At 44.9% G+C, this 57,671-nt stretch carries 52 protein-coding genes and 2 tRNA genes; 28 read left to right on the top strand and 26 right to left on the bottom strand.

What is annotated here, in order from left to right; all coding sequences use genetic code 11:
* Positions 1–78: 78 nt before the first annotated feature.
* The gene (locus BWI96_RS19835) at positions 79–1,158 is read right to left on the bottom strand and encodes a cellulase family glycosylhydrolase (RefSeq protein ID WP_157830459.1); all 1,080 of its coding nucleotides are present in this window, start codon (positions 1,156–1,158) and stop codon (positions 79–81) included.
* 361 nt (positions 1,159–1,519) lie between these two features.
* Between BWI96_RS19835 and BWI96_RS19840 the strand changes: the two genes are divergently transcribed.
* The 9 genes from BWI96_RS19840 (at position 1,520) to BWI96_RS19875 (ending at position 15,062) form a co-directional block, all read left to right on the top strand.
* Positions 1,520–2,098: a sigma-70 family RNA polymerase sigma factor gene (locus BWI96_RS19840; protein ID WP_106638260.1), complete on the top strand. Its 579-nt coding sequence runs from the start codon at positions 1,520–1,522 to the stop codon at positions 2,096–2,098.
* Positions 2,074–2,178 (top strand): hypothetical protein, encoded by a 105-nt coding sequence (locus BWI96_RS23490; RefSeq protein ID WP_369804238.1) that lies wholly within the window; start codon positions 2,074–2,076, stop codon positions 2,176–2,178. Before BWI96_RS19840 ends, BWI96_RS23490 begins: the two co-directional genes overlap by 25 nt.
* A 35-nt stretch (positions 2,179–2,213) precedes the next feature.
* A complete protein-coding gene (locus BWI96_RS19845; protein WP_157830460.1) occupies positions 2,214–3,188 on the top strand; it encodes a FecR family protein in 975 nt (324 codons plus the stop codon).
* Positions 3,189–3,212: 24 nt separating this feature from the next.
* Positions 3,213–6,692 (top strand): TonB-dependent receptor, encoded by a 3,480-nt coding sequence (locus BWI96_RS19850; protein ID WP_232793822.1) that lies wholly within the window; start codon positions 3,213–3,215, stop codon positions 6,690–6,692.
* 10 nt (positions 6,693–6,702) lie between these two features.
* The gene (locus tag BWI96_RS19855; protein WP_106638262.1) at positions 6,703–8,580 is read left to right on the top strand and encodes a RagB/SusD family nutrient uptake outer membrane protein; all 1,878 of its coding nucleotides are present in this window, start codon (positions 6,703–6,705) and stop codon (positions 8,578–8,580) included.
* Positions 8,581–8,594: 14 nt separating this feature from the next.
* Entirely contained in the window at positions 8,595–9,287 is a 693-nt protein-coding gene (locus BWI96_RS19860; RefSeq protein WP_106638263.1) for a DUF3823 domain-containing protein, read from the top strand.
* A gap of 281 nt (positions 9,288–9,568) precedes the next feature.
* Complete coding sequence (locus BWI96_RS19865) at positions 9,569–10,564, top strand: glycoside hydrolase family 43 protein (RefSeq protein WP_106638264.1); 996 nt, start codon at positions 9,569–9,571, stop codon at positions 10,562–10,564.
* Between the two features lie 185 nt (positions 10,565–10,749).
* The gene (locus BWI96_RS19870) at positions 10,750–13,170 is read left to right on the top strand and encodes a glutaminase family protein (protein ID WP_106638265.1); all 2,421 of its coding nucleotides are present in this window, start codon (positions 10,750–10,752) and stop codon (positions 13,168–13,170) included.
* Between the two features lie 863 nt (positions 13,171–14,033).
* A complete protein-coding gene (locus BWI96_RS19875; RefSeq protein ID WP_106638266.1) occupies positions 14,034–15,062 on the top strand; it encodes a family 43 glycosylhydrolase in 1,029 nt (342 codons plus the stop codon).
* A gap of 149 nt (positions 15,063–15,211) precedes the next feature.
* Here BWI96_RS19875 and BWI96_RS19880 read toward each other — a convergent pair whose 3' ends face one another.
* The 5 genes from BWI96_RS19880 to BWI96_RS19895 form a co-directional block, all read right to left on the bottom strand.
* Complete coding sequence (locus BWI96_RS19880; RefSeq protein ID WP_232793823.1) at positions 15,212–15,919, bottom strand: BamA/TamA family outer membrane protein; 708 nt, start codon at positions 15,917–15,919, stop codon at positions 15,212–15,214.
* A 255-nt stretch (positions 15,920–16,174) separates the two neighbouring features.
* The gene (locus BWI96_RS22630; RefSeq protein ID WP_232793824.1) at positions 16,175–16,312 is read right to left on the bottom strand and encodes a hypothetical protein; all 138 of its coding nucleotides are present in this window, start codon (positions 16,310–16,312) and stop codon (positions 16,175–16,177) included.
* Between the two features lie 160 nt (positions 16,313–16,472).
* A complete protein-coding gene (locus tag BWI96_RS19885; protein ID WP_232793825.1) occupies positions 16,473–17,744 on the bottom strand; it encodes a DEAD/DEAH box helicase in 1,272 nt (423 codons plus the stop codon).
* An 823-nt stretch (positions 17,745–18,567) separates the two neighbouring features.
* Entirely contained in the window at positions 18,568–21,180 is a 2,613-nt protein-coding gene (clpB, locus tag BWI96_RS19890; protein ID WP_106638267.1) for an ATP-dependent chaperone ClpB, read from the bottom strand.
* 259 nt (positions 21,181–21,439) lie between these two features.
* On the bottom strand, positions 21,440–22,357 hold the full coding sequence (locus BWI96_RS19895; RefSeq protein ID WP_106638268.1) for an SDR family oxidoreductase: 918 nt from the start codon (positions 22,355–22,357) through the stop codon (positions 21,440–21,442).
* A gap of 260 nt (positions 22,358–22,617) precedes the next feature.
* Between BWI96_RS19895 and BWI96_RS19900 the strand changes: the two genes are divergently transcribed.
* Entirely contained in the window at positions 22,618–23,154 is a 537-nt protein-coding gene (locus BWI96_RS19900; protein ID WP_106638269.1) for a DUF4136 domain-containing protein, read from the top strand.
* Positions 23,155–23,203: 49 nt separating this feature from the next.
* Here BWI96_RS19900 and BWI96_RS19905 read toward each other — a convergent pair whose 3' ends face one another.
* Together BWI96_RS19905 and BWI96_RS23015 are read right to left on the bottom strand one after the other, a co-directional pair.
* Positions 23,204–23,848, bottom strand: coding sequence for a glycoside hydrolase family 88 protein (locus BWI96_RS19905; RefSeq protein WP_255400711.1), 645 nt, complete (start codon positions 23,846–23,848; stop codon positions 23,204–23,206).
* On the bottom strand, positions 23,830–24,315 hold the full coding sequence (locus tag BWI96_RS23015) for a glycoside hydrolase family 88 protein (protein ID WP_255400712.1): 486 nt from the start codon (positions 24,313–24,315) through the stop codon (positions 23,830–23,832). Before BWI96_RS23015 ends, BWI96_RS19905 begins: the two co-directional genes overlap by 19 nt.
* 91 nt (positions 24,316–24,406) lie before the next feature.
* Here BWI96_RS23015 and BWI96_RS19910 point away from each other — a divergent pair, with 91 nt between their 5' ends.
* Positions 24,407–24,976 (top strand): AAA family ATPase, encoded by a 570-nt coding sequence (locus tag BWI96_RS19910; RefSeq protein ID WP_106638270.1) that lies wholly within the window; start codon positions 24,407–24,409, stop codon positions 24,974–24,976.
* Here BWI96_RS19910 and BWI96_RS19915 read toward each other — a convergent pair whose 3' ends face one another.
* Positions 24,977–25,858: a tyrosine-type recombinase/integrase gene (locus BWI96_RS19915; RefSeq protein WP_106638271.1), complete on the bottom strand. Its 882-nt coding sequence runs from the start codon at positions 25,856–25,858 to the stop codon at positions 24,977–24,979.
* Between the two features lie 735 nt (positions 25,859–26,593).
* Here BWI96_RS19915 and BWI96_RS19920 point away from each other — a divergent pair.
* From BWI96_RS19920 to BWI96_RS22640, 3 genes are read left to right on the top strand one after another with little or no spacing between them, the layout of a single operon-like run.
* On the top strand, positions 26,594–28,936 hold the full coding sequence (locus tag BWI96_RS19920) for a PAS domain-containing hybrid sensor histidine kinase/response regulator (protein WP_198555322.1): 2,343 nt from the start codon (positions 26,594–26,596) through the stop codon (positions 28,934–28,936).
* The gene (locus BWI96_RS22635) at positions 28,933–29,310 is read left to right on the top strand and encodes a LytTR family DNA-binding domain-containing protein (RefSeq protein ID WP_232793826.1); all 378 of its coding nucleotides are present in this window, start codon (positions 28,933–28,935) and stop codon (positions 29,308–29,310) included. The genes BWI96_RS19920 and BWI96_RS22635 overlap by 4 nt, the downstream gene beginning before the upstream one ends.
* Positions 29,253–29,633 (top strand): LytTR family DNA-binding domain-containing protein, encoded by a 381-nt coding sequence (locus tag BWI96_RS22640; protein WP_232793827.1) that lies wholly within the window; start codon positions 29,253–29,255, stop codon positions 29,631–29,633. Before BWI96_RS22635 ends, BWI96_RS22640 begins: the two co-directional genes overlap by 58 nt.
* 54 nt (positions 29,634–29,687) lie before the next feature.
* Here the strand turns inward: BWI96_RS22640 and BWI96_RS19930 are convergent, their stop codons facing one another.
* A complete protein-coding gene (locus BWI96_RS19930) occupies positions 29,688–30,170 on the bottom strand; it encodes an Lrp/AsnC family transcriptional regulator (RefSeq protein WP_232793828.1) in 483 nt (160 codons plus the stop codon).
* Positions 30,171–30,377: 207 nt separating this feature from the next.
* On the opposite strand from BWI96_RS19930, the gene BWI96_RS19935 reads away from it, so the two are divergent.
* Both BWI96_RS19935 and kbl read left to right on the top strand, forming a co-directional pair.
* Positions 30,378–31,334, top strand: coding sequence for an NAD-dependent epimerase/dehydratase family protein (locus tag BWI96_RS19935; RefSeq protein WP_106638273.1), 957 nt, complete (start codon positions 30,378–30,380; stop codon positions 31,332–31,334).
* 12 nt (positions 31,335–31,346) lie between these two features.
* Positions 31,347–32,537 (top strand): glycine C-acetyltransferase, encoded by a 1,191-nt coding sequence (kbl, locus tag BWI96_RS19940; RefSeq protein WP_106638274.1) that lies wholly within the window; start codon positions 31,347–31,349, stop codon positions 32,535–32,537.
* A 169-nt stretch (positions 32,538–32,706) separates the two neighbouring features.
* Here the strand turns inward: kbl and BWI96_RS19945 are convergent, their stop codons facing one another.
* Together BWI96_RS19945 and BWI96_RS19950 are read right to left on the bottom strand one after the other, a co-directional pair.
* On the bottom strand, positions 32,707–33,282 hold the full coding sequence (locus BWI96_RS19945; RefSeq protein ID WP_106638275.1) for a hypothetical protein: 576 nt from the start codon (positions 33,280–33,282) through the stop codon (positions 32,707–32,709).
* A gap of 63 nt (positions 33,283–33,345) precedes the next feature.
* Positions 33,346–33,987, bottom strand: a complete 642-nt coding sequence (locus BWI96_RS19950) for an NUDIX hydrolase (RefSeq protein ID WP_106638276.1) — start codon at positions 33,985–33,987, stop codon at positions 33,346–33,348.
* A 105-nt stretch (positions 33,988–34,092) separates the two neighbouring features.
* Between BWI96_RS19950 and BWI96_RS19955 the strand changes: the two genes are divergently transcribed.
* Positions 34,093–34,794 carry a head GIN domain-containing protein gene (locus BWI96_RS19955; protein WP_157830461.1) on the top strand — a complete coding sequence of 234 codons (702 nt, stop codon included), beginning with the start codon at positions 34,093–34,095 and terminating at the stop codon, positions 34,792–34,794.
* A 145-nt stretch (positions 34,795–34,939) separates the two neighbouring features.
* On the opposite strand, the gene BWI96_RS19960 is transcribed toward BWI96_RS19955, so the two are convergent.
* Both BWI96_RS19960 and pth read right to left on the bottom strand, forming a co-directional pair.
* On the bottom strand, positions 34,940–36,292 hold the full coding sequence (locus tag BWI96_RS19960) for a M28 family metallopeptidase (RefSeq protein ID WP_106638278.1): 1,353 nt from the start codon (positions 36,290–36,292) through the stop codon (positions 34,940–34,942).
* Positions 36,293–37,003: 711 nt separating this feature from the next.
* A complete protein-coding gene (pth, locus tag BWI96_RS19965) occupies positions 37,004–37,564 on the bottom strand; it encodes an aminoacyl-tRNA hydrolase (RefSeq protein ID WP_106638279.1) in 561 nt (186 codons plus the stop codon).
* 142 nt (positions 37,565–37,706) lie between these two features.
* Between pth and pyrR the strand changes: the two genes are divergently transcribed.
* Both pyrR and BWI96_RS19975 read left to right on the top strand, forming a co-directional pair.
* On the top strand, positions 37,707–38,243 hold the full coding sequence (gene pyrR / locus BWI96_RS19970) for a bifunctional pyr operon transcriptional regulator/uracil phosphoribosyltransferase PyrR (protein ID WP_106638280.1): 537 nt from the start codon (positions 37,707–37,709) through the stop codon (positions 38,241–38,243).
* Between the two features lie 96 nt (positions 38,244–38,339).
* Positions 38,340–39,260 (top strand): aspartate carbamoyltransferase catalytic subunit, encoded by a 921-nt coding sequence (locus BWI96_RS19975; RefSeq protein ID WP_106638305.1) that lies wholly within the window; start codon positions 38,340–38,342, stop codon positions 39,258–39,260.
* 192 nt (positions 39,261–39,452) lie between these two features.
* Here BWI96_RS19975 and BWI96_RS19980 read toward each other — a convergent pair whose 3' ends face one another.
* Entirely contained in the window at positions 39,453–40,418 is a 966-nt protein-coding gene (locus BWI96_RS19980) for a sulfite exporter TauE/SafE family protein (protein ID WP_106638281.1), read from the bottom strand.
* Between the two features lie 205 nt (positions 40,419–40,623).
* Positions 40,624–41,427 (bottom strand): mechanosensitive ion channel family protein, encoded by an 804-nt coding sequence (locus BWI96_RS19985; protein ID WP_106638282.1) that lies wholly within the window; start codon positions 41,425–41,427, stop codon positions 40,624–40,626.
* Between the two features lie 285 nt (positions 41,428–41,712).
* On the opposite strand from BWI96_RS19985, the gene BWI96_RS19990 reads away from it, so the two are divergent.
* The 4 genes from BWI96_RS19990 (at position 41,713) to BWI96_RS20005 (ending at position 44,800) form a co-directional block, all read left to right on the top strand.
* Complete coding sequence (locus tag BWI96_RS19990) at positions 41,713–41,952, top strand: hypothetical protein (protein ID WP_106638283.1); 240 nt, start codon at positions 41,713–41,715, stop codon at positions 41,950–41,952.
* A 37-nt stretch (positions 41,953–41,989) separates the two neighbouring features.
* Positions 41,990–43,204, top strand: coding sequence for a sterol desaturase family protein (locus BWI96_RS19995; protein ID WP_232793829.1), 1,215 nt, complete (start codon positions 41,990–41,992; stop codon positions 43,202–43,204).
* A 92-nt stretch (positions 43,205–43,296) separates the two neighbouring features.
* The gene (locus BWI96_RS20000) at positions 43,297–43,614 is read left to right on the top strand and encodes a phosphoribosylpyrophosphate synthetase (RefSeq protein WP_106638284.1); all 318 of its coding nucleotides are present in this window, start codon (positions 43,297–43,299) and stop codon (positions 43,612–43,614) included.
* 43 nt (positions 43,615–43,657) lie between these two features.
* Positions 43,658–44,800 carry a methionine aminotransferase gene (locus BWI96_RS20005; protein ID WP_106638285.1) on the top strand — a complete coding sequence of 381 codons (1,143 nt, stop codon included), beginning with the start codon at positions 43,658–43,660 and terminating at the stop codon, positions 44,798–44,800.
* Between the two features lie 150 nt (positions 44,801–44,950).
* On the opposite strand, the gene BWI96_RS20010 is transcribed toward BWI96_RS20005, so the two are convergent.
* Both BWI96_RS20010 and BWI96_RS20015 read right to left on the bottom strand, forming a co-directional pair.
* Positions 44,951–45,565, bottom strand: coding sequence for a redoxin domain-containing protein (locus tag BWI96_RS20010; protein WP_106638286.1), 615 nt, complete (start codon positions 45,563–45,565; stop codon positions 44,951–44,953).
* A 38-nt stretch (positions 45,566–45,603) separates the two neighbouring features.
* Positions 45,604–45,677: transfer RNA gene (locus tag BWI96_RS20015), tRNA-Cys, on the bottom strand.
* Positions 45,678–45,927: 250 nt separating this feature from the next.
* Between BWI96_RS20015 and BWI96_RS20020 the strand changes: the two genes are divergently transcribed.
* Positions 45,928–46,689 (top strand): YwqG family protein, encoded by a 762-nt coding sequence (locus BWI96_RS20020; protein WP_106638287.1) that lies wholly within the window; start codon positions 45,928–45,930, stop codon positions 46,687–46,689.
* A gap of 285 nt (positions 46,690–46,974) precedes the next feature.
* Here the strand turns inward: BWI96_RS20020 and BWI96_RS20025 are convergent, their stop codons facing one another.
* The gene (locus BWI96_RS20025; RefSeq protein WP_106638288.1) at positions 46,975–47,844 is read right to left on the bottom strand and encodes a nucleoside phosphorylase; all 870 of its coding nucleotides are present in this window, start codon (positions 47,842–47,844) and stop codon (positions 46,975–46,977) included.
* A gap of 137 nt (positions 47,845–47,981) precedes the next feature.
* Here BWI96_RS20025 and BWI96_RS20030 point away from each other — a divergent pair, with 137 nt between their 5' ends.
* On the top strand, positions 47,982–49,448 hold the full coding sequence (locus tag BWI96_RS20030) for a gluconokinase (RefSeq protein ID WP_106638289.1): 1,467 nt from the start codon (positions 47,982–47,984) through the stop codon (positions 49,446–49,448).
* Here BWI96_RS20030 and BWI96_RS20035 read toward each other — a convergent pair.
* The 6 genes from BWI96_RS20035 to BWI96_RS20060 all read right to left on the bottom strand — a co-directional run bounded on the left by BWI96_RS20035 (position 49,443) and on the right by BWI96_RS20060 (position 55,112).
* Positions 49,443–49,916, bottom strand: a complete 474-nt coding sequence (locus BWI96_RS20035; protein ID WP_106638290.1) for a GNAT family N-acetyltransferase — start codon at positions 49,914–49,916, stop codon at positions 49,443–49,445. The two genes, BWI96_RS20030 and BWI96_RS20035, sit on opposite strands and share 6 nt — an antisense overlap.
* Positions 49,917–50,041: 125 nt before the next feature.
* A complete protein-coding gene (locus tag BWI96_RS20040; RefSeq protein WP_106638291.1) occupies positions 50,042–52,294 on the bottom strand; it encodes a xanthine dehydrogenase family protein molybdopterin-binding subunit in 2,253 nt (750 codons plus the stop codon).
* On the bottom strand, positions 52,291–53,280 hold the full coding sequence (locus BWI96_RS20045; RefSeq protein WP_106638292.1) for a xanthine dehydrogenase family protein subunit M: 990 nt from the start codon (positions 53,278–53,280) through the stop codon (positions 52,291–52,293). Before BWI96_RS20045 ends, BWI96_RS20040 begins: the two co-directional genes overlap by 4 nt.
* A complete protein-coding gene (locus tag BWI96_RS20050; RefSeq protein WP_106638293.1) occupies positions 53,280–53,798 on the bottom strand; it encodes a (2Fe-2S)-binding protein in 519 nt (172 codons plus the stop codon). The genes BWI96_RS20045 and BWI96_RS20050 overlap by 1 nt, the downstream gene beginning before the upstream one ends.
* Before the next feature lie 388 nt (positions 53,799–54,186).
* Positions 54,187–54,597: a response regulator gene (locus tag BWI96_RS20055; RefSeq protein ID WP_106638294.1), complete on the bottom strand. Its 411-nt coding sequence runs from the start codon at positions 54,595–54,597 to the stop codon at positions 54,187–54,189.
* A 77-nt stretch (positions 54,598–54,674) separates the two neighbouring features.
* Entirely contained in the window at positions 54,675–55,112 is a 438-nt protein-coding gene (locus BWI96_RS20060) for a response regulator (protein ID WP_157830462.1), read from the bottom strand.
* A gap of 477 nt (positions 55,113–55,589) precedes the next feature.
* On the opposite strand from BWI96_RS20060, the gene BWI96_RS20065 reads away from it, so the two are divergent.
* The 3 genes from BWI96_RS20065 to BWI96_RS20070 all read left to right on the top strand — a co-directional run bounded on the left by BWI96_RS20065 (position 55,590) and on the right by BWI96_RS20070 (position 57,001).
* Positions 55,590–56,606 (top strand): MFS transporter, encoded by a 1,017-nt coding sequence (locus tag BWI96_RS20065; RefSeq protein WP_369804235.1) that lies wholly within the window; start codon positions 55,590–55,592, stop codon positions 56,604–56,606.
* Positions 56,558–56,896: an MFS transporter gene (locus tag BWI96_RS23495; protein WP_369804237.1), complete on the top strand. Its 339-nt coding sequence runs from the start codon at positions 56,558–56,560 to the stop codon at positions 56,894–56,896. Before BWI96_RS20065 ends, BWI96_RS23495 begins: the two co-directional genes overlap by 49 nt.
* A 30-nt stretch (positions 56,897–56,926) precedes the next feature.
* A tRNA-Val gene (locus tag BWI96_RS20070) sits at positions 56,927–57,001 on the top strand.
* A gap of 96 nt (positions 57,002–57,097) precedes the next feature.
* On the opposite strand, the gene BWI96_RS20075 is transcribed toward BWI96_RS20070, so the two are convergent.
* Positions 57,098–57,508 carry a response regulator gene (locus BWI96_RS20075; protein WP_198555323.1) on the bottom strand — a complete coding sequence of 137 codons (411 nt, stop codon included), beginning with the start codon at positions 57,506–57,508 and terminating at the stop codon, positions 57,098–57,100.
* Positions 57,509–57,671 lie beyond the last annotated feature (163 nt).

Below are 57,671 nucleotides of genomic sequence, written 5' to 3' on the forward strand. Positions count from 1 at the left end.
TCCGAAATCGATTTCTAGACAAAGTAAGCAGATGTTGGAGGATTTCGTTTATTCAGAATGTAGGCTGTTAAAACTAAATTATTTCTTAGTCAGCTCCCGGATCACGTTCACTTCTTCGGCTTTGTAGGGGCTGCCGTCTTTTCGGAAAACTTCGTGAAACCAGAGTTTGGGCTCTTCACCACTCGGAATGGGTTCATCCCAGGCATAATAGGTATTGGTTTTTCCCTGAACTAAACCCCAGTTGATAGCTCCGACCTTATACTTTTTGAAAATGGGTAAACAGGTTTTGAACAAGCTGTTATGCTTACGAGCCATGTATTCGGTGCAAATCATGGGGCGACCTAACTTCTGAAGTTCCAGAATCTGCTTCTCCAGATTATCCGCAGGTTTGTAATTGTGGAAGGAAATAATATCCGAATTGGCAAACATGAATTCGTTCGATAACGGATGCTCCGTCCACCAGCCCGAAGTGATAGGTTGCGTAGGTTTCGCCGCCCGTGCCCATTCAAATGACTTGATGAGCAGAGGCATGACCGCATCGTTATAACCATTGTTGGTGGGTTCGTTAAATAAGTCCCAGCCCCAGACGCGTTGATCTTTTCCGAAGGCAGTAATTACGCCTTTCGTATAGGCTTCCAGACTACCCCAGGTCCGGGAATCGAACATTCGTTTAGTGCCCGGTGCCCGCAGCCAGCCTGAGTTATGTACGCCGGGTTTCGGTTCGGGTTGTTTACCCAATTTCGGGTCGTCATTCCAGCAGGAATCAAAGAGCACAAACAGAATTTTGATCTGGTGTTTATCCGCGATGGTGAGGAATTCGTTCATGCGTTTTTTTAGCCCCTCGGGATCTTTCTCCCACAAGAGATTATGCAAAAACACCCGCATGATGTTCATCCCGATGTCATGAGCCCAGCCCAGTTCTTTATCAATCGTTTTCGGGTCCCAGGTGTCTTCCTGCCAGAATTCCAACTGGTTGATAGCCGTGCTGGGTGTGAAGTTGGCTCCCACAGGCCAGGGCTGTCGGGCATACCATTCATTGGCTTTTTGAGCCGACCAGCGTCCCGGGATAACCTTTACGGGTTCGCCCGTGGTGGTTTGGGCCTGAGCAGTGCCCAGTAACAGAGAGAAGGTAAGGAGGGTAAGAAAACTACGGATCATAAGAGGTTTGAGGATTATGAATAACTGGTGTTAAGAAATAAAGATGAAGGTAGATGAAATCGCGGGTACTAAGTACTAAACGTGGGTTGGGTTACCATCACAAGTAGCGAATGCCTTGCAAAGGTATTCGAATAAATGCAAGCAGGACCAAGGACAAGTACGCGAGCTTTCCCCCTGAGTGACTGAAGCGATTAATGGAATAATTCACAGGATTAATAGACTTTGATTTCTGCATTGAAAAACTTATTCTTATAAAGGTTGAAAAAAATATATAAAAAATTATAAAACAGACTCGGGGTATCGCTCGCTCCACTTGTCAATATGCTCAGTTATCCCATTTATCCTCTGGCCCGACTAATCTATGTCATTACCTGTATCTACTCCGGGAATCCGTACCATCCCTGCCGCCCGATTGGTGGACTTCAATCCACGTAATCAGATGGGAAAAGATACGGAAGAATCGTTGCAGTTATTATTTAAGGAAAATCCCAAAAAGGGTTGTGAGGCACTGTTTAAGCAATATTATGCGGCCTTGTGCAGCCATTCGGTTCGGCTGGTATACTCGAAGGAAGTTGCTGAGGATATTGTTTCAGAAGTATTCTGCAAATTCTGGAGCGACCGGGTCTATGAAACAGTAACGACTTCATGTGTAGCGTATTTGTATCAGGCTGTTCGAAACCGCTCCTACAATTACCTTCGCTGGGAACTCCAGAAAGCTCGTCAAAGCACCGACTCCCATGAATTAGCCGTAGTAGCGTACGAGCCATCGCCCGCTGAAATGGTACAGTTTGACGAGCTTCAACGCAAAGTTGAGCAAACGATTGAGCAACTTCCCTCGCAGTGTAAGCGGGTTTTTCTGTTAAGCCGCTTTGAAATCGCAAATATCAGGAAATCGCTGAAGAGCTTCAGATTAGCATTAAAACCGTCGAATCGCACATAAGCAAGGCCTTAGCTACCCTCCGTTTCGTTCTCAAAGACGAATGGATTGGGTGTGTTCTTCTTGCCCTGCTTACCCTTTAAGGTTTTTGTCCCATCTCTATCATTCGTTTCAACTTATGCAACCGATTACCCGCGTTCAATTGATGGACTACCATGCCGGGCGAGCTACGCCCCTGCAAGTTCGTCAGGTAGAAGAATGGCTTCAGCAGCCCGAGAATCGAAATCTATTTTACGAGACCCTTCATGAATGGGAAAGCGGAAATCTTCAGTATCAGGCTGATACCGAAGATGCTTTTAAGAAATATCAGGAGTTCATGGAGCAGGGCGTTCGTCCGGTTGTCGTTGAAAAGAATCCTAATCATTTCTGGTCCTGGAAACCCTGGCTGGCCGCCGCTGCTGTGCTGGTGGTTTGCTCCGGCTGGTTTTTTCGGGACGAGCTTCAATATAAAAGCTACCAGACGGCTTACAGTGAAATAAAACCGGTGGTATTACCCGATGGAAGCCAGGTAATACTCAATGCCAATTCTACCCTCAAGTACCCACGATTTGATTTTGGAAACGGCCCCCGAAACGTAATCCTGAGCGGAGAAGCTCGCTTTTCGGTAGTACACACCAAAGACAACCGCCAGTTTGTAGTAAAGACCAACCGGAATCTGGATGTGGAAGTGGTAGGAACCGAGTTCGTAGTTTTTAACCGCAACCGGGGCACCCGAGTGGTATTAATGAAGGGAAAAGTACAGCTCAACTTTCAGGAGCAGGGGAGAAAGTTAACGATGAAACCTGGCGATCAGGTAACCTTAACTGCCGTGGGGGCTTACGAACTAAAAAAGCAGAGTAAACCCGAAACGCTGGCGGCCTGGACTCACCATCGGTACGTGTTTACGGATACTTCGCTATCAGAAATCGCGGAGTTAATGAAGGAAAATTACGGCTTCGAAGTAAAAATTCCCGATCAAAATCTGGCAAAACGGCTGGTAACCGGAGACTTTGTTGCTAAAAACGGCAATGAATTACTGCACGTGCTGGAAGTAATGCTACGCCTCAAAATTGAGCGTACGGGTAAAACGATTACCCTAACCGAGAAAAACTAACACTACCTCTTGCATATATTATCTATGAAAAAATCACTACCCCTGTGTCTCTGGGCGGGTTTGGCGATGGCTCCGGGATTAGGGAGCTCCCAGACCTTTGCCCGAGCCGAAAGCCTGCGGCAGGAAACGAAAAGTAAATTACCGGCGTATCGGTCGTTAAGGAAAGCCTTACAGGACATCAAAACGAATTATAAAGTTGATATTCTGTTTGAAAACCGCACGGTGGATCACGTATCCATTCCCGTTGAACGCCTCAAGGGCCATGCGTCAGCTGAACAAGCATTAAAAGCCATTCTGACTCCGGTAGGGCTGAGCTTTCAGAAAATGAAGGAGAAGTCCTACATTATCATTCAGGAAGAAAAAAATGTACAGTCGGCTTCTCCTAATACGTCCTTTGTACTGCCGCCAATCAATGGGGTTTCGCCCCTGTTATTCCAGCGGCAAACCAGCCCAGCGGCGGATATTCCGGTGCGGGGAACCGTGAGGGATGAAGCTACGGGCGAAGGCTTACCCGGCGTAAACGTGATTGTAAAAGGAACTTCCAAAGGAGCCACTACCGATGCAACCGGAGCGTTTCGGCTGGACGTTCCTGATGGAAATGCAATCCTGATTTTTTCTTCGGTGGGGTATCAATCGCAGGAGCTAGCAGTAGGATCACAAACGATTCTGAACATTACCCTGAAAAACAGCGATCAGGCTCTGAATGAAGTGGTAGTGGTGGGATACGGTGAGCAGAAGAAAGAGTCCATTACCGGGGCCATTTCAACGATTACCAGCAAAGATCTCGAAAAAGTACACGGGGGTTCGACGGTCAGTAGCGGTCTGGCGGGGAAGATTCCGGGGGTAACCTTTCGGATGAATGACGGTCGGCCCGGCTCTAGTGCCAATATCCAGATTCGGAACATGGGTAACCCTTTGTACGTAATCGACGGAATCCAGAAAGATGCGGGGCAGTTCAATAACATTTCACCCAACGACATTGAGAGTATTACCGTATTGAAGGATGCGTCGGCGGCCATTTATGGAGTTCGGGCGGCAAATGGTGTGATTGTGGTCACGACGAAACGCGGAAAAATGGGCAGCTCTAATACGATAAATGTTGATGCCTACACGGGTTTTCAAAACTGGACGCGTTTTCCGAAAACGACGAATGCCTATCAGTGGATGCTGGGAAAGGCCGATGCAGAAATGAACCAGTATGGACGTACCGACATCACGCAGGAGGAACTAAACAAGTGGCAACAAGGCACGGAAACGGGGTATAAAAGCTTCGACTGGTTTAAGTACATTGTCAAAAGAAACGCTCCGCAGTATAACTTCAACATCAACGCAACGGGCGGTTCGGATAAAATCAATTACTACATCTCGGCGACGCACCTCTTCCAGAATTCAGTATTAGGCCGGGAATTTACTTTTAAACGAACCAATATTCAGAGTAACGTTGATGCCCAGATTACCAATTCGCTGAAAGTGGGCGTACAGATCAATGGTCGGATTGAAACGCGGGATAACCCCGGCGTTCCGGGGGCTGATGATTATTGGGCTCCTCGTTTTGCCTTGTTCCGTAATCGCCCTACCGAGCGTCCTTTTGCCAATGATAACCCGGAATATCTGAATGACATCGGGCATAACGATACCAACTGGGGCTTGTTAAATAAAAATAAATCAGGGTATTGGCGGGAAGACTGGCGGGTACTACAAACCAACTTCGTCGGCGAGTATCGGTCACCCATCAAAGGCTTGACGGCAAAAGCCACGTATTCGTATTACTTCGCGGATCGCCTGATGAACGGCCATGAGTACACGTACGATGCCTACACTTATTACAAAGACACCGACAAGTACGTTCGAACGGGTGGAAGTACAAACCCCTGGCGGGAGCGGGGCACCCGAAAAATCCTCGAAAACGTAACGCAGGGACAGATTAACTATCAGAACAGCTTCGGCAAACATAATTTCGCAGCCACCTTCGTAGCGGAACGGATTGCCCGTCGCGAACTCGACGTATGGGTACACTCGGTACCTCAAACCAATGAGTTACCCCTGCTGCAATTTGCCGACATGGATACCTATAACGATAGCGATATTCAAACGGCCCGGGCGGGTTACATTGGTCGGATTAACTACAATTACCAGAACAAGATTTTCCTCGAAGTGGCCGGACGGCGGGATGCGTCCTACAAATTTGCTCCTTCCAAACGCTGGGGTTTCTTCCCCTCTGTCTCGGGTGGGTGGCGAATCACGGAAGAGTCATTCTTCAAGGATTTAACGGGTGGCGACCGGGTATTAACGAACCTGAAGCTTCGGGGTTCGTACGGGGCTCTTGGGGATGACGATGTAGGGATCGGTGATTTTGATTATGTATCGGGCTATAACTATGGTTCTTCAACGGTAATTATCGATGGTCAGGTCATTAAAGGCTCACGTGATCGGGGTGTTCCCATTACTAATATCTCCTGGTTTACGTCAAAAATCCTGGATTTGGGTCTGGACTACACGCTTCTGAACGGAAAATTCAGCGGCTCGCTCGACTACTTTAACCGGAAACGTTCGGGGTTACGCGGTCGGAAATATGACGTACTTGTTCCTTCGGAATTGGGTTATGGCTTGCCGGACGAAAACGTAAACAGCGATGCTCAGATTGGCGGCGAAGGTTCGCTGTTTTATAGTACCAAATTCAATGAAGTAAACTTTACGATTGGCGGTAACCTGTCGTACTCTCGCCGCAAATTTCTGTCCTCTTATAAACCCCGCTGGAATAACTCCTGGGATTATTACCGCAACTCTAGTGAGAACCGCTTCAATGATCTTTACTGGGGCCATCACGTGATCGGTCGGTTTGAGTCGCTGAGCCAGATTGCCGAATACGGGGTAAATATTGATGGTCAGGGAAATAAGACCCTGTTACCCGGAGATTTGATTTATGAGGATACCAATGGGGACGGCGTGATTAACGATTCCGATATGCGTCCGATTGGGAATGGCGTAGGAGCTAACCCTACGATTAACTTCGGTCTGAACCTGCAACTGGCCTGGAAAGGATTCGATTTCACGGCTGACTTCTCGGGCGGATCGGGTTATTCCGTGGTTCGTAATTACGAGTTACGCACGGCTTTCCAGAATGGTGGAGCTTTACTGAAAGACTTCTATGAAGATCGCTGGCATCGCGAGAATCCCTTTGATCTGAACAGTGCCTGGGTGGCCGGAAAATACCCCGCTTTACGCTTCAACGACGGCGGTCATAGTAATAACCGGGCTTCTGATTTCTGGCTCACTAACGTAACCTATCTGCGAATGCGTACGATGGAACTCGGGTACTCGGTACCTCAGCGAATCCTCGAAAAAGTGAAGGTGAAACGGGCTCGGGTTTACCTGAACACCTATAACCTGTTCTCGATCGATAACCTGAGAAAAATCGGTATTGATCCTGAAATTACCGAAGAAAACGGTCTGGCTTATCCTCAAAATAAATTCGTCAACGTCGGAGTGAATCTCTCACTTTAATCTGCTGACTATGAAAAAGATACATTACGTAAGTTTCCTGGTGCTGATGTGGGTAGGCTGGTCCTGCAACGATCAGAAGTTTCTGGATAAAGACCCTACAAACATTCTGACCAACGATAAAGTCTGGCAAAGTCCAAATCTGGTATTAACCGTTCTGGTGGATTTGTACGACCGTTATCCAGAAGTGCAGAGTACCGAAAAATGGGTGGAATATGCCAACTTCGATGAGGCCTTTGCTTCGAGTGCGGGGGAGTATTACCGTCATAAAAACCAAGAGTATAACTACGACTGGTGGAATTACTGGGATTACGGCTACCTGCGAGAAATGAACCTCTTTATCCAGAAATGCACGGCAGCCACCCAACTGGACGAAGCCAGCAAAAAGCGTTTTCTGGCCGAGGCCCGTTACCTGCGGGCGTCATTTTACTTCGAGGAGGTAAAGCGAATGGGTGGCGTACCGTTAATTCTGGAGCCTTTGCAATACGATTTCAGCGGCGATCCAACCTACCTGCAATACGCCCGATCCAAAGAATCAGAGATTTACGATTTTGTGATTTCGGAAATGGAAGCCATTAAAAACGACTTGCCGAGCGATCCCAATATTAAATCCAGGGCTACGAAAGGACTGGCGTTGGCTACGGAAGCACGGGCGGCTTTGTATGCGGGTTCGATTGCCAAATACGGCGTGAACACGCCACAGGTTGCTTTACCCGGCGGAGAAGTAGGAATTGAAGCGAGTAAAGCCACGGCTTATTTTCAGCAGTCGTTGAAGGCTTCGGAAGAGTTGATCGCGTTAGGACAGTATGCGTTATACCTGAAAAAACCGACGGATTTATCGGATAATTTCGCCAGCTTATTCACCGATAAATCGAATAATGCCGAAGCGATTTTCGTGAAGGATTTTAAACTCAAAAGCGGAAAGACTACCGACTGGACGATCATCAATCAGCCTCGTTCGGTAGCGGAGGAGCAGCAGGGTGGACGCCTGAATCCTTCACTAAATCTGGTGCAATCCTTTGAAAAGCTGGATAATACGTTTGCTACCTATGGGTATACCGATGCCAGCGGAGCGAATCGTTACTTTTCCAATCCACTCGAATTATTCGCGGGCCGTGACGCTCGGCTGGCCGGAACGGTGATTCTGCCGGGAAGTCAGTTTAAAGGAAAAACCGTTGACATCTGGGCGGGTTATCTGTTAACAAATAATACGGTTATCTCAGGAGATAATTTTGGGGCTCGGAAAGTATTACCCGGCAAAACGATTGAAGAACAAGTCGTTGGTTTCGACGGCCCAATTGACGGGCTGGAGTTCAGTGCTCAGACGGGTTTTTACGTACGAAAATACCAGGACCCTACGGTGGGCTCGGGGCAGCTAGGTACCCGGAGTGAGGTGTGGTGGATTCGGTATCGGTATGCTGAAGTAATACTCAACGCTGCCGAAGCCGCTTTTGAACTCGGACAGAATGCCAAAGCGGCGGGTTACCTGAATCAGGTTCGCAAACGGGCTGGATTTACGAAAGACCTCGTATCGGCGGATATTACCTTCGATCGCATCGTTCACGAACGAAAGGTAGAGTTGGCTTTTGAAAACCACATTCTCTGGGACATGAAACGCTGGCGGCTGGCTCATGTGGTCTGGAACGGTAACGCAACCGAACTGACTACACAACCCGGCGTCGCAACCGAAACCAGCACCCGCATTTTTGGTCTCTGGCCTTACAAGGTATACGCTCCCGGAACCGAGCAAAACGGCAAGTGGATTTTCAGAAAGATTATTCCTTCCAATGTAACCAATCCGCACCGCTTCCGGCTAGGTAACTATTACTCGCTTATTAGCGAAGAAATCCGCAGTAATAATCCCAAAATTGTCAAGAATCCGAATCAGTAAACGCATTCGAACGGATGAAAAAATATCTCTTTTTGTTGTTGATAGGAAGTTTAGTAACCTCCTGCAAATTAGATAACTACGATCCGCCAGCGTCGGAATTGAAGGGTCGAATCGTATACAAAGGTGAACCCATTGGCGTAGAATACAACAACGTAACTTTCGAGTTGTGGGAGCCGGGTTGGGGTAAAAAAGGCTCCATTAACGTCAACGTCGATCAGGACGGATCCTATGCCACGCAATTATTTGATGGGAATTACAAACTCATCATTCCTTCGTATCAGGGACCGTTCAAGTCCATTCCGAACGCGGAGACGAAATCGGATACCATTCCGGTTCAGCTTCGGGGTAGTCGCACGATGGACATTGAAGTACTGCCTTATTACATGATTCGCAACGCAACATTTACGGGTGGGGAAAAGAAGGTTTCAACGCAGTTTTCCATCGAAAAAATCATTACCGATGCCTCGGCCAAAAACATCGAAGAAGTGGCTCTTTACATTAGCAAAACCTCCTTTGTTGATGTTCGCACCAACATTGCCTCCCAGGTAATCAAAGGAGCGGATTTAAAAACTATGAACCGCATTCAGATGCAGGTAACCGTACCAACCATTACGCCTGCTCAGAATTTCGTTTTTGCCCGGGTGAAGTTAAAAGTAAGTGGGGTAGAAGACCCGATTTTCTCGGCTATTCAGAAGGTAACTTATTAACTGTTTTCCACTTCCCGAAAGCTTTGAACTTTCGGGAAGTGCCAATCTGCCAGGACCCTTTATGCACTTTTCAAACCCTACATTTTACTTCCAAATGAGTTAAAACAAGACCAATCGTGCTTTTATTAGTATCCTCTCAGAAATCGCCAGAATGTGAAGGAGTTAGTATCTTGTAAAAGCAAATAGCCCTGGCTTTTACCTTTTCTTAACCCTGATTCATCGCAGTGCTGAAGAAATAAAAGCCGTTTTACATTCCTCTTAAACACTAGTTAGTCTCGTTCATGCGGAAGTTACCTCAATCCCTCAAACGTAAAAGTCTCCTCCTCCTGGCACTGGCTGGGGCGGCCTTTGGAGCCGAAGCTCAGAAAACCAGCTCTGGTAACCCCGTTTTTCCTGGCTGGTATGCCGATCCCGAAGGCATCATTTTTGGTAAAAATTACTGGATTTATCCTACCTATTCGGCTCCTTACAACAAGCAGGTGTTCATGGATGCGTTCTCTTCACCCGATTTAGTGAACTGGAAAAAGCACCCGAATATCATTGATACCAGCTCGGTAAAGTGGGCGAAGCGAGCCCTATGGGCCCCATCCATTATCGAGAAAAAAGGCAAGTATTACCTGTTTTTTGGAGCAAACGACATTCAGAATGATCAGGAAAAAGGGGGCATTGGGGTAGCCGTAGCCAACAAGCCTGAAGGGCCATTCAAGGATTATCTGGGTAAGCCACTCGTGGATAAATTTCACAACGGAGCACAACCCATCGATCAATTCGTTTTTAAGGATAAAGACGGTGAATATTACCTGATTTACGGTGGCTGGAAACACTGTAACATTGCTCACCTGACGCAGGATTTTAAGGGATTTATTCCTTTTGAAGACGGCAAAACGTTCAAAGAAATTACGCCTGCCAATTACGTAGAAGGTCCCCTTATGTTCATTCGTAACGGGAAGTATTACTTCATGTGGTCGGAAGGTGGCTGGACGGGGCCAAACTACTCCGTGGCTTATGCCGTGGCCGATTCTCCGTTCGGACCCTTCGAACGCGTTGGGAAGGTGCTTCAGCAGGACCCTAAAGTAGCGACGGGAGCGGGCCACCACTCGGTTATTCAGCGGCCCGGAACGGATGAGTGGTATATTATTTATCACCGTCGCCCCCTCAGCGAAACCGATGCGAACCACCGCGAAACCTGCATCGAACGGATGTATTTCGACGAAAAAGGCATGATTCAGCCCGTGAAGATCACCTTCGAAGGCGTTCAGAAACAGACAGTTAAGTAAGGTTTGATGGAATTTGAAAACTGGTTTGAGTGTTTGATGGGGTTTGACTAACGAACCGCTAGTTAACATCCCCTCCGACGCTCAAATCCCATTAGACAATTTCAAACCTTTCAACCTATCTCAAACCTCATCAAATTAGATCAACCTTCAAACTTTCTCAAACCATTTCAAACCTCTAAACTTTTATGAAAAAACGTTTTCTCCTGCTGGCCGCTTTGGCTACGCATGGCTGGGTACAGGCTCAGGTAGGCCGGGCACCCGCGTATCCCCTCATCACGCACGATCCTTATTTTAGTGTTTGGTCAACAACGGATCAGTTAACGTCTTCACCTACGAAGCACTGGACGGGTGCCGATCAGCCTTTGTTCGGCGTGTTGACGGTTGACGGCGTGAATTATCGTTTTCTGGGTCAGGAAGCTAAGGGCTACGACGCCATTATTCCCACGGCTGATGAGGAAGGCTATGCCGTGAAATACAGTGAAAGCGAACCCAAATCAGGCTGGAATACCGTGAATTTTTCGGATAGCGACTGGAAGACTGGCAAAGCTCCGTTCAGCGACGATAAAAATCACGCGGCTACGCACTGGAATAGCCAAGATCTTTGGACGCGTCGGACCTTTGATCTAAAGCAGGTTCCGTCAGAGCAGGTTTTCCTGAAACTCCAGCATGATGATAACATCGAAGTGTATCTAAACGGCGAGAAAGTGTATTCGCATAAGGGCTGGATTCATAAGTTCAATTACATCCCGCTCAAGTCAAAACTGAAAGCTGGTAAAAACGTACTGGCGATTCACATTGCTAATACCGCTGGTGGAGCATTTTTGGATGCAGGTTTAGTGAAAGAAAAGGTCTCGAAAGAGAAGGTAATCATGCAAACGGCTCAGCAGAAAAACGTTGAGTTCTCGGCTACGCAAACTAAGTATACCTTCGCTTGTGGTAAAGTAGATCTGGACGTAACCTTCACTTCACCCTTGCTGCTCAACGATTTAGATCTGTATGCTCGTCCAGTTACTTACGTGACCTATCGCGTAAAAGCGAACGACGGAGCTTCGCATCAGGTGAATTTCTACTTCGGAGCATCGACTAATCTGGCTACGAACGTACCCACACAAGCGGTAACGGCTACGGCGGCTTCCACGAATGAATATACCGCTCTGAAAACCGGAACGAAAGAACAACCAATTCTGAAAAAACGCGGCGATGACCTCCGCATTGACTGGGGTTACTTCTACGTAGCGGCTCCGAAAAATAATCAGGTGGTGCAAACGGTTAGTGCGATGCCTTCCCTGAAAGGTCAAAAATCGTCTATTAGCGAAGGAAAATCATTATTCCTGAATACGACGGTAAATCTGGGTTCGGTAAATTCCACGCCGAAGGAGCAATACCTGATGGTGGCTTATGATGACGTAGAGTCAATTCAGTACTTCGGCCAGAACCTCAAACCCTGGTGGAAAGAAAGTGGATCGACGATTGAAAAAGAGTTATCCAAAGCCATTTTGGAATACCAATCGGTGATCGAGAAATGCGAAACTTTTGACAAGCAGATGTTTGCCGATGCTAAAAAAGCGGGTGGTGAAGACTATGCGAAACTTTGTGTATTGGGCTATCGTCAGTCGGCAGCGGCTCACAAACTGGTGAAAAGTCCTAAGGGAGAAACGCTGTACCTCTCGAAGGAAAATTTCAGTAATGGTTGTATCAACACGGTTGATGTAACGTATCCTTCTGCTCCTTTATTCCTGCTATATAAGCCTGAGTTACTAAAAGGAATGATGAATGGAATTTTTGAATATAGCGAAAGCGGAAAGTGGAAAAAACCTTTCGCCGCTCACGATTTAGGAACGTATCCTTTAGCAAATGATCAGGTTTACGGCGAAGATATGCCCGTAGAGGAATCTGGTAACATGCTGATTTTAACGGGTGCGATTGCAAAAGCCGAAGGAAACGCAGCATACGCCCGAAAACACTGGAAAACACTGAGCACCTGGGCTGAGTACTTATTGAAAGACGGTTTTGACCCCGCTAACCAGTTATGTACGGACGATTTTGCGGGTCACTTGGCTCGGAATGCGAACCTTTCTGTAAAAGCGATTGTCGGTCTGGGTTGTTATGCCATGTTAGCCGAGCAACTGGGAGAGAAAGAAACTGCCGAGAAGTTCCACAAGAGTACCCAGGAAATGGTACAGAAATGGATGCAAATCGCGGATGATGGCGATCATTACGCCCTGACTTTCGACAAAAAAGGGACCTGGAGTCAGAAATATAATCTGGTTTGGGATAAGGTATTAGGCTTGAAACTATTCCCTAAATCGGTGTATGACAAAGAGATTAAGTATTACCTGACGAAGCAGAATTCTTACGGATTACCACTCGATAGCCGTAAGACCTATACCAAATCTGACTGGATCGTGTGGACCGCTACGTTAGCGGATAATCAGAAAGATTTTAACGCATTAATCGAGCCATTACTGAAATATGCTCACGAAACGTCGTCACGTGTCCCCATCAGCGACTGGCATGAAACAACCGATGGTAAAATGGTTGGTTTTCAGGCCCGTAGTGTAGTAGGGGGGTATTTTATGAAGTTACTGGAAGAAAAAATGAAGTAACTTGGAAATCGTTTGAATGAAGGATGCCAGTCTAAACAGCTGGCATCCTTCATTTCGTAGAGACGCGATTAATCGCATCTGGCTGGGGAATGCCTGATCATGAAAAGGGAACCAGCTACTTAACTTCTGCCAATTCCAGGTCATCTCGAACGCAGTGAAAGTTCTTAGCGGTAATAGGTAGTAGCATACAAAGGAATTTTCCCAATAACCCCATGTCTGTCATTCAGAGCGAAGCGAAGAACCTTCTGTCGAATGGGACAGCTTCGGGGCAAGGCAGGTGAGAACCTGACGTCATAGTCTGGTAGGCCTCTGGCCGATGGTAGCAAGCCTGTTTTGGTTGGGGAAAATTGTTGGCTGATCTCCTACTGGTTCGCAGTCTACCGGCCAGAGGCCTAGAGCTAGGTAGTCACTCGGCTAGAGCCGAGCGACTGCGGGTAAATAGCAACCCTTCCTCTGCCATCTCGAACGAAGTGAGAGACATTGTATAGAAATGAGACGGGCTTAGTTAAGTTACCGAATGGCCCAACAAGCTTGATAAAGGTTATAAGATTCTTCGCTTCGCTCAGAATGACAAACGCTGAGGATTAAGGAGTCCCCGGATTTCATCCGGGGCTACTCATATTAAACCCCGCTGGGGTTGTTGTTACAATAAAATTACGATAAATAAATCCAAAGGAGTTAAACACAGATAGCCCCGGTCTGGATGGACTCGGTTGAAATCCGGGGATGCAACATTCATAAGGCTCCCTTTCACTCTCAACCACAGATTACACCATAAACTCTTTCTTGAATAGTCCCCCGAAGTGGAGAAAGGCTTTCTTACTTTTATTTAAATCTTATATTTCAAACAGTCTCTAAAACCTATGAAAAAACTAGTATTGCTATGCCTAATGGCTTTGGGAACTCAGGCTCAGACGTTCACTAACCCGCTATTACCCTCGGGAGCTGATCCCTGGAGTGTGTACCATGAAGGCAATTATTACTACATGCACACCACCGGAAATTCCTTACAGTTACGCACTACTAAATCCATCACTGACCTGAAATCAGCCGCTCCGAAGACCATTTGGAAGCCCCCCGTTTCCGGCCCTTATTCTAAAGATATCTGGGCACCGGAGATTCATTTTTTGGAGGGCAAATGGTATGTCTATTTCACGGGTAATGATGGAAAAAGTGGCGATAACCGCCGCATTTATGTGCTGGAAAACAGCTCACCTAACCCCATGGAAGGGGAGTGGACCATGAAAGGTAAGATGAGTGATGAAAGCGATCAATGGGCCATTGATGGGTCCGTATTTGAGTATCAGGGGAAATTATACATGATCTGGTCGGGCTGGGATCATGCGAGTAAAACCGATGAGACGCAAAATATTTACATCGCTGCTCTCAAAAATCCCTGGATGGTGGAAAGCAAACGGGTACTGATTTCTAAGCCCGAGTTACCCTGGGAACGTTATTGGGATAATACCACGGCGGGAAAGCCCGGTCGGCCTGTATATGTCAACGAAGGACCGCAGTTTCTGAAGCATGGGAATAAGGTATTTATTGTTTACTCGGCCAGTGGCTGCTGGACGAATACCTATGCTTTGGGATTGTTAACCGCGAAAAATGGAGCAAACCTATTGGACCCTAAAAGCTGGAAGAAGAATGATAAGCCCGTTTTCGAACAATCTCAATCGAATAAGGTGTATGGAACGGGCCATAACTCTTTCTTCAAGTCGCCAAATGGGAAAGAAGATTGGTTGTTATACCACGCCAATTCCGGCCCTGATGAAGGGTGCGGAGGAAAACGGGCCCCCAGGGCTCAGAAGATCAAATGGAAAGCTGATGGAACGCCTGATTTTGGCAAACCTCTGCCCGATGGCGTAGCAATTAAAGAACCATCTAAATAAGTAATACCTGCGTTTTTCTTTGTAGGGACGCGACTTTATTGCGTCAGGCTTCCCCTTGCCGTGGTTGGTGTCTCACCAACCACGGCGTAAAGGTAAAAAACTGCCTCTTACCGAGACGCGATAAAGTCGCGTTTAGGAAGAGGATTCTGCTAAAATGCTTCACCCGTGATGATGTAAAATCCTGGTCCTTCGGAGGTTAATCCCATGTCGGCCCGTAGGAAAATGTCCTTTTTAGGAAACATCAGGTAACGAAGTCCAACCCCGGCGGCATAGACAAACTGACGCACATTCAGTTGACCTAACTTGGGAGCCACGGCTCCCGCCGCGGCAAAAACGGTTCCGCCAATCCGCTTACTGAATCCAAAGGGTAACATCCGGTATTCGAGCTGGGTGGAGACCAGGTTATTGTCCCGGTAGCGACCCTGATAAAAGCCCCGCATAATCATGTCGCCTCCTAGCAATGATTTCATATTGAAGGGTACATTTCCCCACATGAAGCTTCCGTAGACCTGCCAGGCTAATACATCCCGGCGGTTGATGGGGCGAAAAACGCGGTTGTCAAACGTAATCCCATCGAAGTTGTAATGACTCGCCCAGCTTTTCCGGTAGGATAAGAACGAAAGTTCGCTGAAAAGACCTTTTCTGACATTCAGCACATTATGCCGATTATCATAAACTACACTAACGCCCAGACCTAAGCTGGTAGAGCCTTCGTGACCGAGTGGTAACTCAAAAGGTTGTCCCTCCGTGGGTTGTTTAAAGCGGGTATTGTATAAATTCTGAAAATCAACCTGCGGACCAACGAAGAAGTTCTTTACCAGTTTGCGTAGTAATCGCTGCCGGGCCTGAATATACATGGCATCAACAACGGCGGGGTTATCACCGCTGGTAGCAGGTCCTGAGCCATAATAGAGCAGGGGAAAACGTTGAAAACGCGTTCGGCCTAGTAAAGCCCATTTATCCTTATCTCCATAAATGAAGTTATCAAACCAGATACCATACTGCGATTCCAGGGTAAAAAAGGTAAAGGCAGTTACTTCACTCAGTCGGTTCAGCGTATCGTTTTTGCCTGAAATAACAACATGGACGATAGCCCAAGTTCAACACTAGTTTCAGGCGAGTAACCCATGGTAGGATAAACCCGGAAACTCGGCTTTCCAGGAGCCGTACTGTCGGTGATCATGCGGTTGATCGTCCGCCGAACCCAGGAAGGGTGCTCCTGAGCGAGTGCCATAGGAGCGGACAGCCATCCGCAAACGAAAAGCACAAAAAAGTTAGAAAAATAGAAAGTGGCCTTAAAAACGTTGCCCAAACGTTGAATGAAGTGCATGAATATCAGAACCGTGCATGAGTATGAATTGTTTTTACTAAAAAATAGATTCCAGGCTCACGTACGGCTCTCTCTTCTGCTTAAGAAGCCTGATTGGGATTCGGCTTTGAGGTCAGGGGATCCTTCTTTTTATGAAAAGGCTTCTTGGATTTGCCGTTGGAAGATTTAGCAGGCTGACCCTTGAAATTACGTTCAGGTTTGGACTGAAATTCAGGGGCAGGGCCCAGGCCAATTTCTTCCGTAATGGCTCGTTTTTCCAGCTTTTTTTCCAGCAGCTTTTCAATCCGTAACACGCGGGGCTGATCCTGCTTGTTAATGAATGTGATGGCTGTTCCTTTGTTAGCCGCACGGGCGGTGCGACCAATCCGGTGCACGTAATCTTCGGGATCGCGGGGAACGTCGAAATTAACGACGTGGCTCAGGTTGTCAATGTCAATACCCCGAGACAGAACGTCCGTTGCTACCAGGATAGGAAACTGCCGGTTTTTAAAATCCCGAAGCATGGTTTCCCGATCATTTTGTTCGGAGTCTGAAGAAATGCCGCGAGCGTCCCATTTCATCTTTTTCAAAGCCCGGACAATGGTATTAACTTCCGATTTGCGGGAAGTAAACAGCACCATGCTCGGCGATTCCATTGACTTCATCAGGTGAATCAGTAAAGGAACTTTCTGCTCGTCAGAAGAAAGGTAAAACTGTTGGTCAATCCCTTCAGCGGGTTTCGAAACGGCCAGATTGATTTCATCAGGCTTATTCAAAATACGCTTAGACAACTCCCGAATCTTAGCTGGCATAGTAGCCGAAAACAGAAGCGTTTGCCGTTCGCTGGGAATGTACTTCAGAATGTTCATAATATCCCCGATAAAACCCATATCCAGCATTCGGTCGGCTTCGTCGAGAATCAACGTTTTCAACTGGTCGAACTTAACGTAGCCTAGTTGCAGGTGAGCAATTAATCGGCCCGGCGTCGCAATGATGATATCGGCACCCTGCGTTAATGCTTTCTTCTGTTGTTCCCATTCGGGGCCTTTGTTGCCTCCGTAAATGGCAATGCTAGTGGCATCCACGTAATAACCCAAACCCTGAACCTGCTCATCAATCTGCTGAGCCAGTTCGCGGGTAGGTACCAGAATAAGGGTACTGGTTTGACCTTTCGGATAACCAGGAACACGATCAATGACGGGAATGAGGTAAGCGGCTGTCTTTCCCGTACCCGTCTGAGCACAGGCTAAAAGATCAGAACCGGAGAGTATTTTAGGAATAGCCATTTCCTGAATAGGAGTGGCCTGCGAAAAATTCATGGAATCCACGGCGTCAAGGGTGTCGTCATGGAGGTTAAATTCGTAGAAATGCAAAGTATAAGGTGTTAATAGTTAACAGATTGAGGTTTCAACAATTAACTCATATAAAAACAAGATACCAGATCGGATACTACCTCTAGCTGTAAGAATAAAGTGAAAATCTCATTCAGTTGTTACAAAAATAAAAGAAATATTCGCTTTTCATAGTTTATTCAGCAGAAGTAAGCCTGAGAGGGCAAGAATTCACTGGATATTAACATAGAATGTACGCGAACGGTCAAGAATAGACAGTGTTGATTATAAAGCAGATTTTTAGGCCTGTATAAAAATGACATCTTATGATGAATCGGGAGATTCTACGTTATGCTCTTTTCGTTATGGAGGACACATTCACTTTTATTCCCCAATCTCCTTCCAGCCTGTCATCCAGAGTGAAGCGAAGGACCTTAGCATAGGTTTGCGAACGTATGGGCCCTGTAGTAGCATTAATCACGTCCACAGTCGCTCGACTCTAGCCGATAGGATGCGGTGGATACTCACAGAAACCCCTTTATCCAACAAAAATATTGCTAGAGTGGAGTGAGTATAAGAAGCCGTTAAACTTTTCCATTTTACTACAGGGCTGCCAGCGAAAAAGTTGGCAGCGGCGGGTTCCCACCTAGCTTGTACAAGCTTACCATCTGGAGCCAAGCTCCGTTCGTTCGCGTTGTAAACGCTGACGAATACTACTGTTTATGGATGATCGCTCTGTCATGCAGGATGAAGGAAGTTATTCTTAGAAGCCGAGATTATAACCTTAAACAGCCTCTTAAGAATAAACAAAAACCGGCAGAGCATAATCTGCCGGTTTTGTATTTCTAAGAAACGGGTACTTGGCTTATACCTCCAGCGTACCGTCTACGTTTTCAAAACTGATTTCACCTGCATCGTCGAGATTCATCAGAATTACGGAGTCTTTACCAACCTTTCCTCCGAGAATATCCTTCGATAGGGCGTTGAGAATACGTTTCTGAAGAACCCGCTTGAGCGGACGAGCTCCGAAGTTGGGTTCGTAACCTTCCTCAGCAATTTTCTCCAGGGCTTCATCCGTTGCTTCCAGGGTAATGCCTTGTTCGAGTAACCGTCGCTGAATCTGGCGGAACTGAATGGCCACGATCTTGCGAATATTCTTGGCATTCAGAGGCTCGAACAGCACGATTTCATCAATACGATTCAGGAACTCAGGGCGAACGCTGGCTTTAAGTAACTCCATCACCGAACTCTTCGCTTCTTCTACTACCAGCGAGTGATTCCAGCCTTCATCTTCATTGAATTTATCCATAATAATCTGACTACCAATGTTAGAAGTCATGATGATGATGGTATTCTTGAAGTTGGCAATCCGGCCTTTATTATCGGTTAATCGACCGTCATCTAACACCTGAAGCATGATATTCCAGACATCTGGGTGAGCTTTTTCGATCTCGTCGAGTAATACTACCGAGTAAGGTTTCCGACGAACGGCTTCGGTTAACTGACCGCCTTCGTCGTAACCCACGTATCCCGGAGGAGCTCCCACCAGACGGCTTACCGTATGGCGTTCCTGGTATTCACTCATATCAATCCGTACGAGAGCATTTTCGTCGTTAAAGAGGTAATCGGCCAGCGTTTTTGCTAACTCCGTTTTACCCACACCGGTAGGACCGAGGAACAAGAAACTACCAATCGGACGTTTCGGGTCCTGCATGCCCGCCCGACTCCGGCGAACGGCATCCGCTACGGCTTCAATGGCCTCTTCCTGTCCGGCTACGCGTTTGTGTAACTCTTTTTCAAGGCCCAACAATTTCTCGCGTTCCGACTGAAGCATTTTGGATAGGGGAATTCCCGTCCATTTCGCTACTACCTCGGCGATGTCTTCGGCGGATACTTCTTCCTTCATCATCGTGCCTTCACTGGAATTTTCCTGCTGTTGCAGCTCGTCGAGGCGTTTCTGAGCTTCGGGAATTTTTCCGTAACGAATTTCCGCAACCTTGCCATAATCGCCGCTGCGTTCGGCTTTTTCGGCTTCCAGCTTCAGTTGGTCAAGTTCTTCGTTCAGCGTCCGAACTTCATTAACGGCTTCTTTTTCAGACTCCCAGCGAGCCTTTAACTCATTCCGGGCTTCACTTAAATCGGCAATTTCCTTACTTAATGAAGTTTCTTTATCCTTATTATTTTCCCGACGAATGGCTTCCCGCTCAATTTCGAGCTGCATTACCCGGCGGTTCAATTCATCCAGTTCTTCAGGAACCGAATCCATTTCCAGCCGTAGTTTCGCTGCCGCTTCATCCATTAAGTCAATGGCTTTATCGGGTAAGAAACGATCCGTAATGTAGCGGCTTGATAACTCTACTGCGGCAATAACGGCATCATCCTGAATGCGAACTCCGTGGTGTAATTCGTATTTATCTTTAATCCCACGGAGAATCGAAATGGCGTCTGACTCGGTAGGTTCATCAACAATAACGGACTGAAAACGACGCTCCAGAGCTTTATCTTTCTCGATGTATTTCTGGTATTCTTTCAGCGTTGTGGCACCAATGGCGTGTAACTCTCCACGAGCCAGAGCGGGTTTCAGCAAGTTAGCCGCATCCATGGCTCCTTCGCCACCGGCTCCTGCACCAATCAACGTGTGAATCTCATCGATGAAGAGAATAAGCTCGCCATCTGAATCAGTAACTTCTTTAATAACGGATTTCAGACGCTCTTCGAATTCACCTTTATACTTCGCTCCGGCAATGAGCAGACCCATGTCGAGCGAAACGATGATTTTATCTTTCAGGTTTTCAGGAACATCGCCCTGCACAATTCGTTGAGCCAGGCCTTCCACAATCGCCGTTTTACCAACCCCTGGTTCTCCTAAAAGAATGGGATTGTTTTTCGTCCGACGGGAAAGGATTTGCAGTACCCGGCGAATTTCTTCGTCCCGGCCAATCACAGGGTCAATTTTACCCTGGCGGGCCAGTTCATTCAGGTTTTTGGAGTAACGTTCGAGGGAACGATACTTGGCTTCAGCATTCTGATCTTTCACGGAATTACCTTTTCCTCTTAGTTCTTTAATAGCAGTGATCAACTCTTTTTCCCTGAAACCCACTTCCTTCAGCATCGTACCAACGGCATCTTTGCCGCTGGCCAATCCCAGCAGGATCAGCTCAACACTGACAAATTCATCGTCAAATTCTTTCAGGTAAGATTGGGACTTCGTCAGGGCAGCTTGCAGGTCGTTCCCAATATAGGCCTGACCTCCGGAAACAACCGGATAACTGCTTACAATATTTTCTAGCCGACTCATCATAAGAGTCGTATTAACTGATAATTTTTTAGTCAGAAAACCCATCGTGTTCGGGTCTTCTTCGAGTAATGCTTTAAGAACGTGCCCCGATTCAACGGCCTGCTGCTGATTGCCCTGAGCAATCTGGACAGCCTGTTGAATAACCTCTTGGGCTTTAACGGTATATTGGTTGAAATTCATGGCAAAAGGATGTTTTGAGTTTAGAGTTGGTGCGTTTGAATTAGAGAGTGGTCCGACGGATAAGTCAACCAGAGCGTTAAACTAATTCAAAACGCTGAACGCTACCCTTTGGAATCAAAACTCTTTACCAAAGCTCCCTGCGTGCCTTTTTGGCTTAAGGTTACTAATAAGTATGTAAAAATGATGCCATTATGACCTAAAAACCAGAAAAAAAGACAGCCTCTTGTGAAGGCTGCCTTTACTAGATGCAGGGTTATATTCAAATTGGTAAGCTTTTGCGGGCGTATTTTTTATAGCCCCAAAATAAAGCTCCTGCGATTACCGCCAGAGAAACCAGCGTTGAGGCCGTAGAGGGGACTTTACTTTCAGTATTTTCTTCTTCCGAAGGACGCTCCATCAGTTTTCGCATCAGTTGAGATAAAAACGTATCTGGTAATAAATTCGAGGCAGCGGCCTGCGATTTATTCATCAACCCGGATACTACTTTATCTTTTCCGGCCATCAAGGCGTCAAAACCATCCTGAGCCACTTTCGCGGGATCTGCCGACTGAGCCTGTTTATGAGCACGGGTACCTTCAGCCCCTGCCTTATGGAAAAAGTCTGTATTCGTTGCACCAGGCAGAAGGGCGGTAACGGTTATATTGGTCTCCTTGCATTCGTTCCGTAGAGCTTCAGTGAAGGAAAGGACAAAGGCTTTTGTAGCTCCGTATACGGCCATAAAAGGATTGGGAATGACAGAAACGATGGAAGCCAGGTTCAGAATTTTTCCTTCATTGGCCTGTACCATATCATTCAGGAACAATTTCGTCAGATGTACGAGCGATACCACGTTGAGTTGGATAATGGAAAGCTCCCGATCCAGATCGGTTTCTGTCGCAAAGGCTCCGTATTCACCCATACCAGCGTTATTCACCAGTACATTGACATCAATACCGAATCCCTGTACCTCACTGTATACTTCCTGCGGGGCATTGGGCTGGGATAAATCCTTGCCAATAACCACTACGTTTTCCACGCTGAACTGAGATCGGAGATCGCTGGCAATCTCGTTAAGTCGATCTGTATTTCTGGCCACCAGCACCAGATTATAGCCATTTTTCGCGAACACTTTCGCGAGCTCGTAGCCAATACCACTGGAAGCTCCGGTGATGAGAGCAGTTTGTTGCGTTGTTTTCATATCCGTTGGTTTATCAGAATGTTAGGAAGGGAAAGAAACCATTCCAGAGGGGAGTATTCTTGGCAAAGTGCTGATTATCTGTGGTGAGGGGTCGATATTTTGGGTAAAAACAGCCTCGGTGGCTCCATTTAGCAAGCGTGGAGTATACCAGAAGGGAATGAGTGGGTACTGTAATTCTGGCTAGTTAGATGGGCTACCTAGTCTGGTCTTAGATTTTTACGTTCTTTGGTGACCTTCTCAGATATGATCAACAGATAGCTATGAAACAAATCATTTTTTTGCTAGCAGTCTCCGTGTGGATGGGAGCTTGCTCTTCGTATAATAATGTCAAGACCAAAAGGGACGAAGACGCTGATTTTCAATCTTATAAAACCTACAATTTTATGGATGTCGAGCTGGAAGGAGCCCCGGCAGATTCGTCCAATTCAACGGCCCTGACCGAAATTAAAAGAGCAGTGGCTCAGGAAATGAATAATAGGGGATATAAGCTCTACGGCAATCCTGACCTGAAGATTAATATCGGATTAGTGGTGCAGGAGAAGTCCCAGACTCGCCAGACGGATATTCGTGAAGCTCCGCGTTATATTGGTCAGCGTCGGTATTCCTGGAAAAGTGAAACGGTAGAAGTTGGGCGTTATAAAGAAGGAACCCTAACGGTGGACGTGGTAGAGGCAAAAGGGAATAAACTCATCTGGCAGGCCACCGGATCGACGGTGTTGAATAAGCAAAGTCGCCAGCCTGAGAACATTGACCGGGCCGTTGCCAAGTTATTTGAAAAATTTCCTCAAACGAAGTAACCGAAGACTACAAGCAAAACCCCAGCCGAGCGGCTGGGGTTTTTTATGCTTACCATTTCATTTTAATTACTTCTGAGCCTGCTAACAGATACGCCCCGGCTCCGTAAACTTCCCAGCTTTCGGCGTTAAAATTCCGACGCGGATCGGCTCCAATCGGCTGGACCCAGCCTACTTTCCCAGCGGGTGTAAGTAGGGTATTCAAGCCCGTCCAGGCTTTCTGAACGACGGGTTTAAATTTGGCTTTATCTAAAATTCCCTGATTAATACCCCAGGCCATTGCGTAGCAATTAAAGCCGGAACCGCTGCCTTCACCACCGGGAAAAGATTCAGGGTCGAGCAAACTCGAACGCCATAACCCGTCGGCCTGCTGCAAGGCCGCTAGTCGGTTACTCATCTCTTTAAACTGCGTCAGATAAAAATCCCGTTGCGGATGGTTTTTGGGTAACTCCTGCAACACACGCACCAGACCACCCATTACCCAGCCATTTCCTCGTGACCAGAAAATCTTTTTGCCATTCGCTTCCTTTTTTCCCTCGCCACTGGAATTAACCAGATACGAAGCATCACGAGCGTATAAATCTTCTTCGGTGTTATAAAGCAGATCGTAGGTCTGCTTGAAAAGCGTGTCGTTTTGAGTTAAGTAAGAAGGATCATTCAGGGTTTTGCTCAGTTTTGCTAACACTGGCGGAGCCATGAACAAGGCATCACACCACCACCAGGTAATACCATGCGTTTCACTTCAACGCCGGGTACCTTACGTATCTTCTGCACCGTGTCGATGGTTGCCTGAATCATACGGCGATCTTTTTTGATCCGGTACAAATCAATGTACGTTTGGCAGATTGCAATATCATCAGCGTGATCATACCGATTACCGGGTAACCAATTATTTCGTTCACCCATCAGCATCAGTGAATCCAGAATTCGCGACGATTTAGTAGTTTCGTAGGCGGCCATCACGCCCGCATAAAACGCCCCGTTGGTCCAGTCCGTAGCCTTATGTTTGGGATTGCTTAATTGCCAATCCGTAACTTTGAGCATGGTTTCTTTGATGTAGTTTTTGGAAAACACATCATCTTTCGGAGGTTTCTGTTCGGCGAAACTGGGGCTTGAAAGCAAAAAGCTCGCCAGTAATCCCGCGGTGAAGGATAAAAATTTCATAGATTTAGTAGTAAAGAATATCAAATAATAGGACGTTACTTCGCCTACTAAACCCTATGGCAAGGTTGCTTACTACATTCAATCCATTCGTATGCGAATTCATATTTTAGGAGCCTCGGGCTCGGGAACCACTACGCTGGGTCAGCATTTATATCAGAGAACAGGTATTCCACATTTCGATTCTGATTATTATTTTTGGCTACCCACAACGCCCCCTTTTCTGGAAAAAAGAAATCCTGATGAACGAATGGCTATGCTGAATGGAGATTTGGCCGGCTTAAAGAGCTATATCCTGACGGGTTCGGTAGTGAGTTGGGGGGAATCTATGAAATCAAAATTTGACTTGATTATTTTCTTAACCATTCCTCCTGCCATTCGATTGGAGCGATTAAGAAGAAGGGAACTGGAGCGGTATGGCGAAATCATATACACCAATCCCGAAAGAAATAAACAGCACCTGGATTTTATGGAATGGGCGGCTGGCTATGATCAGGAAAATTTCAGTGGGAGAAGTAAAATAGGGCAGGAACGTTGGCTGGCAGAGGTAACGTGTCCGGTATTACGAATTGAAGGGGACACCACGATTGAAGAACGCATGACCCAAAGTCTGGCGAAAATTGAGGAGTTATCCCGGAATGGATTGCATTCCGGGATGAGTTAATTAAGCCTTAGGGTGAGCCTGGGCGTAGGCTTCTTTAAGTTTTTCGATGGAGTTATGCGTATAAACCTGCGTAGCAGCCAGTGAACTGTGGCCTAGTAGATCTTTAATGGCGTTCAGGTCGGCTCCACGGTTGAGTAAATGAGTGGCAAAACTGTGCCTTAGTACGTGAGGACTCCGTTTTTCCAGCGAAGAAACCATGGAGAGGTAACGTTTCACAATTCGCTGAATCATTACCGAATAGGCTTTATTACCAGTATCTGACACGATAAGAACATCTTCGCAGGCCCCCTGAAAGGTGTCCGTTTTAAATTGCTGATATTGGCGAATTAATTTATATAAAGATGCAGACAGCGGAATGATGCGATGTTTATTACGTTTACCCAGAACAGTTAGCGTACGTTCGTAGGCATCAAGATCGGCATCTTTCAATCCAACCAGTTCAGATAAACGCATACCTGTACCGTACAGTAATTCCATGACCAGTTTGTCACGAACACCGCCAAAATCGTCCGGGAAGGTAATGTCATCGAGCAAAGTCGTCATCTCCTGTTCGCGAACAAAAGTGGGTAAAGTACGATCCGTTTTAAGGGCTTTAATTGATAAAGTAGGGTCGTTTAAAATAACCCGCTTCCGTAACAGAAAGCCATATAAAGCACGTAGCGTAGCAATTTTACGATTGATGGAGCGGTTGTCCAGTTTTTTCTCAGCCAGGCTGGCTATCCAGGAGCGAATCATCTGGAAATCAGCTTTTTCGGGAGCATCTAGTTCATAGCTCTCCACCAGATAAGAAGAGAACTGTTCTAGATCTGAGCGATAGGCCGTAAGCGTGTGTTCACTCAGACGCTTTTCATATTTGATGTGCTGAAGAAAATAAGTAATCATGGCGTGCAGTTTGACAAGCACCGCAATATAGGGAAAGAAATGAGGGGATAACAAAAAAGCAACCAGAAGGCTGCCTTTTAGGGTAAGTAATGGAATGCCGAATCAAGAGTTATCTCTCAAACGTATAATCACTTACGTATCTGGGGGAAATAATATGATTAGAATTTTAGGTATGGGTTAATTCTAATCCTCTTTTTTAATAGATCTGCTTTGGGGTAATGTCTGATACAAAAATGAATCGTTAAAGAATGGAATGTTAAACTATTTCGATAAAATGCAGAATTTACCAGTTAAAAGGTTTGTAATTGATTTTTTCTGGGAAACGAAAAGCGTTTTAACTTATGCTTATTTGATAAGTAAAAGTTAAGTAGTAAATTTATTTTTAAAAAAATTAATTATGTGACTTCAATTGTTTGTAAAAGGTTAATAATGTACGATAATAGGATGTTTTATTGTGAATTTTTAATCAATGATATATGTATATTTTTGCGTATTAATACTTATAAAAATAAAACTAAAAATGAATAAAAATATTGTTAGTGCGAACAAGTGGAAATATAAACGAATTGTTCAATATTTGTCGTTAATAGTACTATTTGCCGCCTTGTAATCAGACGCTTTTTTTACTAATTCCACCACAGAGAAAATGAATAGATTGAAAAGACGCATGAAAGCGAAAGTGAGCACACAGAAACCTCTAATAATCAGTCATGTATCCGCCAGATGACACCAAATATGAAAAGGATTACGAACGCATTAGCATCGATTGAAGATACTATACTATCTCCGCAGCTATGGAAAATGGTAGAGCAATGGTCAATGGCTTTGCTGATTGAGAATGAAGAAAGGATTATTACTTATGTTAATGAGAGCTATTGCAACTTACTTAATATAAGTAAAAAGCCGGAAGAATTAATTGGGCAATCTTCCTTAGTACTGGTGGAGGAATTACGATATAATTACACCTATAGTGAAGAGGAACGAAAGGTTTTTCTTTCTATAGTTGAAGACAAAAAAATAGTTGAAAATTTTATCTATCCGGTGCAGGAAGATTTAATATTAGTGATTGACTTTATCCCATTATTAAACGAAGATAAGAAAGGTTGGTACATTTGGAAATTTCAAAATAAAAGTAATAGTAGCCTTTTACACCGAGCAATTGAAGAGGAAAATAATAACTATTGGGCAATCATAGATAAGATGGATTTAGGGGTTTTGGAAGTAGATAATAATGACGTAATCGTTAGAGCTTATCCACGATTTTGCGAGATGGTAGGTTATACACAGGATGAATTATTAGGAAAAATTGCATCTAAAATTTTGATTCCAGAGGATTTACATGAGTTTATTACTGGACAAAATAGGGATCGAATTGAAGGGAGAACGGGTAACTATGAATTGCCTTTACTAAAAAAGAATGGCCAGTTGGTTTGGGCGATTGTCAATGGAGCTCCTTTATATAATTCAGAAGGTAAAGTATCAGGATCGATCGGGATTCATTACGACAATACGGAACGAAAAATTCTCATGGAGGATTTAGCGAAAGCTAAAAAATCTGCCGAGGACGCTCAGTATGCAGAGAAGCAATTTCTGGCTAATATGAGTCATGAAATAAGAACTCCGCTGAATGCAATTGTTGGGATGACTCATCTTCTGTATGATACGACTATTACAGAGGAGCAAAAAGAATACATTGATATTTTAAAATCTTCATCTACTGTTTTACAAAATATATTAACGGATATTTTAGATATTTCTGCCATTGAAAATAGAACACTAGAATTTCCAATAACCAATTTTGATTTACATCGATTAGTTTATTCATTATTTAAAATATTTGAAATTAGAAATACAAAAAAAGAATTAACTATTACCTTAAACTACGATCACACGATCGATTCAATGGTAGAAGGTAATGAAAGGGCTGTGTATCAAATATTGGCTAAAATAATTAATAATGCCTATAAGTTTACTGAAAAAGGATCTATTGAAATTATAGTAAAAAAATGGAAACAGGAAGGCGATATAGAAGTAATTCAGTTTGAAATTAAGGATACTGGTTTTGGTATTGAGGAAGATAAACTGGAGCTGATTTTTGATAAATTCAAGCAATTGCCTGACGATACAGGTTACAAATTTCAAGGGGTAGGACTAGGCCTGGCTCTGGTAAAGCAACTGGTAGATATGGCTGGTGGAACGATTTCTGTATCAACGGCCAAAGGAACAGGAACGCATTTTGTGTTACAGATACCTTTTAGAAAAGGCCAGCCTACGGGCCCTGAAGTGAGTCTGGGAACCAGCCCTTCAGAGCGTAAGATTTTGGTTGTTGATGACAACCTCATGAACCGCAAATACGTTTGTGGCCTGCTGGATAAGCAGGGCTATACCTACGAAATTGCTATTGATGGCCAGATGGCGGTACAAATGTTGTATCAACAAAAGTATGATCTGGTTTTGATGGACATACAGATGCCATTTCTGGACGGCTATGAAGCTACGATCATCATTAGGTCGACAGACAACGTCAATAAAGATGTCCCGATCATTGCCCTGACAGCGTCGGCCATGAAAGAACAAACCGATCATTCGCTCGAAGTCGGGATGAATGATTTCTTAACTAAACCCTTTACTCCAAAACAATTCATGGAGAAAATAGCCTACTATGTTTCTTCAGATTCTATTAGCCAGATGTCAGAAAGTCAATGGAATTACCATTCAGAATTAAACCAAAATTACCTGCACGAGTTGTACGGAGAAGAATGGTCTTATGCGTATGAAATGTTTCAGACATTCATGCAGGATGTATTACCCGAGTATAGTAAACTTCGCCCCTTGCTTGAACAGGAAGACTGGAAAGGTTTAGCCAGAGAAGCTCATAAATTGAACCCTCCACTGGCCATGGTAGGATTAACAGATTTACAGAAATACCTCAAAAACATTGAGATTCAACTTACTCAGGACGGTAAGGTAGATGATATTTGGGAAAAAATATCCTATTTCGAGAAAGAACTAACCCGCATGACTGTTATCTTAGCCCAAGAAGTTGACAGACTTGCCCATAAAACTGCTGCTCCATGAAATTAAAATGCGTTATTGTAGATGACGAATTGATGGCTCGGCTCTCCCTTGAACGCTTATGTGAAAAGCGAGAAGAGTTAGAAATCTTAGGAATATTTGATCAGCCTACGGAGTGCCTGAGTTTTTTAAGACAACAAGTCATTGATTTGCTTTTTTTAGATGTTGAAATGCCGGGTTTGAATGGATTAGAATTGCTAGACCAGCTTTCGTATATGCCATCAGTTATTCTGACTACTTCTAAAACAGAGTATGCGTTCGATGCTTTTCAATACCAGGTAACGGATTATCTTAAAAACCTATTTCACTGCCTCGCTTTATGCAGGCTGTCGATAAAGCTATTGAGAAAAAAGTTTCTGTTAAAGTTGCTGCTGTAAAAGAAACGGATGTCAATGAAATTTATGTCAAAACAGAAGGACGATACATACGGATTGTTTATGACAATATTTTATATATCGAAAATGTAGGGGATTATGTAAAGATTCGGACCATTAATGGCTCGCATATTGTGTATGCCACGATGAAAAACCTGGAAGAAAAATTGAATCCTAAATACTTTTTCCGGGTGCACCGAAGTTTTATTATTAACCTTTCTAAAATTGTAGATATTGAAGAAAGTAATCTGGTTATTGCCGACAAAGTTATTCCTATTAGTCGAGCGAATAAGCCAGAGTTATTAGAGAAATTAAATATTCTTTAATAGAAGAATATGTAGCAGTAAAAAGGGTTGGCTATCGAAGCCAACCCTTTTGTGTTAAATGCTATAGCCAATAGTGTGTTTAATTTCCTTGAGGACGAAGGTGCTGTTTAGCGTTCCGATATTTTCCAGTTTGGACAACTTGTACTTCACGAAATCGTGGTAATCGTTCAGGGAACGGAGATTGATTTTTAATAAGAAATCAACCTGACCGGCCATGTGGTAACATTCCTGCACCTCTTCAAGCTCCTGAATGTTCTGTTCAAATTTTTCGATGAACGCTTCATTGTGATAACGCATAGAAACCTGGCAGAAGATCGTAATGGGCTGCCCTAGCATGGTTTTATCCAGAACTGCTACGTACTGTTTAATGTAGCCCAGCGTCTCCAGCCGTTTGATGCGTTCATACACCGGAGAGATCGTAAGGTTTAGCTCGGCTGCGAGTTCCTTGGTAGTCATTTTTGCGTCTTGCTGAAGCAGTCGGAGCAGGGTTCGGTCGAGATCGTCCAGATTTTCCATAAGCGGATAAAAAGCTGCCAAAAATTTTTCTACAATGGGTTATTATAGAAATAGTGTTTCAGTGAATTTAATGGCAAATGTAGCTTGATGCGAGAATATTTTCTTATTTATTACAGATGATTCCATAAATATTACTTTAAATATAGTTTTGCATCGGAAGAAGTTCTGTTGTGAATCAGAATGGAATCCGTTTAAATGGTCGGTTCACACTTAATCCTTTTCTGACCTATGGATACTATTTTAGTTATTGGAGCCGGGGGGCAAATTGGTACTGTGCTAGTGCAGGCTCTCCAACAGAAGTTCGGCCTGAACCGGGTAGTCGCTTCTGATCTTAAAACACCCCAGGTGTTCTCTGGAATTTTTGAAACACTCGACGCCACGAAGGCTGAGGCTATCACAGCTTTGGTACGTCGCTATGAAGTAACTCAGATTTATCACCTGGCGGCTATCTTATCTGCGAGTGGGGAGGCAAATCCTATTCGTACCTGGGAACTGAATATGCAAACGGTACTGAACGTACTGGAAGTAGCTCGCGTAGAAAAAGTCAGTAAGGTCTTTATTCCCAGCTCTATTGCCGTATTTGGGCCATCGGCCAATCCGGTTAATACTCCTCAGCAGTCCTTTCTGGACCCTACGACTGTGTACGGAATCAGTAAGGTTGCCGCGGAAAACTGGATGCAGTATTACTATACGAAGTATAACCTGGATGTTCGATCCATTCGTTATCCGGGCGTGATTAGCTACCAGTCTATGCCCGGTGGGGGAACGACGGATTATGCCGTAGATATCTATCATAAAGCCGTTCAGGGTCAGGATTATGAGTGCTTCCTGTCGGAAGACACCCGTCTGCCCATGATTTATATGGACGATGCCATTCGGGCAACGCTGGAGTTGATGGAGGCAGATGCTGACCAGATCACCGTGCGTAATTCTTACAATTTAGCGGGGTTGAGTTTTACACCGGCGGAGGTTGCGGCAGCCATTCAGCACTTTTTTCCAACGTTTCAGACGACTTACAAGCCGGATTTTCGTCAACAGATTGCAAATTCGTGGCCTCAAAGCATTGATGATTCCGCGGCTCGTCGGGACTGGGGTTGGAAACCAGCCTACGATTTGACACGAATGACCGAAGACATGATTCATCATCTGGATCATCAATACCATGCCGATTTAACTCAGGTCTAAATTTAGTAATGTATGTACGGATCTATTAAGGAAGAACTTCAGCAGGAGCTGGCTGCCATTGAAGCCGCTGGTTTATATAAGAAAGAACGAATCATTGTGACGCCTCAGTCGGCAGTGATCGGAATTGTAAACGGAACGGAAGTACTGAACTTCTGTGCCAATAATTACCTGGGTTTGTCGTCACACCCGGACGTCATTCAGGCCGCTCACGAAACCATTGATTCTCATGGTTTTGGCATGTCTTCGGTTCGTTTTATTTGCGGTACACAAGACATCCATAAAGAACTGGAAAAGGCCACGGCTGAGTTTGTCGGAGCCGAAGACTGTATTCTCTATGCTGCTGCTTTTGATGCCAATGGAGGCGTTTTTGAGCCTTTACTCAATGAGCAGGATGCTATTATTTCAGATGAACTGAATCATGCTTCCATCATTGATGGGATTCGTTTATGCAAGGCCAAACGTTTCCGTTACAAGAATAATGACATGGCCGATCTGGAAGCACAATTGAAGGCTGCTGCTGGATCGCGTCGTATCCTGATTGTCACGGATGGCGTGTTTTCCATGGATGGCACCATTGCCCAGTTGGATAAAATCTGCGATCTGGCCGATCAGTATAACGCAATGGTCATGGTAGACGAATGCCACGCCAGCGGTTTTATTGGTAAAACAGGCCGCGGAACGCCAGAATATAAAAATGTCTTTGGTCGCATTGACATTATTACCGGAACGTACGGAAAAGCCTTAGGCGGTGCTTCGGGTGGATTTACGGCGGCTCGGAAAGAGATTGTTGATCTGCTGCGTCAGCGTTCGCGTCCGTATTTGTTTTCCAATACGCTGGCTCCGGCCATTGTAGGAGCTTCGCTGAAGGTGCTGGATTTATTAAAGTCTTCTACGGCTTTACGCGATAAACTCGAAGAGAATGCCCGTTACTTCCGGCAGGAAATGACCGCCGCTGGTTTCGATTTATTGCCCGGAGAGCACCCCATTATTCCCGTAATGCTATACGACGCTCCCTTAGCTCAGGAATTTGCTGCGAAGTTACTGGAAGAAGGCATTTACGTCATTGGTTTCTTCTATCCGGTAGTACCTCAGGGAAAAGCCCGAATTCGGGTGCAAATCTCCGCAGGTCACGAACGTGAACACCTGGAAAAAGCAGTGGCTGCGTTTACGAAAGTGGGTAAGGAACTCGGCGTTATTAAATAAGTATTGATTATTAGTTGATGGGTACTTCCCGTCAGCTAACAGATTTTTTGGTTTTCATAGTTACACTTCAACGAAAATTCAAAAGCCATGACTGATTCAGCCATGGCTTTTTCGTTTTAGGCCTGTTCAGTATAGATATATTCTTTCTGAATCATTTCTCAATAAGGCTTTATAAGCCTGGCTTGTAATGCAAGCCAAACGAGATACTCATTAAATCAGGATAACCTGGAACAAAAGAGAGTGCAAAGTCGCATTTCCTGGTTAGCGTATACTTGTACTCGAACTCACCGCCATACCAAAGGAAAAGGTGTTGCCAGGGGTCATCAATGTCTCCCCGAAATCGATTCAAGTTCTTGTAACCCTTGAGCCGAAGCCAGTTTTTACGAAAAACTAAAGTTGGACCAATCCCACCGTATAGGCTATGTTTTTCTGTTTTAAAAATTTTAGCTCTTATACCCACGTGTTCAAATCCACCTAGCTGAGCGGCACAATCAGCGTACAAAGCACTCGCTATCTTTACGGAAAGAATATCCTTCACGATGAATTTCTCGTAAGATAAAACACCTCCAATGTTTAGGACCAGATAACCCTTGCTATCGAATCGGCGGGGCATTAAAAATGCATTTTCTCTTTCTCCTTTGGGGTGAATAGACAAACCGAAAAACTTTAATCCGAAATTATCCTGAGCCTTGGAAGAAACACTAATTAACCCCAACCACAGGGCTATGAATAGGGCCGGTTTCATTTTAGCATTCTAAGACGTAGATGTAATGTAAATGTCTGATTAGTAGCTGGCAAAAGTATTGAATTAAACTTTCGCTGCTAGATATAAATGAATATTCAGTAAAGCACAGGCGTTACGCATCAGGCCCATAGCTTCTTTCAGGGGGACCACTTTCGTAAGAATGAATTCGTCGTGATCGGCTCCGGTGGTTTGGGCGTCATAACTGAAAATTTCCTCGCGGCTTAGCTCCAGTTCGACGTAGAAAAAGTACATGGCTTCGTCGCTCGTGCCGCTGCTGGGAAACAAGGGTTTTTCATTCAGTTGATGAACCTGATCAGCAGTAACAATTAACCCGGTTTCTTCCTGAATTTCCCGCACGGCCACATCAAGCGGTAAGTCCGAACCATCCACCATGCCGGCGGGGTGTTCGTACATGTAACTCCCGTCGCAAATGCGGCGTTGTTGCACCAGCAGCAGGTATTTTTCTTTTGTTTCTTTATCAATCAAACAGGTAAGGATCGAAATAACTTCCCCCTTGATAAAGCAGAGCGGAAGAATTTTATGGCCTTCAGGAACCGTCGCATCCAGATTGAATAACCCGAAAAGCAAGTCACCATCGGAACGATATTTTGTGAATAACTCTTCCGTGCCGTGAATAATAACGCCGTTGCGTTGGAGGTTCTTTAACCAGAGTTTAAACTTGGTGGATTGTGCGTAGTCGCCCATCTTGTTTTTATTAATCTTATAAGAATGGCTCAAATTACTCGTTTTCCCTGCAACGGACGATAAAACAACTGCATCTTTGTTATGAAAAATATGATCATGAATCTTATGAAATCTTATCAATTAGTGGCCTTCGGGCTTTTAGCCTCCCTGTCTGGTTACGCTCAGCAAACCAAAACGATTGATATTAAGTCCTTTAATAAAGTCAGAATTCTGGGATGCGTAACAGCCGAGTTATTAAAGAATGACAGTCCATCACTGGTAATCACCACCCCAAAATCGCTGGACGATTCTAAAGTAACCGTTGAAACGAAGAACGATGAGTTAATCATTCGTCAGAATTGGGAAAAGGAAGTAGTCAAGAAAGGGGATTGCCGCACCAGTGACATTCACGTAAGTCTGGCTTACACTAATCTTGAATCACTGTATACGGGTGTGGGTGCCGATGTGAAAGTATTGCAGGTGGTGCAAACCCGCGATCTGGATCTTCAGGCGGCTACCGGAAGCCAGATTACCCTCGAAGCCGACGTTCGCAATCTGAAGGCGAAAGCTGCTCAGGGGGCCGTTCTGGAGTTGTCGGGCAAGGCTTCTGAACAACAAACCAGTGTAAATACCGGTGGAGAAATTCACGCTTATAACTTAACAAGTGAGGACGCTTTCGTAAAAGCCAACACGGGCGGAGTGGCGTGGATTACCGTTACGCAACGGCTGGATGCCTCGGCTAATACCGGCGGAGCCGTTCGTTACAAAGGAAAGCCTTCCCGGAAGAACGTCAGTTCTAATTTGGGCGGCGAGGTGAAAGCCGAGTAGTTCATAGTTTTTAGCGACCGCGGTTGTTAGTTATTAGATTGATATTCTTGGCTTTATGGTTAAGTCATAGATTATTCAATAACGATAAGAACTTACTAGCACGAACATCCCGAAAGTTTTAAACTTTCGGGATGTTCGTATTCTATTAACGCCCAGTGGGCAGAGGAATCACGGGTAAGCTTTCATTTCCGCCTTCCGTGATGGATTGAACGGCGAAGAAATAAGAGTCACGCGAGTAGGGGAGCGTAATCGACGTATCCGTCACGAAAAACTTCTTTTGCCAGAAAGGCTGATAGGTTTCCCGCATTAACACATAATAGCCCTTCACTTTTCCGCTTTTCGGAGCTTTCCAATTCAGTTTAGCATAATTGGCCGATCCTTTTACTTCAATCTTGACCTCCTGAGGCATTTGTGGAGCTTTGGCTAAGTTCGCCAGGGCGGCCAGATTAACTCCGGCATTTTTACGGAGGTATTCAAAATCCATGAACTTGATCAAATCGCCGTATTCTTTACCTTTTTCGGTATGAATATCCTGGTGTTGGTGATCAAAGTTTTCATTCATTTCGGTAATACGAACCGCCGCAAACCCACGATTGACAAAAGGCGTATGATCACCCCCGCGTTGAAAACGGTCGTTTCGGTAAATCAAAACCACTTCCAGATTTTCAACGTAACGTTCGCCCACCTCTTTCATGTAACGAGCTAACTGACGCGTTTTTCCGTCGTTTTCCGCCCCAATGGACCGAATTGTAGCGGCCTGCTCGGCAGTCTGGTAGGCGGGTAAGCCTTCACTGAAAACCCGAAGTCTCGTGTTATCAATAACACTCATTTCACTTCCGGCTGAGGAACCCATGGTATCGTTATTGAGAATGGCTTCCAGATTCCATTTTTTATCAACGGCCTGTTGAGCATAATAATCCGCTCCGTATAAACCCTGTTCTTCTCCGCTCACAATCAAAAAGACAAGGGTAGCCGGAAATTTGGCCTGAGCCATAACCCGAGCCAGCTCCAAAGCCGTGGCTACTCCAGACGCATCGTCATTGGCACCGGGCGAATCAATATCCCGGTTCATAATATCGAAAGCACGGGAATCGATGTGGGCAGAAATGACAAAAACGCGATCATCCGCAGGATCGGTGCCTTTTAAGGTAGCGACGACATTGGCAATTTCGTGTTCCTTATCAATCCGGCGACCGTCGGGTTTTAAGGTCCAGCTTTGTAGTTCTGCGGTTAAACGGCCACCGGAGTTTTTAGCGTAAGATTGAAATTTGGAAAGCGTCCATCGACGAGCCGCTCCAATTCCTTTTGTGGCATCCGTGACTGAACTCATGGTGTGACGAGAGCCAAAGGAAACCAGTTTTTCTACACTGGCTTTCATGGAATCTGCCGAAATAGCTTTGACATAACGCTCAATTTCCGGGTCGCGATTCACTATTTCCTGAGCATGACTAACAAGTGGGAGGAAGAAAGCTCCGAGGAGCAGGTAACGTTTGAACATACGATCTCAAAAGTATTGGTCAGTGATGAAGCAAAGTAATACTTCTGAGCTCATTCCGATGGGAGAATAGATGGGCTGGGGAATTTAGGATGGAAAACCCTGAAGAAAGGCTACGAATGTCAGTATAGCTATAAAACAAAATAAGGCCGAGCGAAACGCTCAACCTTATCCCACTTAACCTCTAAACCTATTTTACTATGAAAAAACGCTAACCTCTTGTGAATAATACGACACGGCCTCTTTCACTTATCTTTCCTTCGTGTCTGGTTTTGGAACTCTTCACTAGTAAACATAGTTCCAAAAAATGCATTCCAAAGAGAACAAATCCTGCGAAATGAAATTTCTGCAATTTCGCTAAAGCTTTCGAAAAGAAACTATTTTTTGAAAACTTAATTTTATTGAGAAATCAAATCTTCAACTTCTTTTCTGGTAACTACCACAAAGTTACAAATCATTTCTGATACTTCCTGGTATTTTACAATTTACTTGTCCTCGTTTGACATTACAAATGTAGATACACTAATTTAAAAGTCCAAACTTGGAAAATTACAATTTCAAAATATTATTCGGAATAATATCCTATTTTAAAAGCACTATTACGAAAAATTTGATACAAAAAGACCGCTAGGTAAAATATTATATGGATAAATATGGAATAAAGTTCCTGAAAATATTACTTTCCAAAAATTGAAAATTCTTTAATAAGTACAATCATTCGTTAAAATTATTCATCGTCTTGTCAATTCCTAAAGTGCAAAAAGACAAAAGAATGTCAATGCATTTATCCAGACGCTCGGGAATTAACTCTAATTCAGCTTTCGGAAATTCACCCAAAACGTAATCTGCCTGTCGTCCTTTCGGGAAATCGCCTCCGACACCAAACCGTAAACGAGCGTATTGATCCGTACCAAAAATTTCCTGAATATTTCGTAACCCGTTGTGCCCGCCGTGCGATCCTTTGGAACGAACGCGAAGTTTTCCGAAGGGAAGGGCAATGTCATCCGTAATAGTTAACGTATTTTCAATGGGAATTTTTAATTCCTTCATCCAGTAGTTAATCGCCTTCCCGCTCAGGTTCATGTACGTAGTAGGCTTGATCAGGTATATCGTACGACCTTTATACTTGAGTTCGGCTCCGTAAGCCAGTCGGCCTATATCAAATTTTAATCCTTCCTGAGCCGCCAGCCGATCCAGAACCATAAACCCGATGTTATGACGGGTCAGGGCATATTCCGGGCCAATGTTTCCCAGACCCGCGATGAGATACTTCATGTATTTTTAGATTAAACGGATAAATTTCTTTGGCACATTGTACAGAAGATCAACGCATCCGCAATTATTTCGCAATTGAAAAGCGAATTTCGCCCCTTAGGATTCCTAAATCCTAATTTCGTTTGCCTAATTTTGCCATCCTATGCAGCGACGATTGCTTCTTGCCAGTCCCTTGTTGGAAATCACAATTAGTCGATTGTGCCAACAACTTATTGAGAATCACCAATTATTTGCAGATACCGTTATTCTGGGTCTGCAACCCCGGGGTATTCATCTGGCCCAACGAATTCATCAGGAACTACAACAGACCACCGGAACGACTATCCCTTTCGGTTGGCTCGACGCTACTTTTCACCGGGACGACTTCCGCCGCCGGGAGTCAATCGTTCGTCCGAACCAGACTAAAATTCCTTTTACCATTGAAGGGAAAAAGGTAATTCTGGTGGACGACGTGATTGCGACAGGTCGGATGGTACGGGCCGCTCTGGATGCCATGACCTTCTTTGGTCGCCCGGAACGCATTGAACTGGCGGTATTGATTGACCGTCGATACAATCGTGATATTCCTCTCGCTCCAGATTACGTAGGTATGAAAGTCAACACGCTCGATACGCAGCGGGTAATCGTGGAATGGAAAGAACAAGGCCACGAGAAAGACGGTATTTGGCTCAGTGATTAATGGAATAGATGTTTCCCCCTCCGATCTTTTTGAGGGGGCTTTTTTTGAATACACCATTTGTTTTCGCTCATCAACGGAAACTTAATTTATACGAACGTGCTAAGTACAAGACATTTACTAGGCATTAAAGACCTCACTGAAGAGGATATTCAGCTCATCTTCCAAACCGCGGACGAGTTTAAGGAAGTGCTCAATCGCCCCATTAAGAAGGTTCCTTCCCTGCGTGACCTTACCATTGCAAACGTCTTTTTTGAAAACTCTACGCGTACCCGTCTGTCGTTTGAGCTGGCCGAAAAACGTCTTTCTGCTGACGTAATTAATTTTTCATCTTCAGGAAGTTCGGTAAAAAAAGGGGAGACCCTGCTGGATACGGTGAATAACATCCTGTCTATGAAAGTAGATCTGATCGTGATGCGTCACAGTTCACCCGGAGCACCGCATTACCTGTCTACACGCATTCCTGCTAATGTGGTAAATGCGGGCGACGGTACGCACGAACACCCCACGCAGGCCTTGCTGGATGCATTTTCCATTCGTGAAAAACTGGGTGATGTGGCGGGTAAGAAAGTGGCGATCATTGGCGATATTTTACACTCTCGCGTAGCACTTTCGAATATTTTCTGTCTGAAAAAACTGGGTGCCGAAGTAATGGTTTGCGGTCCGAGCACGTTGATCCCTCGGTACATTCGTGATCTGGGGGTCATCGTTTCGCATGACGTTCGCGAAGCCTTACGCTGGTGCGACGTAGCGAACGTACTACGGATTCAACTGGAACGTTTGCAGGTGAAGTACTTTCCAAGTCTGCGGGAATATTCGTTGTATTATGGCATAACCAAAGCCATGCTGGATGAACTGGATAAACCTATTGTATTAATGCACCCCGGCCCCATTAACCGTGGGGTGGAGTTAAGCTCCGATGCCGCTGATTCTCCTGAGCATTCTATTATTTTGAATCAGGTAGAAAATGGCGTAGCTACGCGGATGGCAGTGTTATACCTATTGGCTGCTCAGCGTTAATAGATTCATCGCGTTCGTTAATCGAATGCGTAGGGAAGGGGTAGTCATACCTGTAATAATAGATTGACTAATAATTGATTTTGTGCGGATTAGACGCGATCAATCGCGTCTCTACAGTAAAAAAGGGATCGAATTTCGATCCCTTTTCTTTTTTATCTACATATAACCCAAAACAAATAAACTCCAAACGCTCTACCCAATCAGTCGTTTTAAGCTAGCTAGGATCACCACAATACCTACCATAATCATCATGGCCTTGAGGGGTAACTTACTGGCCAGACGAGCCGCGATGGGAGCCGCAATCACTCCTCCGAGAATTAAGCCCAGGATTACCTGCCACTGCGAAAGTCCGATGACTAAAAAGAAAGTCAAGGAAGAAGAGAAGGAGATAAAGAATTCAGCCAGATTGACCGAGCCAATGGTATACCGGGGATGCCGACCCGAAGCAATCAGAGTAGATGAAACGATAGGTCCCCAGCCGCCACCGCCAATGGAGTCCATAAATCCACCAAACCAGGCCAGGGGGCCAATCATTTTGATCGGGTTCTTTTTCTGACGCTTGATGAGGGCTTTGCGGATAATGACGATCCCCAGGATGAGGGTATAAACGGAGACGGCGGGTTTTACGTAGTCCATGTATTCTTCCAGCACCGAAGAAAGCAAATAAGCCCCTAATACCGCTCCAATGACGCCGGGAATCAGAATAACTTTAAATAGCTTGGCATTCACGTTGCCGTATTTCAGGTGCATATAACCCGAAACGCCGCTGGTAAATATTTCGGAAGTATGGACACTCATGGAAATCACGGAAGGGGAAACGCCTACGCCAGCCAGAAAAGTAGCGGCTGAAACGCCATACGCCATGCCCAGAGCTCCATCTACCATCTGAGCCAGAAAGCCACCGAGAACATACCACAGAATATCAACGGTAATAGAATTGAAAGCGGTAATGATGTTCTCTACTGTCAGAAATTTGAAGATCAAATGACCAACAATCATTAATGCCAGGGCATTAACTATATGAATAAAAACCTCCGCAGGTTTACGTTCTCTTTTCCAGAGCGTAATGATGGCTTCTTCAAACGGGTTTTTTCGACGCACTTTAGCTTTCGAAGGTCTAGGTTGGGTCGATTGAATGAGGTCTGGCGTGGATTCCATGCAGTATTGTTTACCTACAAAAATAGTAGAGTATTTACTACTCCACCAAATTAGTAGAATAATATATTCACGATTTAACAAATCCTTAAGCTTGCAGACGACGCTGGTAGATGTGTAATGGTCTGTATTTTAGATGGTTATGGTAATTTTCATAAAAAAGGGAGCTTCCTGAAAGCTCCCTTTTTTATGAAAATTAAAATGATCGCTACTGTTTGATGTAAATCACTTTTTGTGCGGCCTGAATGCCATCCTGATCAAATTGCCGTTTGATTTGTTCCTGCATAAAGTAATAAGTATCCCAGTAATGAGCAGGAGTGGTCCAGACACGAACATCGTAAGTAGCCGAATCGGGCTGAAGTTTGGTTAGTAACACATCGTGTGGTCGGTCTTTCAGAGCATGAGGGCAAGCGTCTACTGCTTTCTGAATGGCCGATTTGGTGGCTTCCAAGGTATTCTGACTTCCCACCCCAAAGACCATATCCACCCGGATTATACCTTTGCCGGAAATATTCGTTAAAGGGCTGGTCGATAGGGGCCCGTTGGGGATAATGATGGTTTTATTATCGGGAGTAACTAAAATGGTGTTAAAAATCTGAATGGCTTCCACGACCCCTGTAAATCCCTGTGCTTCTATCAAGTCACCCACCCGAAAAGGTTTAAAAATCAGAATCAACACGCCTCCTGCAAAGTTCGCCAGACTTCCCTGCAAGGCCAGCCCTACGGCTAAACTCGCCGCACCCAGAATGGCTACAAAAGAGGTCGTTTCAATCCCCAGAATGCCCGCACAGCTCAGCAGAAGCATGACATTCAGTAGGACATTAATCATGGAAGAAAGAAAAGGTTGTACGTCCCGATCGATCTTACTTTGATTCATGCGACTGGACAAAAACCGGATCAATTTTCCGATGATAAAACGACCGATCAGAAATGTAGCTAAGGCAAGTAATACTTTCCCGCCGTATTGGGAAATAGCCAGAAGGGCAACGTTTTTAGCGTTTTCTAAATCCATTTTGGATTACTATTAAGGGTAAAGGCTGCTTTTAAATCGAGGTAATATTAAAGCTTATTATCTAATATGATAACTAATATCAATATTTATTAGTAAACGGTACGTTTGGCTCTGATACAGAATTGGTAAAAAGAGGGGGGATTTTTGAACTAAAAAAGCTAAAGCTGCTTTTAAAAAGTAAAACTCTGATTGTCAAATATTTAAAATATTTAACATATAAAAGTATATTAATCTACTTATTTTATAGGATAAATAGTTTTAATTTGCTGTATCAACCGAAACGCCATGAACAATCCTATTATTGACTTAAAAATTCAGGGTAATTCCAGCCGCCTGCTGGTATATGAAGTACTGAATGCCGTTAGCCGCCGAAAAGGGAATCGCGTTCGCCAGGTCGATTTCGATTATCAGGAGCATACCCAACGCGGCATCATCAAAGTGGAGCTACATGAACCTGAACAAGTATTAATTCGAAGAATAATGGCCGTTTCCGGCGTTTCTAAAGTGTTCCCGATTACCGCATAAGATTACCCAATTTTTTGCGTACATAACCATAAATTCTATGAAAGGTCTGGACTTCAACATTCTCGCCTTTGCCATCCCACTATTCGTTTTTTTCATTGGCTTAGAGTATTATCTATCCTTACGTCAACAAAAAAAAGTCCATCACTTTGCCGATTCCGCTACCAACGTTGGGGTAGGCATAGCCGAACGGCTTAGCGACTTGTACGTTAGCAGTCTTTTCTATTACGTCTTCGACTTTATTCATCACCATTTTGCCCTTTTTGACATTAAGGAGAACGCTTGGACGTTTATTCTGCTTTTTCTGGCGACAGATCTGGTCTGGTACTGGTACCATCGCTTTGCCCACGAGATTAACCTCTTCTGGGGCGTTCACGTGGTGCATCATCAAAGCGAGGAATTCAATTATACCGTTGCCGCACGGATCACGGTTTTCCAGGCCATCGTCCGGGGAGCTTTCTGGTGCGTCTTACCGCTAATTGGATTTTCTGCGGAGATGATTACGGTGTTATTACTCATTCACGGAGCCTATCCCTTCTTTACGCATACCCAATTGGTAGGAAAATTGGGCTGGCTGGAATACATTTTCGTTACTCCTTCGCACCACCGCGTTCATCACGCCAGTAATGAAATATATCTTGATAAAAACTACGGCGATGTGCTGATTATCTGGGATAAGATTTTTGGTACGTTCGTCGAAGAAACCGAAACGCCAGTCTATGGCTTAACGAAGCCTTTAAAGAGTTATAGTTTTCTCTGGCAGCATTTCCATTTTTTAATGGAGATTGCACTTTCAGTGAAAAAGACGCCCGGTTTTCTCAATAAACTCGGTGTCGTTTTTGGAAAGCCAGCTAACTTCGATCCTAATGTCAGGGGAGAACTGGAGGAAATATTTCTGTCTCAACAACCGGAAGTGGTGGTCAGTCGCCACATGCGAATTTACGTTATTGCTCAACTGGTGGCCGTTTCCGTTCTGCTCTTTTTCCTGATTTTACTGGATCATTACTGGCCCTCAAGTATTCGTATCGGTGGCGGCGTTTTTATTCTGCTAACGCTGATTAACATCGGTGCGATTTTAGAAAAAAAAACCTGGGTTTTGTATCTGGAGTACGCTCGCATTTGTGGCCTGATTCTGATGTTCTATGCTTTTACCGAAAATGCCTGGCTATTGGTGGGACTAAACGTGATTAGCGTAGTACTGGTCTTTACTTCGGGTTTTCTGCGTCGTCAATACGTGCATTGGGTGTACGAATAAATCAATGATGAAATCATCAGTTAGCAGTGAAGAACTACGAGCAAAACCAGTACCTTGCCCGTAGTTCTTCACTTTTTAACCTATAGGCAACGATGGCACAACCAACAGAAGAAACCCTGATCCAGGTGCTGGAACGATTGAAGAAAGAAGGATTTACGCTGGATTTTAATCTCGAACCAGATTCCATTCATTGTTCGCAGGAAAACCTGCGACTGAAACCTGAAGCGTTTGAAATAGTAGAAACGGTGCGACTGGAAGGTATGTCCGATCCTGATGATAATGTAATCGTGTACGCAATTGAATCTCGCGACGGCGAGAGAGGAGTGTTGATCTCAGCTTATGGGGTCTATGCGGAAGAAAGCACGAGTGCCGAACTGGCGGCTAAGCTGGCCGTGAATCGCGAGTCCTGATTCACCGTTTAATGGATATTCACATTTATTAGTTTTTCTCCCTTTGAAAACGAAATTACCGAACGTCGGTACGACTATCTTCACGACGATGTCGCAACTGGCCCAGCAACACGGGGCTTTAAATTTGTCACAGGGGTTTCCGAGTTTTGATGCCGCCCCGGAGTTAATCAATCGGGTCGAGACCTACCTTCGAAAGGGAGTTAATCAGTATGCTCCAATGACGGGTGTGGCTCCGTTGCGTGAAATGCTGGCTCAGAAAACCGAACAGATTTCGGGGCTGATTTACCATCCTGAACGAGAAATTACGGTTACTTCTGGAGCAACCGAAGCTCTTTTTGCTGCTATTTCAGCGGTGGTTAGTCCGGGCGATGAGGTTATAATCTTTGAGCCAGCGTATGATAGCTACGTTCCGGCGATTGAACTGAACGGCGGTGTTCCGGTTTTTATCAGTTTGCAAGCCCCTGATTTTAAAGTTAGTTGGTCGGAAGTGTCCGAAAAAATAACGGATCGAACCCGGCTGATGATCATTAATACGCCGCATAACCCGACGGGTCAGGTTTGGCATAAGGACGATCTGAATCAGTTAGCAAGATTGATTAAAGAGCGGGAAATTTACCTTGTAGCCGATGAGGTCTATGAACACATTACCTTCGATGGAATCCCTCATGTTTCAGTAGCCCAACATCCCGACTTATTTGAGCGAACGTTCGTCTGTAGCTCCTTTGGCAAGACGTTTCACATCACGGGCTGGAAGGTGGGTTACTGTCTTGCTCCGGCAGAATTGAGCACTGAATTTCGAAAAATTCATCAATACCTGACCTTCAGCACCGTCACTCCCATTCAGTTCGCTTTAGCGGACTACTTGCAGGAACCGGAGCATTACCTTTCCGTTGCAGAATTTTATCAGCAAAAACGGGATTTTTTTCTTAAGAACCTCGAAGGTTCGGCCTTTAGCTGGAAGCCTTCGCAGGGTACGTTTTTCCAGAGCCTTTCGTATCAGGGATTAAGTGAAGAAGGGGATGCCGAATTAGCCATTCGATTAACCAGAGAATACGGCATCGCTTCCATTCCGACCTCCGTTTTTTATCAGCAAAAAACCGATCAAAAACTGTTGCGATTCTGCTTCGCAAAGGATAACAGCATGTTGCAACAAGCGGCAGAACGACTATTAAAAATTCAGTGGTAATGCCTTCAGAATCATAAACCAACTAAAAATGCCGCCGGAAGATCCAGTGGCATTTTTTTCCTTGATTGCATACACACTTACTTAATAGTAGTCAAATTCTGAAAAACAGAACATGGTTTTGGTTAAGTAAAACTTTATCTCTCGTACTAACTAACGATTAACGTATAGGGCAGTTAGTAAGGCCCGGGCATTGGGAGCTAGTTCGAGGTTTTCGTCAACAAAGTCATAGACGATTTTTCGCTGACGGTTAATGACGTAAACGGCGGGAATATAGGCGTCGTCGGAAATACCGGAGACCCGTTCCCAAAGGGGGTGAAAATCAGAGTAAACCCCGAAACTGCGGGCAATCTGATTGTGGCGATCATAAGCCAGATTAAAATCCAGGTCTTCGTAATCAGCCAATTGTTGCAGCATAGGAGCAGGCTCGTTGGAAAGTACCAGTAACTCGCCACCTAATCCCTTGATACTTTGGTTGAGCGTTTGCAGCACCCGTAAATGCTTGGGAGCATAGGCGTTCCAGCAGGGGCAATAGAAACTCAATACCAACGGTTTTTTCTGAACCAGTTCTGCCAGACTTAGCTCATGCCGACTTTGAAACTGATCTGCCAACGAGGCATTCCAGACCCCAGAGCTCGCTTTTAGCGAAAAGGAGGGAACCGTCTGACCTTCCTTGAAAGGGCTTACGCGTTCGGGTCGTTTATTAATCAGAGGCTTAATTTTTACTGTATTAATTTGCCCCGCTTCATCTTCAATTTCGTATAACATGGCAATAAGCGTTTATAGTCTGTCAGGAGGATGCGATCTGGTGGCTGTGGCGGGACTCGAACCCGCGTCGGAAGCTTTGCAGGCTTCTGCCTCACCACTCGACCACACAGCCCGTGTTGTGGTTGGATGATGCAAATATATATGAAAATATATTATCTATAGAACTAGTAGAGTAATAATTTTTTAGAAATTTATAAAGTCACTTATGAGAGTAAGATAGGTATTTAGTAATCAAATAGTTAGAGTATAAGTCTTAAAAAAAGAATACGTACGGAGAATGCAGTCATTCATTACCCTGTAACTTCAGCAAAGAAAAATAGCCTACAGATCATAAGTTTTACGATCCTACTCACCTATAAGTCATGATGAACTTTCCCGAATTTCTTAGTCCCTATCAGGCAGACCTGGAGAAATATAAGATGGAGACGGTACTGATCAATGCTACTCCAATTGCCAATGGCGAGTCCTTAAGTATTACGCAAAGCAAATTTTTAGGCCTGCCTTTTCTTCCGGTCGGTGTGGATTATCCCGAAGACAGTAAGGGAACCCCCATGATTCTACTGGCTCAGATTAATTTTTCGGAACTCCCTTCTTTACCTGAGTACCCTTCCGAGGGTATTCTGCAATTATTCGTATCACCCGACGATTGGTATGACATGGAGGAATACGCCGTTTTATACCATGAAGATTTGACGCAGGAACATCAGAAAGACTTTTCTTTTCTAACGGATGATTTTTACCTGGACAGTCCCATTTTAAGCGAGCACGCCTTGCAGTTTGAAAAAAGCGTAGAATATGGTGGTGTAGCAGACGAGCGGTTTGATTATATGTTTGGTGAACAGGACTATTGGGATTTTGAAGAATCATTAGCTGAAGAAGATGCAAAACAACTGGGCACCTTTTTTACATCGGGGGGCAGTAAAGTAGGAGGGTATGCCTATTTCACACAGCAGGATGTTAGATCTTACAGCCCGTCTAAGAAAAATGATTTGCTGTTATTACAAATTGATAGCGATGAAAAGATCATGTTTGGCGATTCAGGCGTAGCTAACGTGTTTATTAATCCAGATGATCTAAAGAAGAAGGACTTTTCAAAGGCCTACTTCTATTGGGATTGCTACTAATGATTGATACACTAAAAGGAACAGAATCAGATGGTTTTGTTCCTTTTTTTGAATGAGGTAAATGTTGCCTTCTACCGCTGCCAGCCAAACACGTCCAGCTTACTGAAGAAGTAGTTCGATCATGCCACTGCCAGCTTTTTCGCTGGCAGTGGCATGATCGGGCTATTTTTTGAGAAATAAATTTATTTGATAAACAACTAACAACTAACAACTAACAACTAACAACTAACAACTAACAACTAACAACTAACAACCGCAGCGGCGGCCGCTAACAACTAACAACCGCTAAATCAACCAGTCCAGAGTATCGCGGATTAGTTTTTGAACGACTTGCTCCGGGGCAGGAGCAAACTCGTTACTGACCCGATTCGCTACAATAGCACTCAGTGAAAGCATTTCGTGTCCGAGCATTTTTCCAAATAAATAATAAGCTGCTGTTTCCATTTCGAAGTTGGTGATTCGATTCCCATTCCAGTTGAACTGATTCAGCGTGTCGATGCTATTAAGAATTTTCGGGGCCAATCGAAGGCTGCGTCCCTGCGGGGCGTAAAAGCCGGGGCAAGTTAACGTGATCCCGGCAAAAACGTTGGGAATGAGTCGGGTAGTGAACCCATCGAGTAAAGTTTGAGAGCCATCAACGGCGTAAGGCTGTAACCTTAATTGCAGGGAATCTTTTAATTCCTGACAAAATTCGGGATACCAGCGTGATTCGTCGGTATCATAAAAATCAAGTAAGCCGTCCAGACCCACGCCTGAGCTGGATGCCACTACCGATCCCACCGGAATATCGTATTGCAAACTTCCTGAAGTACCAATGCGGATGATTTTCAGAGGATTAAGAGAAGGCAGCGGTTCGCGACGTTTAAGATCAATGTTCCGAACGGCATCTAGTTCCGTCATGACGATCTCTACATTATCCGAACCAATGCCTGAAGAAACCACGGTTAACCGCTTTTTGCCAATAGAACCAGTGTGCGTTACAAACTCGCGGTGCTGTTTTTTTATTTCAATCCGATCAAAAAATTGGGAAATCATTCCGACCCGGTCGGGGTCTCCAACGACGATTACGGTATCTGCTACATCTTCTGGCAAGAGTTTTAAGTGATAAATACTACCGTCGGGATTAAGAATTAATTCAGAAGCAGGATAGGGCATGGCTTTTACAAATCAATGAAAGTACTAAGTTTGAGAAACGATTAGGGAGGCCGCGATGGGTTCCTCCGCCTAAACTTAACAGAATTATACCAAAACCAGTGAATAGGTTCATGGGTATATCATAATCAGAAAAAACGTTGGAATACTGGATTGGAATAGATATCGGAACCACGAACACCAAAGCCGTTGCTTTTGATGATTCAGGAGTGGTAAAAAGTCAGCATAATCAGGGGTATGAAATGATTCACCCGGAACCTGATTTTAGCGAAATGGACGCTGGGGTAATCTGGGAAGCTGTAGAGAATTGTTTACAAAAGGTTATCAAGGAACTGGATGCTCCCGTTCGGACGATCACGTTTTGTGCGGCCATGCATAGCCTGATGGCGGTAGATAAGGAGGGAAATCCGCTCACTAATCTGATCATCTGGGCGGATAATCGAGCTACGGAAGAAGCAGATTCTTTAGTCCATAGTGAAACAGGTAAACAAATTTACGAAGCCTGCGGAACGCCCCTCCATCCGATGATTCCGCTTTGTAAGTTAATGTGGTGGCAAAAACACGAGCCAAACCTGATTCAAACGGCCTTCAAATTTGTTGGAATCAAAGAATACATCTGGTATAAGCTCACGGGGGAATGGGTCATTGATTATTCCCTGGCCTCGGCTACGGCGATGTTTGATATCCATAAGCTTGTGTGGAACGAACTGGCTCTGAAGACCGCTGGCATCACGGCTGATAAGCTTTCCAAACCCGTTTCTACCTATTATTCCGTTTCGGAAATCAATCATGGGGTACTGGATTTATACGAATCATCCATCGAAAAAGTAAAAGATACGCAGTGGGTAATCGGAGCTTCGGATGGTTGCCTGGCTAATCTCGGAACAGGGGCCGTAACGCCCGGTCGGGTAGCCATTACCATCGGCACCAGCGGAGCCGTGCGGGTAAGTTCGAAAAAGCCCATTCTGGACAATCAGAAACGGACGTTCTGCTATTTACTGGATGAAGAGACGTATATCATTGGGGGAGGAACCAACTCCGGTGGAGTGGTTTTTCAATGGTTACGGGATGAATTTTTCCCGGGGCAGTCGGAAGATGAACTTACCGAGAAAGCATCGGAAATTCCCGTGGGCTCACTAGATTTAGTGTTCCTGCCGTACTTACTCGGTGAGCGGGCTCCGATCTGGAATGTTCACGCCAAAGGTAGTTTTTACGGGCTGACGCTTCAGCACACTTCAGCCCATTTCATTCGGGCCGTTCTGGAAGGTATTTGCCTGCATACGTATTCCATCGTTCGGATTCTGGAAGAACGGGAAGACGTGCATGAAATCTACGCTTCGGGTGGTTTTGCCAAGAGCGAACGCTGGGTGCAGATGCTGGCCGATGTGTGCGGAAAAACGGTTTGTTTGCCCGAAAGCGTAGAAGCTGGTGCCTGGGGGGCTGCCTTGATGGGCATGAAAGCCGCCGGATTTATTCAGGACCATCAGGAAAAGCTGAAAGGTCTGAAGGTGGATCGTTCGTTCAAGCCTAATCCAGAGAACGCGGCTCAATACCAGCAAATTTTTGAGCGATTCATGAAGCTGTACGAAGCGACTAAATCATTATAGATCAAGCTTCATGTAAACCACCTCAGCCAGGGGATTGAAAACGTAAGGTTCTGTGGGCTCGAATCCCAGTGATTGGTAAAGACGAATAGCGGAGGTTAATCGTTCCAGACTATCAAGTTTCATGGTCTGATAGCCCGCTTTTGTGGCGTAATGGATGACTTCCTCGGCCAGTTTTCGGCCCAATCCGGTGCCGCGTTGACTAGGATGGACGAACAAGCGTTTCATTTCGCAAATGCCGGATTCTTTTAGGGGTTTAAGGGCCACGCAACCCACCACCTGATCGTTTTCGTCCTCGGCCAGAATGACGCATCCAGCAGGAGAACCGTATAACTCAGGTAATATCTGTAACTCGTGCTCGAAATTCTGAAACGATAAATCTATACCCAAACCCAGAGCATACTGATTAAAAATAGATCGAATTTTTTCAACGTCTTCAGGGGAAAAAGGACTGTATCGAAGGGTTACCATTTATTGTCTTGGGTTTAGAGTTTTGAGTTTTTGATTCGTTTTTGTTTTATAAATCATTATTAGATTATATACAAAAGGCCAGCCTGAAACGTTTCAGGCTGGCCTTTTTATTACCGAAGAATTGACTACTCTACAACCAGATCTTCCATAATGATCTTGTCCAGGGTGACGGGTAATTCGTGGATGCGTTTGCCCGTGGCGTGGAAAATAGCGTTGACGATGGCCGGAGCTACGCCAACAACACCAATTTCGCCCAGGCCTTTAATGCCCATCGGATTTACGACATCATCATTTTCTTCGACGAAGATCACTTCCATCTCAGCCGGAATGTCTGCATTGACGGGAATATGATATTCGGCGTAGTTATGGTTCATAAATCGGCCAAAGTTTGAATCTACCTGGCTTTCTTCTTCCAGAGCCTTACTAATGCCCCAAACCATTCCTCCCAAGATCTGGCTACGGGCTGTCTTCGGATTGAGAATTTTACCGCCAGCGATAGCACTGACCATTCGACTCACCCGAACCGTTCCGAAATCTTCATCTACCCGAACTTCTACAAAAACGGCCGAGTGTGTGTTCCGGGCATAATCCATTTGCTTGAGCATGTTGGGTAAGGCTGTCGAAGTATCCTCCAGGTAGTTTTCACCCGCCTGCTTCAGAATATCGGAGTAGGAGATACAAATCTCAGGATCCGCTTTGAGGCGAATTTTTCCATCAGCAAATTCCAGATCTTCCTGCGGGCGGTCAGCCAAAGGAGCGTAACTGGTACGGGAAAGTAGCTTAAGTAACTTTTCCCGAATATTCTCGCAGGTAATCCGAACGGCATTTCCTACGGACGCTGCCGTCGCCGAACCGCCTTCCAGGTAGGCAAGGGGCAGGGACGAATCACCTAACTTGAAAGTCACTTGCTCCATGGGCATTCCAAGCGTTTCAGCTGCAATCTGCGTCATGATGGTATAAGTGCCGGTTCCAATATCGGAAGTTCCGCTGCTTACCGTCAGCTTTCCATCTGCCGATAAAAATGCCTTCGCTCGGGAGGGAACGAACATGGCATCCCACATACCCGTGGCCATGCCCCAGCCAATCAATGTTTTACCATCCCGCATGGATCGGGGTTCCGGGGTCCGCTTCGACCAACCGAACTTCTCGGCTCCCTGCTGGAAACAGGCTTTCAATTCCTTGCTTGAATAAGGCTTGCCCTGATTGGCGTCTTCTTCGGTGTAATTTTTTAAACGTAATTCCACCGGATCCATGCGGAGTTTATAAGCCAGTTCATCCATTGCACATTCGATGGCATACACTCCCGTTGCTGCTCCGGGAGCCCGCATATCCAGGGGCGTGTACAAATCACCCGCAATGAGCTTATAGTCGTAGGAAACGTTATCGCACTTATACATCGCTCCCGACCAGTCTACAATGGTCTCTGTATAATTTTCAAAACGGGACGTTTCAGAATAGGCCGCGTGATTCAGGGCCTGTAAGGTGCCATCCTGAGACGCTCCCAGTGACAATTTCTGTAGCGTTGCCGGGCGGTGGCCGAAGGAAAACATTTGCTGGCGGGTAAGGGTAACCCGTACCGAACGCTTTAATTCTAACGCAGCCAGCGTTGCCATAAATAGTTGATATTGGGGACGTAAGCCCGAGCCAAAAGCTCCACCCACAAAAGGAGAGACGATCCGAACCCGTTTCTTCGACAAACCAAAAATTCCGGTTACGTAATTCTGGCTGTTAAATACTCCCTGGGTTTTGTCGTAAATCGTTAGATGATCGTCAGCTTCGTAAATAACCGTCGAAGCATGCATTTCCATGGGATTGTGGTGTTCCGCTCCGTGGTAATAACTGGTCTCGAACCGGACGTCAGACTTCGCAAATTCCTTCGCAAAATTGCCTCGGTTTTTAGGTTTCTTATACCCCTGTTTTCCCTTACCGGGATCGAAAGCTTTATCGAGATGATCCCGAATTTCTACCTCAACCGGGCCTTCGGTTTCGTAGTCTACCTTAACCAGTGTAGCGGCATAACGAGCCAACTCAAACGTTTCAGCCACTACCAAAGCAATGGGTTGCTGACTGAATTTAATTTCCGGCCCGTTCAGAGGACGAAAGGGAGAGCCCGGCGGCGAGTCCTGGTCTTTATAACTTTTATCAAACCAGGCCAGACCTGAGACATTGTTATGCGTAAAAACCTGAATCACTCCCTCTAAAGCCAGGGCTTCAGAAGTATCGATAGCCGTTATTTTGCCTTTAGCAATGGTGCTGGAAACAACCACGCCATACGCCAGATCTTCGGTTTGAAATTCGGCGGCATACTTGGCTTGTCCCGTTACTTTGGCCCGACCGTCTACCCGACGCGTCGCCTGGCCGATATATTTATTACTCATGAAAGATGTACGTTTTCGGTGGCTTCAGATAAGGCTCGGATGATGGCTCGTTTGGCCAACTCAATCTTGAACGTGTTATGACCATACCCCTGGGCGTTTGCCAGGATTGTTTCCGCAACCTGTTCAAAATTCTCTTCTGTCGCTTTTTTGCCTTTCAGTAACGATTCAGCTCCCTGATCTCGCCAGGGTTTATGAGCCACGCCACCGAGAGCTATACGGGCATCAGTAATGGTATCTCCGTCCAGTTCCAGAGCAGCAGCTACCGACACTAAGGCAAAGGCATAGGACTGACGATCCCGGATTTTGATATACGTAAAGTGATCTTTGAATCCTTTTTCTGGTAACTCAATTCCCGTAATTAATTCATCGGACTCCAGGGTATTGTCTTTTTCTGGATGCATTTCCGGCAAGCGATGGAAATCGTTAAAGGCAATGGTTCGATCCCCATTGCGGCCACTGACGTGAACGGTTGCGTCCAGAGCTGCCAGAGCTACGCACATATCAGAAGGATGGGTAGCGATACATTCAGAACTAGTACCAAGAATGGCATGAATCCGATTGTATCCATTGATAGCTGAACAGCCCGAACCGGGTTCGCGTTTGTTACAGGGAGTAGCCGTATCATAGAAGTAATAACAGCGGGTGCGTTGCATGAGGTTACCTCCATTGGTAGCCATGTTCCGCAACTGAGGGGAAGCTCCGGCAAGAATGGCTTTTGCCAGTAGGGGGTAACGCTCTTCAATCAGTGGATGATATGCCGTTTCTGCATTAGTCATCATGGCTCCAAGTAGCAGGCCACCGGATTCCGTTTCTTCGATTTCATGAAAAGGCAGATGGTTCACATCAATGAGCAACTGCGAATGCATGACGTTTTCCTTCATCAAATCAATCAGATTCGTACCCCCACCAATGTAGTGAGCACGTTCCGTTTTTTCATTCAGGGCGGTATCTACGCCATAAGCTCGTGTGTAGGCAAATGGATTCATTAGGCATTCCTCCCTTCTTTATTAATCACTTCCTCAATGGCGTCCACAATGTTAGTATAAGCACCGCAGCGGCAGAGATTACCGCTCATCAATTCCCGAATTTCGCTGGCGTTGTGAGCTTTGCCTTCATTCATTAATCCTACGGCTGAACAGATTTGTCCGGGCGTGCAATAGCCGCACTGAAAGGCATCATGTTCAATAAAAGCTTCCTGAAGCGGATGAAGTTCGTTTCCCTTTGAAAGGCCTTCAATCGTCTGAATTTCATTGCCTTCCTGCATGACAGCCAGGGTAAGACAGGAGTTAATGCGTTTCCCATTCACCAGCACCGTACAGGCTCCGCACTGACCGTGGTCGCAACCTTTTTTCGTTCCGGTCATATCCAGATGTTCCCGCAGGGCATCGAGTAGAGTAGTCCAGGGAGCAATGGAAATGCGTTTTTCTGATCCATTAATTTTTAAAGTAATGGAGCTCGTTGACGAAACCCCGGTCCGGGGCTCGGTATCAATGACTAGGGACATAGCTTTAAGGTTTCGTTGGATAATGATTAAATACCTTCGGGTAAAACTATGTTCCAGTAGATTATTTTCGGAAACGCGGCAATGGATACCCCAGCACCAGAAGAATTTAGCTCAGGAAAGAGAAGAAACTAAAATTCTGAGGAATTTTCTCGGCTGATGATTCGCACGGAATTCACCAGCGAAACCAATACGACAGCAGTAAGGATAAGAATAATGAACATCATGGCCTCTATCATTTTTAATAGGGGCAAAAAAATCATTCCTGATGGTCAGGAATGATTTGTAGGAATCAGATGTAAGTTCTTTTAATTAGTTAATAATAGATGGTTCGTCAGTAAAATGCTGAACAGCAATTTATTAACTAACAATTATTTATAGAGTAACCGAGCTAGGGTAACTTGGCCGTTAATGACCAGAATTCAAAAACCAGGCTCCAGATTTTTTTGAAATCGTCGTAATTCTGGGGTTTGCCCAGGAAAGAATTGGCACCAGCGATGTAAGCCTGATTAACTAATTTCGGATCATCATTGGCGGACATCATCACAATGGGTAAATGCTTCCATTGCGGGGAGCCCTTTAGCCGGGACATTACTTCGAGACCTGTCAGGTAAGGAAGTTCATAATCGAGAAGCATCAAAGCAGGCTTTACTGGCGAATTTTCAAGAATTTCCATGGCCTTGAGTCCATCTTCAGCAAAAAGAATATTACAGCTTTGGTTACTTTTTTGATAACTCCATTCCAAAAGAAAACGGTGATCGGCGTTATCTTCTACAACCAGAAAGAGCGGTTTGGGCTTCATGATTGTTAGTTATTGGTAGTTGGGAATGATGTCCCGTAGTTAGTTTCGTATAAGAGAGCAAACATAGACATAAAAATCTAGCTTGCAATAAAAGAAGTGCTGGAGATCGGTAGTTTGGCGGTACTAGTCCAGAAATGGTACAACGAGTCCCATACCTTGGAAAGCTTATTAAAATTATCTGGTTTTATCAGATAAGAATTAGCTCCCATGTGGTAGGCCGCGTCAATAGTCTTGGAGTTGCTGGAAGTAGTCAGAATCACAATCGGCATAACCCGGTAGCGTTCAGAAACTTTCAGTTTTTGAAGTAACTCCAACCCATTCATGCCGGGCATATTGATATCGAGGAGTAATAAAGAGGGTTGAACAGCGGATTTATCCAGAATGTCCAGAGCCTGTTGACCACTTTCTGCAAAAACAAGATCACAGTTATAAGTCCCTTCGTTATAAGCCATCCCCAGTAAATCCCGATCGTCCTGATCATCATCTACTACTAAAAAAAGAGGCTTGTTATTCATAGTGAGCATAAGATTTGTGAAAAAGCATCAGGAGTCTGATTCACTGGTTTGCACTTGATTTAGCAAAAAAGCTTGAGACATCATGCACAACAACCTTACCTGAACTATGGCGGAAGCGTATAATATCGCTATAATCAGCAATACATTAAAGAAGCATAGCCAAAGGTATCGAATTGACAATGACTAAACTAATTATATATTAATTATAAATAAAATTCTAAACTATAGGAAGGGATTGATTGAAAAAAGTGAAGACAGGATCGTTTGTAATTCTTAACTACTTTTAGGCTTGAAAAGGTTCATATTCGATCTCGGATTCCTGGAAATATGCTGAGTATTAAAGAAATTTACCTACTTAGACCCCAATTACTCAACCTGGTGAGTTAAAAATGAAAGTAAACAAAGTCACTGCTCATGCATAGTTGAGTATTCACACACTAAACCTATTTCTGCGTTTTTTCCAAATTGTAAAGCTATATGCTGATTAAAAATGATCCTAAAGTAATTCGGGCCTGGTGCTTTTACGACTGGGCCAACTCCGTGCATGCACTCGTCATTGTAACCGCCATTTTTCCCATTTACTTTGGAGCTACTGCCGTTACCAAAGATCCTGATCTGGTTAATTTCTGGGGTTTCGAATTTCAAAATTCGGTGGTCTTTTCCTACGCAGTCTCGGCTGCATTTCTCATCATTGCCCTGACAAGTCCTTTATTTTCAGCGATTGCCGACTATTCTGGTCGCAAAAAGCTTTTCATGAAGTTCTTCTGTTACCTGGGAGCCATCAACTGTGCCCTGCTTTTTTTCTTCACTAAAGAGAATTACATCAGCTCTACATTTTACTTTATTTTTTCGCTGGTGGGCTGGGCCGGAAGCATCGTCTTTTACAACTCTTTCTTACCCGAAATAGTAACCGAAGACCGCTACGATGCGGTTAGTGCCCGGGGTTTTTCGATGGGTTATGTGGGGAGTGTAATTCTGTTAATTTTCAACTTAACTATGGTCTTGAAACCAGAATGGTACGGCATCACTGACGATAGCCTGCCTCCCCGCATTGCTTTTCTTTCCGTCGGAATCTGGTGGGCAGGCTTTGCTCAGTACACGTTTGCGAATCTGCCCGAAATAGCTTCTGAGAAAAAGGCTGAAGGGAACTGGCTTTTTAATGGCTTTCGTCAGCTAAAGCATGTCATGGGCCAGCTTCAGAATATGCCCATTCTGAAACGTTTTCTGATGGCTTATTTTTGCTACAACATGGGCGTTCAGACGGTGATGTATCTAGCTACCTTGTTCGGCGACAAAGAGTTACATCTCGATTCTGGGTCACTTATTGCGGTATTACTGGTCATTCAGCTGGTTGCTATTCTGGGGGCCTGGCTGTTTGCCAAATGCTCGGCAAAACTGGGTAACTTCAAGGCCTTAATCATCGCTGTGGTCATCTGGATTGGCATTTGCTGGGGGCTTTCTTCGTCCAAACGGGCAGTCAGTTTTACGTATTAGCCTTTATTGTAGGATTGGTGATGGGAGGTATCCAGGCCTTATCCCGATCCACTTACGCGAAGCTATTACCGGTTAATACCAACGATACGGCTTCGTTTTTCAGTTTCTACGACGTTTGTGATAAAATTTCTACGGTCATCGGCACCTTCGCCTTTGGCGTCGTTATTCAGCTAACTGGCTCTATGCGATACAGTGTGCTGGTTATCGCTGCCGTTTTTGTCGTGGGTTTAATCGTATTGATGCGAATTATTACCTTACAGAAGCAGAAAAAAGCCTTTATTTCACTTTAATGTATTACTTTTGCGACTCAAAACGCTGTTGGAACATTAGCTCAGTTGGTTTAGAGTATTACCTTGACAGGGTAGGGGTCGTGGGTTCGAATCCCTCATGTTCCACAAAAAGAAAAGTCCTCTCGGTGCAAACGGAGAGGACTTTTTCTTTGGTAACGCTCTATCAAATCCGTCCAAAAACGGATGATCAGTGTATGGTTTTTAGCTAGCTTTCGAAGGCGGTAACTGCACGGTGCGAGTCCAGAAATGGTAAACGGCATCCCAGATTTTATGTAAATCCCGAAAGCTATTAGGCTTAACAATGTAAGAATTGGCTCCCATGGAATAAGCCTGCGAAATCGTTTCAGAACGAGAGGTAGTGCTGAGCATAAGAACCGGCATCTTTCTCCAATCGGAAGAAGACTTTATTTTTTCCAGTAAATCCAGTCCCCCCATTCGCGGCATATTAATATCAAGCAAAGCAATGCTTGGTAAGGTGTGTAACTGTTGTAATAATTCAATGGCCTGGTGACCATCTTCTGCAAAAACTAATTCACAATCGTAGTCCCCTTCTTCATACGCCAGCTTTAATAAATCTCGATCGTCCTCATCATCTTCAACAATTAAAAACAAGGGCTTAATGAACATGCGGTGGCTATTAAAATAGTGGAAAGAATTTTAGTGAAATACTTGTACTGAATCTAAATGGATGAGGAAACAATCCGATCGATGAATGAAGCTCCAAAGGTAACAATTTACTACTAAATAGTATAATAAAAATTGATTAATTGTTAAG

It is taken from the genome of Siphonobacter sp. SORGH_AS_0500, assembly GCF_002838835.1.
Lineage (GTDB): Bacteria > Bacteroidota > Bacteroidia > Cytophagales > Spirosomataceae > Siphonobacter.

Coding starts and splice junctions, on each gene's coding strand:
- BWI96_RS19895 (WP_106638268.1), bottom strand. CDS start 22,357: ATGAAAACAACGCAACAAACTGCTCTCATCACCGGAGCTTCCAGTGGT.
- BWI96_RS19875 (WP_106638266.1), top strand. CDS start 14,034: ATGAAAAAACTAGTATTGCTATGCCTAATGGCTTTGGGAACTCAGGCT.
- BWI96_RS20020 (WP_106638287.1), top strand. CDS start 45,928: ATGATGAACTTTCCCGAATTTCTTAGTCCCTATCAGGCAGACCTGGAG.
- BWI96_RS19915 (WP_106638271.1), bottom strand. CDS start 25,858: ATGATTACTTATTTTCTTCAGCACATCAAATATGAAAAGCGTCTGAGT.
- BWI96_RS19990 (WP_106638283.1), top strand. CDS start 41,713: ATGAACAATCCTATTATTGACTTAAAAATTCAGGGTAATTCCAGCCGC.
- BWI96_RS19945 (WP_106638275.1), bottom strand. CDS start 33,282: ATGAAACCGGCCCTATTCATAGCCCTGTGGTTGGGGTTAATTAGTGTT.
- BWI96_RS19840 (WP_106638260.1), top strand. CDS start 1,520: ATGTCATTACCTGTATCTACTCCGGGAATCCGTACCATCCCTGCCGCC.
- BWI96_RS19905 (WP_255400711.1), bottom strand. CDS start 23,848: ATGGCTCCGCCAGTGTTAGCAAAACTGAGCAAAACCCTGAATGATCCT.
- BWI96_RS22635 (WP_232793826.1), top strand. CDS start 28,933: ATGAAATTAAAATGCGTTATTGTAGATGACGAATTGATGGCTCGGCTC.
- BWI96_RS19855 (WP_106638262.1), top strand. CDS start 6,703: ATGAAAAAGATACATTACGTAAGTTTCCTGGTGCTGATGTGGGTAGGC.
- BWI96_RS19960 (WP_106638278.1), bottom strand. CDS start 36,292: ATGTTCAAACGTTACCTGCTCCTCGGAGCTTTCTTCCTCCCACTTGTT.
- BWI96_RS20040 (WP_106638291.1), bottom strand. CDS start 52,294: ATGAGTAATAAATATATCGGCCAGGCGACGCGTCGGGTAGACGGTCGG.
- pth (WP_106638279.1), bottom strand. CDS start 37,564: ATGAAGTATCTCATCGCGGGTCTGGGAAACATTGGCCCGGAATATGCC.
- BWI96_RS19880 (WP_232793823.1), bottom strand. CDS start 15,919: ATGTATATTCAGGCCCGGCAGCGATTACTACGCAAACTGGTAAAGAAC.
- BWI96_RS20000 (WP_106638284.1), top strand. CDS start 43,297: ATGGCACAACCAACAGAAGAAACCCTGATCCAGGTGCTGGAACGATTG.
- BWI96_RS19870 (WP_106638265.1), top strand. CDS start 10,750: ATGAAAAAACGTTTTCTCCTGCTGGCCGCTTTGGCTACGCATGGCTGG.
- BWI96_RS19980 (WP_106638281.1), bottom strand. CDS start 40,418: ATGGAATCCACGCCAGACCTCATTCAATCGACCCAACCTAGACCTTCG.
- BWI96_RS19850 (WP_232793822.1), top strand. CDS start 3,213: ATGAAAAAATCACTACCCCTGTGTCTCTGGGCGGGTTTGGCGATGGCT.
- BWI96_RS19860 (WP_106638263.1), top strand. CDS start 8,595: ATGAAAAAATATCTCTTTTTGTTGTTGATAGGAAGTTTAGTAACCTCC.
- clpB (WP_106638267.1), bottom strand. CDS start 21,180: ATGAATTTCAACCAATATACCGTTAAAGCCCAAGAGGTTATTCAACAG.
- BWI96_RS20035 (WP_106638290.1), bottom strand. CDS start 49,916: ATGGTAACCCTTCGATACAGTCCTTTTTCCCCTGAAGACGTTGAAAAA.
- BWI96_RS20065 (WP_369804235.1), top strand. CDS start 55,590: ATGCTGATTAAAAATGATCCTAAAGTAATTCGGGCCTGGTGCTTTTAC.
- BWI96_RS19955 (WP_157830461.1), top strand. CDS start 34,093: ATGAAATCTTATCAATTAGTGGCCTTCGGGCTTTTAGCCTCCCTGTCT.
- BWI96_RS20055 (WP_106638294.1), bottom strand. CDS start 54,597: ATGAAGCCCAAACCGCTCTTTCTGGTTGTAGAAGATAACGCCGATCAC.
- BWI96_RS22630 (WP_232793824.1), bottom strand. CDS start 16,312: ATGGCTGTCCGCTCCTATGGCACTCGCTCAGGAGCACCCTTCCTGGGT.
- BWI96_RS19950 (WP_106638276.1), bottom strand. CDS start 33,987: ATGGGCGACTACGCACAATCCACCAAGTTTAAACTCTGGTTAAAGAAC.
- BWI96_RS19935 (WP_106638273.1), top strand. CDS start 30,378: ATGGATACTATTTTAGTTATTGGAGCCGGGGGGCAAATTGGTACTGTG.
- BWI96_RS19910 (WP_106638270.1), top strand. CDS start 24,407: ATGCGAATTCATATTTTAGGAGCCTCGGGCTCGGGAACCACTACGCTG.
- BWI96_RS20060 (WP_157830462.1), bottom strand. CDS start 55,112: ATGAATAACAAGCCTCTTTTTTTAGTAGTAGATGATGATCAGGACGAT.
- BWI96_RS19985 (WP_106638282.1), bottom strand. CDS start 41,427: ATGGATTTAGAAAACGCTAAAAACGTTGCCCTTCTGGCTATTTCCCAA.
- BWI96_RS22640 (WP_232793827.1), top strand. CDS start 29,253: ATGCAGGCTGTCGATAAAGCTATTGAGAAAAAAGTTTCTGTTAAAGTT.
- BWI96_RS19900 (WP_106638269.1), top strand. CDS start 22,618: ATGAAACAAATCATTTTTTTGCTAGCAGTCTCCGTGTGGATGGGAGCT.
- BWI96_RS19865 (WP_106638264.1), top strand. CDS start 9,569: ATGCGGAAGTTACCTCAATCCCTCAAACGTAAAAGTCTCCTCCTCCTG.
- BWI96_RS20045 (WP_106638292.1), bottom strand. CDS start 53,280: ATGAATCCATTTGCCTACACACGAGCTTATGGCGTAGATACCGCCCTG.
- kbl (WP_106638274.1), top strand. CDS start 31,347: ATGTACGGATCTATTAAGGAAGAACTTCAGCAGGAGCTGGCTGCCATT.
- pyrR (WP_106638280.1), top strand. CDS start 37,707: ATGCAGCGACGATTGCTTCTTGCCAGTCCCTTGTTGGAAATCACAATT.
- BWI96_RS23015 (WP_255400712.1), bottom strand. CDS start 24,315: ATGAAATTTTTATCCTTCACCGCGGGATTACTGGCGAGCTTTTTGCTT.
- BWI96_RS19995 (WP_232793829.1), top strand. CDS start 41,990: ATGAAAGGTCTGGACTTCAACATTCTCGCCTTTGCCATCCCACTATTC.
- BWI96_RS20050 (WP_106638293.1), bottom strand. CDS start 53,798: ATGTCCCTAGTCATTGATACCGAGCCCCGGACCGGGGTTTCGTCAACG.
- BWI96_RS19920 (WP_198555322.1), top strand. CDS start 26,594: ATGAAAAGGATTACGAACGCATTAGCATCGATTGAAGATACTATACTA.
- BWI96_RS20010 (WP_106638286.1), bottom strand. CDS start 45,565: ATGTTATACGAAATTGAAGATGAAGCGGGGCAAATTAATACAGTAAAA.
- BWI96_RS19835 (WP_157830459.1), bottom strand. CDS start 1,158: ATGATCCGTAGTTTTCTTACCCTCCTTACCTTCTCTCTGTTACTGGGC.
- BWI96_RS19845 (WP_157830460.1), top strand. CDS start 2,214: ATGCAACCGATTACCCGCGTTCAATTGATGGACTACCATGCCGGGCGA.
- BWI96_RS20025 (WP_106638288.1), bottom strand. CDS start 47,844: ATGCCCTATCCTGCTTCTGAATTAATTCTTAATCCCGACGGTAGTATT.